Raw genomic sequence first — 57,671 nt, forward strand, 5'->3', positions numbered from 1 at the left:
GGGGGGGGGGGAGGAGAGATGTGTACTTTTCTGCTATGATAACATTCCAGGTGATGGGAGATCCCATGAGTTTGTGAATAAAGAGGATCAGAGGTTGTTCTCGATGAACCGCTGCCTCGAGCAGCGCTTCTGGATTGTACTCGTGGTGAAGGACGGCACACTACCAGCTGGGTGGGATGGTGATAGTCTTTTGAGAGGATCCGGCCGATACTTCCATTCCCGCATACAAGGTCCAGAACAGTCCCATGCACATAGGATGCGATTTCACGTGATCAAACAGGAGCACGGTAAACATCAAGCAGCTGATACCAGTCTATTTGCAGTCTGGATGAAGAGAAACGCGCCGCAACTTTTTTAAAAGCATCTGCGCCGTAAGTGCGAAATTGAGTTCCAGCAAAACTGCATAGTTCGGCAATTTAGCAGGGACAGTCGGGAAAATGCTGATGTGAGTGGTGACTTCCGTAGAGAAAATCTCATAAGTCAACGGATGAAAGGGATCAACGGAGAGGCGTCTTCTGTGCAGATAGACATCACTCGATCTTGCAATGCTTTGTGCCATGTTTGCCCCCATTCTAGCTGATGTTCGACCATCTTCTTAAGAGATTCTCAGTCCCTCAGGAGATGGACGGAAAGGAAGTCACGGAGGAATTCCTGTTCTTGAGATCGGCGTAACTTAGGAAGTCGCTATTTCCATCGATCGAGGCTGCCTCCTGAAAGAGAAAGGAGGGCATCTGCGAGCGAATTGAAAAGCATGCATAGCTTCAGGTAGAAGTTTTCTTTATCCTCCTGATGGAAACTGTGCCGTGTTTCTTTGGAATAATCTCCTGCATTGACAAGATGGATCCGCGCATACCAATGTAAAAATCGTTTTTCATCGAGTTGCATGCGCATAGCATGATAAGCATCTCGGTTGGCGAGATGGACGCTGATCCGCAAGCGATGGAGCATATCGAGAGCCGTTTGACGGTCGAGATGTGCTAGATCGCGAAAGCTTTTTAAGACATGATCTTCATCCCGCGTGTCCAACTGATTGAGTACAGAGAAAAGAGATCGGAATGTGGACATCTCATGCACTTCAACGCCAAATTCGACTCCACCAACATGAAGATAAGTGATGCGGAAATGGAGCCGCTTTTTTTGTTGTTTCCGTTTGGATGCAAATTGATCCTTTCTCGATAGAAAGCACTGCTTGTCGGTCACCATGAACAGATCTAAATCGTAAGACGGATCACCTAATCCATGCTGTGATCGACCCTGCTGCACAAACGAGTTCGTGAGAAGTGAGAGCTGGACGTTGATGGAGAAACTCTGCAAGCGTCTGATGCGTCAGATGATGCTTTGTGAAGAACGTTTCTACATTCTTATTTCCTTCAACGAGCAACTTAGTCCCCAGAGTGGCCAATTCTTCATGTTCTTTTTTGTTTTTCAAATTAATGAATCAATGCACTACGCAAGTGTGAAAATAAAGTCCATGATGAAACATATAGGCGTGATTGGACTTGGGATTATGGGCGCACCTATGGCCCAGCGGCTTCTGGAGCATGGCTCGTTTATACTCCGTATTTTTAAAGAATGAGTACCATTGCTCCTGCGATCGAGCAATCGATTGCACAAGGGATGACAGCACGCGGTATCGATTATCTGGATGCTCCCGTGTCAGGAGGGGATATTCGAGCACAAGCGGGTATCTTAAGTATGATGGTAGGGGGGAAAGTACCTGTGCTCGAGCGCGCGCGTCCTGTCTTGGAAGTGATTGGGCGCCGAATCACGCATTGCAGTCCTCATGGGACAGGACAGGCGACCAAGCTATGCAATCAGATCCTGGTAGGAGGTCGTCTGCTGGCTACCTGCAAAGCGATTTTGTTTGCTCAAGAGCAGGGTCTCGATCCGAATACCGTCATTCGAACGATTGAAGGTGGGACCGGCGATAGCTGACAGTGGAGGCATGTAGGTCCACGCATTATGCGGCGTGATTATGCCCCTGGCTTTACGGTTAAGTTGATGCAGAAGGACTTGGGGCTTGTGCAACAAGAAGCGGACCGCTTACACACTTCCCTTCCGCTTGTCTCGCTGGTGCGAGGGCTCTTTTCCTTATTGAAGGAAGAGGGGAGACAACAGGAGGGGACTCAGAGTCTTTTTAAAGTGCTCGAGCGGCTCTCCTTGGCCGAAAAACAAAAAACTTTGACTTGATAGGCTGGATTGCCATGAGATAATACATTTTTTTTAAGGAGCATGCATGGCGGTTAAGAAAGTGCCTCGCGAGGTGTTAGAAGCTCGAGGTGAGTTGGATGCGACAGTCGTCGCTGTGAAGGTCAAAGATGAGATCGTGGATCTCCATACCCCTATCGATGAGGGGGTGGGGTGTGTGCCGATTCGAGCGAGTGACCCTGAAGGGTTGGAAGTGATTCGGCATTCGAGCGCTCATGTGATGGCAGATGCTGTGCAAAGGCTGTTCCCTGAGACAAAAGTTACTTTTGGTCCTGCGATCGAGGATGGGTTTTATTACGATTTTGAGAGGCCGGATGCCCCTTTTCGCGAGGAAGACTTTGAGGCAATTGAAAGGGCGATGCGGAAAATCATTCAAAAGGATACCCCTTTTCGCCGTGAAGTGATCTCCCGGGAGGCTGCTGTTCGTTATTTCCAGTCCAAGGGGGAGCATTTCAAGGTCGAGCATATTCAGACTCTTCCTGAGGGGGAGGAAATCACCCTGTATCGTCATGGTGGAGATGGAGCGGATGAGTGGGTCGATCTTTGCGCAGGCCCCCACGTCCCCTCAACAGGCTTTCTCAAGGCTATTAAATTGACTCGAGTCGCTGGATCATATTGGCGTGGGGATGAACGAAATCCCCGTCTCCAACGAATTTATGGGACTGCGTTCGATTCGGAAGAAGAGCTTTCCGAATACTTGAAGCGTGTGGAAGAAGCAAAACAGCGGGACCATCGGAAATTAGGGAAAGAGCTCGACCTCTTCTTTTTTGACCCCTTAGCTCCTGCCATGCCGTTTTTTATGCCTAAAGGGGCGTTTGTGTACCATACCCTGATCGAATACATCCGCAGTCTGTACAAAGTGTATGGCTATGAAGAGGTGGTGACCCCTCAGGTGTTCGATCCCGAGCTCTTTCAGAAAAGCGGACACCTCGAGTATTATCGTGAGAATATATATCGCTTGTGGACGGAAGATGGGTGGGGAAATGAGACGGAAAAGGGTCCTCTCTCGCGGAAGGAGATGCATCGCTTATGGGAGAAACGATCGTTTGCGATCAAACCGATGAACTGCCCAGCCCATTGTATGATGTTTCGGGCGCGCATGCGATCCTACCGCGATCTCCCTTGGCGTGTAGCTGATTTCGGAAGACTTCATCGCTATGAGAGAGGGGGGGTGGTTCACGGATTGACCCGCGTAAGGACCCTTTGTCAGGACGATGCGCATATTTTCTGTGCAGAAGAAGATGTCCCTCAAGAAATCACAAAATTTATTCGTCTGCTCGATGAAGTGTATCGAACGTTTAAGTTCGACAATATGCATGTTAAATTGGCTACCCGTCCATTGCAGCGGATTGGAACGGATGAGGAATGGGACCGATCGGAGAGTGCGTTAGAACAGGGGCTTCGGGATTCGGGTCTCCCTTTTGAAATTTCGGAGGGGGAAGGGGCTTTTTATGGCCCTAAGATTGAGTTTCACATTCAGGATGCGCTTAAACGGAGTTGGCAGCTCGGCACTATCCAGTACGATTCCAACCTCCCTAGTCGTTTTGATCTGACCTACGTAGGAGCTGATGGGAAAAAATATCGCCCATTGATGCTCCATCGCGCTGTGCTCGGTTCGATCGAGCGCTTTTATGGGATTTATCTCGAGCATTGTGCGGGTCACTTCCCCGTTTGGCTTGCTCCCAGGCAAGTTTCTGTGTTGACTGTCACCAATCAATCAGACGCCTATGCCCTCGAAGTCGTGCATGCGCTCCGCTCTGCTGGTGTCCGGGTTGATTTGGATTGTACGCCGGACAAGCTGGGAGCAAAAATGCGCCATGCTCTTTTGGCACGCTATCCGTATATAGCGGTTGTGGGGGCAAAAGAGATGGAATCACGTACAGTGATGTTGCGCTCCCGCGCTCACGGGGAGCTCGGAGCTATGGATGTTGCTTCTTTCGTCGATCGGGTTTGTAAGGAAGCTTCCCTTCCAGGCAGTGGGTCCTTTTTAGAAAGAACTGCTTTACAAGGGGGAGATGATACCCATTAAATGGCGTATTCAATGGATCATCGAAAGAAGCGCTCTCGGCGATAGCCTAGAAAGGAAAGCGGAGAGCACGCTGCAATGGTAACAACAGGAGGATTTCAAGATACAATGTCTATGGGCCGCCCCCCTTTCGAACTACAGCAACCTCAACGTACTTTTCAGATTCGCGTTAATCACCGCATTCGGGTCCCAGAAGTTAGAGTCGTTGGAGCTGATGGGACTATGCTCGGTGTTTTTCAGACCGGTGAAGCGATTCGTTTAGCGACTTCTCAGGGCCTTGACTTGGTGGAAGTCAATCCTAAAGCAGACCCTCCTGTTTGCAAAATTCGGGATTTTGGTAAACATAAATATGAGGAGAAGAAAAAGATAGCGGAAGCGAAGCGAAAGCAAACCGTTGTGGAAGTGAAAGAGATCAAATTGAGGCCGAAAACCGATGAACACGATCTCGAAACAAAATTGCGGGCTGCCCGGCGCTTTTTGGAAGCGGGTCATAAGGTTAAGTTCTCGGTGCGGTTCCGAGGGCGTGAAATCACTCACCCCGAAAAGGCGCATGAGCAGATTGACTACATCATCCAGCAGCTTGAAAGCATTGCCAATGTAGAGCTCAAGGCGACGATGGAATTGCGCGCTCTCTCCCTTGTATTGGCGCCTAAGCCTGCTGTGTTTCAAAAGGCGGTTCAGGCGAAGATGATTGCGCAAAAAATCCGACAGGAAGAAGCGTGTATGAAGAAACGCAAAGGTGTTGAGCACGGAGCTGTGACCGAAACCAACAAAGGGGAATTAGAAGAGGCTATTCCAAATAAAGGCATCGATCTTGCTTAGCAGCTCGACGACTGTAGTTGTGCAGCGAGGGGCTTATGCCTATGAATCTATTCTTCTGTTTTCTTTTCCTTTTACTGAGATTGGATGCTTGGGGGGCATGCGCTCATTCTTCTTCCTCTCAGATAGAGCGGGGGGAGTCAGGTGAAAAGAGATGAGTATTTAGTAGCTTTTTTTTGATGGAGTTGAAGATCGAGGGCGCCATCCTGCTGTGGTGACACTCGATGTAGAGGGAAAGCAATTGTGCACGGGGGCTTTGATTGTGGTTGATCGTGTATTAACTTCCCGTTTCTGCCTGTCCAGGACTGTGGAGTTAGTCCTCACTTACCCTCAGGAGCAATCTCGGGGGCTTGGGGATCGAGATCCTCGCGCGATTCATGTTTTTATCGGGGAGGATATGGCGAACGGGAAATATGTTGCTCATGACAAACAGATAGGGGCTCCGGCCCCTTCTTTTATGTGTGGATTGGATGTGACTATGCTCCAATTGGATAGACCTGTAGAGGGGATATCTCCTTTAAAAGTTCTGTGTTCTGAAGTTGCCATCAACCAATGCCTTCGGCAGACAGAGGTTTTGCTCGAGGGAAACGTGGAATTGACGTCAAATTCCTATGAGAGCACATTTGCGTGACGGATGTTCGTGAAGATGAGTTTGGGTTCTAAGGGAGGACTCCTCTTTCTAGAATGGACGGGATTGCTTTAATTGAATTGATCGGGGAAATTGTGGGGATTGCTTCTCGCGTTGAGGGTGGCGAGGAGAGAGATGAAGAGAGCGTACGGTGTACACGGGGGTAGATAAATATCTTGGATGGATCGATAATGCTATCGAGGTCTTTGAATCAAGAGGCTTTGGGGGAAGAAATGCTGAACGAAGTGGGTTCGTCTTCTTCCCCTTCGTTGAAACCGGACGAGAAAAGGGGGAAGCAACAGCCACTCCTTCCTCTCAAGGGGATATGGTTAAAGATATGGGCATGGCTTGTCAGACCCCTACAGATTGTTCTACAGAAATTTGCGTGGTAGAGCCTCAGAGACGGTATTGTTCATGGGTATGTGGGAGGGGCGATCGCTGCCTCCCTCGGTATCATTATTCTCGCAAAGTGCATTTTTCTTCAAGATCTGCATAGCTTACTAACCATGGATTTCCATTTTTCTGAAGAATATGCCCTTTTACGTCAAGCAGTGCGCGATTTTAGTGCGGTTGAGATTGCTCCCTACGCTTCCATGTGGGATCAAGAAGAGCGTTTCCCTCATGAGCTGGTTCCGAAATTGGCCAAAATGGGTCTTTTGGGTATCTGTATCCCTCCGGAATATGGAGGTGTTGGGCTTAATGTGCAGAGTTATGCTTTATGTGTGGAAGAGATTGCCAAGGTCGATGGATCGAGCGCTCTCTTTGTGGCTTCCCACAATGGGCTTGCTGTAGGGCATGTTCTTGCGTTTGGAACCGAAGCACAGAAAGAGCGCTTTCTCCCCAAGGCTGCGAGCGGAGAGTATCTTGCAGCGTGGGCTTTGACGGAGCCTGGGAGTGGGAGTGACGCGGCCGCGCTCACGACTACAGCGAAGTGGGAGGATGGAGCTTGGGTACTTTCTGGGACGAAGATGTTTATTACCCAAGGGTGTGTGTGTGGCTTCTGTGTCGTTCTAGCACGTACAAATCCTCATGTGGCCAAACAAAAGGGGATCACTGCTTTCCTGATAGAGCGTGGGACTCCTGGATTTTATGCGACGAAGCAGCTAAAGAAACTAGGTTGTCGTTCGAGCGATACGGCTGAGCTTGTTCTAGATCGTGTTCGTGTTCCAGATAGCTGTCGATTGGGCGAAGTGGATTGTGGCTTTTCTGATGCGACCCAGATTTTGGCACAAGGCCGTATTTCTATTGCAGCGATGGCGCTTGGCCTCGGGTATGGAGCATTTGAATCTGCTTCGAAGTACGCGTCTCAACGCATTCAATTCGGTAAGCCTATTGGAGATTTTGGAGTGGTGCAATGTATGCTTGCAGAGAGCAAGATCGATCTGGAGGCTAGTCACTTGCTGACTTACCGGGCAGCTTGGCTTGCTGATCAGAAAAGGCCCTGTATGCGTGAGGCATCTATGGCAAAGTTGTTTGCTAGTGAGGCGGCCACTCGTATTTGCCACCGCTCGCTTCAGATTCATGGGGGATATGGTTATAGCTGTGCATTCTCGGTGGAGCGTCATCTCCGTGATGCGAAATTATGTGAGATCGGAGAAGGGACGAGTGAAGTGCAGCGCATGCTGATCGGTCGCCAATACCTCGGTATGGTTCGTCCGACGGGTCAGTAATTTTTACCCTCTTAATCAGTACCAATCATCAAGGATATTGAGCGGAAAAGGAAGGCGTCTCTTTCCTGTCATGTTCGGTATCGATAAGGTCCTTTGCTAACACGTTGACAGAGGTTTACTCTGCCCTGTATACTCTTTGAAGAAAGTGGCAGAAAGTGGCAGAAAGTGGCAAATAGATGTAAAAAAAGGAGTGGTTAGGCCTAAAGTGGGGGGTGGTGTGGTGGAATGTTTCGCGGTCGTTATGAACACACTATGGATGCGAAAGGGCGTACGAGCGTCCCTGCGCGCTATCGAGAGGCCTTGCAGAAAGGAGGAGAACGCTATTTGGTGGTAACCGGTGCGTTTGATGCTTGTCTCAATGTGTATCCATTCCAGGAATGGCTCCTCTTTGAGGAAAAGCTCTCTATGCTTCCTCAGTTCGATCTGGCTGTCATCCGTTTAAAGCGGCTGTACGTTTCCGGGGCGGTAGAATGTGAGATCGATGAGTCCGGTAGGATTTTGATCCCCCCCACCTTGAGGGACCATGCGCGGCTTAGCAAACATGTGCTTTGGGCAGGTAGTGGAAAATATGCTGAATTATGGTCGAAAGAAGGCTGGGAACATCAGGTTGAAGTAGCCGAAGCAGAACGCCAGAAGCTTGGCATCCGTTTGGCAGAACTGGGGCTGTGAGCTGTCGCATGAAAACGGAATTCCTGCATCCATCTCAATCGGTAGCCGTACCAGGATTTCACGAGTCGGTGATGACAGAAGCGGTTGTGCGCTTGCTTTCTCCTCAACAAGGGGGGGTGTATGTCGACGTCACCTTAGGGGGAGGAGGTCATGCAGAAGCTATTTTAAAAGCTGAGAAAAATAATTTTTTGGTTGGATTTGATCGCGATCCTTTTGCTCTTCAGATGGCTAAAGTGCGTCTCGCTCCTTTTTCGGATCGAACGCTATACATCAACGCTTCTTTTGGACAGTGCAGAGAGCAGCTGAAGTGCCATGGAATTGGTCGCGTGCAGGGACTGTGTGCTGATTTAGGGATCAACTCGTCGCAACTGAACGATGCAAAGCGCGGCATGAGTTTTCGGCAGGAGGGGCCTCTCGATATGCGTATGGATCTTAGAGAGGGGCTAACCGCTCGCGAATTGATTCTTCACACCAGTGAAGAAGAATTAGCTTCTCTTCTTTTTCATTATGGAGGGGAGTGGCGTTCTCGGCGGATCGCTTGTCGTATTAAAGAGGCTGTCGAAGAGGATAGGCTTCACACGACATTGGATCTCCGTCGGGCCGTCGTTCGTGCAGTAGGTCCTGCTCGCGTGGGAGGGATCGACCCAGCTACCCGTACCTTTCAAGCATTGCGGATCGCTGTCAATCGCGAGCTCGAAGAATTGGAGACATTGCTCTCGTTGCTCGATCAGATCGTAGGGGAAGGGGGGATTGCAGTCTTTATTTCTTTTCACTCTCTTGAAGACCGGCAGGTCAAATTGGCTTTCAAAAAGCGACCGTGGGAAACCATGACCAAAAAACCGCTGGTCCCTACACAACAAGAGATTCAACGGAATCCACGGGCACGCAGTGCCAAATTGCGTGCTGCACACCATGTTCCTAAGGGTTAAATGCGTACTTCTTATTCTTTTTTGTTTTTATGGACGTTGGCAGTATTTGCAGCAGTTTCTGCGTTTGTTTTTCAGCTATCCATTCGAAGTAAAATCATATCGATAGGCTATGAGCTCGGCAGGACCAAAGCGGAGCAAGAAAAACTGAAAGAGGCGAAGCGCGTTCTGCAGGTGGAAACCGGAAGCTATAGAAATCCCGAACGAATTGATATGATTGCGCGTGGGCTTTTGGGGATGGAGAGCCCCCCACCGGAGAGAATTATCCCTCTTGCGATGCGGGGTAAGGCAGTGGAAGGGGCAAAACTCGCTAGCGAGGAACACGTGCGTTGAAGAACCTAGAGGGTGTTCGTGCTCGGTGGATTCGAGTTCGGATGGGAATTATCTGTGCCATGATGGGAGCAGTGCTTGCCGTGGTAGTCTCTACTGCCTATAAAGTGCAGGTAAAAAATGGCCTAGTGTGGCGTAGAATGGCCGAGAAACAGAGACTGCGTCGCCTCCACATCGAACCCAAGCGAGGGACTATTTTTGATCGTAATGGGGTTGTTCTTGGGATTAGTGTTGAAGTCCCCAGCGTCAGTGTGGATGTGGTGGAGATGCTTCGGGGATTGAGGGAAGGGGGGGATTCAGAGGAAGAGAGCCTTCGCCAAATTTCTGATCAGTTGGCTTCTATCCTTTCTTTAAATCCCGACGAACTCTTTCATAAGCTGTCCGCAAAACCTCGCTTCAGTTGGTTGAAGCGACGCGTCACGAGTGAGGAGCTGGTGGCCATTCGCGAATTGAGCGATCCGAAAAAGAGAGCGAATCCCCTTCGAGGATTATCGATTGAGGGGGAAGGACAGCGCTATTATCCCAATCGCCAATTGGCTGGTCCTCTGTTGGGTTTTGTAGCACCGGATGGGGAAGGGAAAGATGGCATTGAGCTCAGTCTGAATCAAGAGTTGAAAGGGTGTTTGGAAGAGGTCAAGGGGCTTCGTGACCGAGGTGGTAGGCTTTTGCTCTCTGAAGTTGCTTTAAACCAACATGCTTTTCAAGGGCATGACATTTACCTAGCCATTGATCAGGGGATGCAGCATATCGCGGAGAAGGAGTTGGAGGCTGCTCAAAAAACGTATGAAGCCAAATGGGCTGCTCTTGTGATGGTAGAACCACGGACAGGCGAAATCTTAGCGCTGGCTTCAACGCCGGGCTATAATCCCAATGATTACAATTTATCTAGTGTAGAAGTGCGGCGCCATCGCGCTATCACGGATCGATTTGAACCTGGTTCTGTCGTCAAGCCTTTTGTGATGGCGGGTGCGCTCGCAGCAGGAGTCATCCAACCCTATGAGTCGATTTACTGCGAAGAGGGGAGTTACCAGGTAGGCCCTGTGATTTTCCACGATACACATCCTCACGATTGGCTGACCCCCACACAGATCCTCGCGAGGAGCTCGAATATCGGCATTTTAAAAATCGGGATGCAGTGGGGAGAAGCAGGAGTTTATAGCATTCTTCGCAAATTTGGTTTTGGGGAGCTAACCGGGATCACCTTGCCGGGAGAGGTGGCTGGCTCACTTCGCCCGCGCGGTAGGCCCTGGTATGAGATCGAGACTGCTACGGCTTCTTTTGGTCAGGGGATCAGTTCGACGACGATTCAGCTGGCAATGGCCTTCGCGGCACTGGTGAATCGCGGGCGTCTTCTTGAGCCCTTTCTCATTCGTAAGATCGTCGATGCGCAGGGAAAAATTGTGAAAGAAGGGACTACCCGCCTCCGCGCCGAGGTCGTTCCAGAGGATGTCGCTCAAAAGGTGATTCATATGCTCACCTCGGTTACCTCAAGAGGGGGGACGGGGGTCGAAGCTGCTATCCCTGGGTTTCACGTGCCTGGTAAGACAGGCACCGCACAGAAAGCGGACTCCAGTACAGGGAAGTACTCGCTCAATAAGTATACCTCTTCTTTTGTGGGTTCTGTCCCTGAAGAACACGCTCGATTTGTCATTGCTGTGGTGTTGGAGGAACCGATGATGGGTCGCTACGGAGGAAACGTGGCAGGTCCTGTTTTTCGGAGGGTAGCAGAAGCGGGGTTGCGCTATTTGGGGGTAGCCGCAGAAGGGATCTCCACGAGACTTCCTGTTTATCGAAAAAGAGCTGCTGTTGAAGAGGCTGAAGAGGTGTTGGAGAACACACGTGAAGTGCCTCCTTTTGAAGGTCTTTCCGTTTCTCCACAGGCCCTAGCAGATGTGTCCGATGAGAAAGAGTGGATTCAAGTGCCGGATATCCATTTCAAAGGGGCTCGTGAAGCGGTGCAGCGTGTGACGGAAGCGGGTCTTGTTCCTCATCTGGAGGGGGCAGGAAAAGTAGTCTATCAAGAACCCCCTGCAGATACGCTTGTTCTCAAAGGGACAACTGTCTATTTCAAACTAGAGGTCCGATGAGTTTCTCTCCTGATCTGGATTCGCCAACAAAAATGCTTATACCTCGCTTATCAACCCCCTTGTCTCTTGCAAGTCTTGCCCAGCAACTCCCCGGAGGAGCATCGATAATGGGAGAAGGGGCTACATTGCTAGAAGGGGTGCACCATGATTCACGCTTGGTAGAACCAGGCGATCTGTTTGTTGTCAGAAAAGGGATGAGAACGGAAGGCGCTCGTTTTCTTGAACAAGCGCGAGAACGGGGAGCGCGTGGGTTTCTGATGGGTCATGAGTCGTTGTCCCGGTATATGGCTTTTTCCGAATCGCTCCATGTCCCCTTCCCCGCGCTTATCGTGAAGGATGTGTGCCGTGCGATGGCCCATGCGGCGTCCCTTGTATATGATCGCCCTGCAGAACATCTAAAGGTGGTGGGGGTTACTGGAACAAACGGAAAGACAACGACAAGTCATTTGATCAGGCATGCTATCGACCACCTGTGCGGATATTCATGTACGGGGGTCATTGGGACGATCGGCTCATCGCTTGGAGAGAACTTTTGGCCTGCTGTGCATACGACCCCAGAAGCAGATGAGTTGGCTAGACTGATGGCTTGTATGCGGGTGCAAGGGGCTACTTATCTCGCGATGGAGGTCACCTCCATCGGACTTGCATTGGAGCGTGTGTGGGCTATTCCTTTTCGAGTTGCTGCTTTTACCAATTTGACACAAGATCATCTCGATTTTCATCGAGATATGGAAGCCTATGCCGCAGCGAAAGCGAGATTGTTTTGGGACTATGCTCCCGAACAGGCGGTCATCCATATCAATGATCCATTCGGTGCCATATTAGCTCAGCGTGTTTCTTCTCCTGTGGTGCGGGTAAGCTCTTGCTTGCATTTACCTTCCGATCGTGCAGATATTGCTCTACTTTCTTTCAGTGAAAAAACGTACAGTATGGATGTTCAATTAAAGACTCCAGGAGGCACTTTGCGCATGCAACCTAAGTTGCGCGGTAGGCATAATCTGGAAAATATGCTGATCGCTTTAGGGGTTGTGCATGCGCTCGGCTTCGATCTTAAAGAGGTTGCCGAGCTCTTTTCCAAAGAAATCGTAATCCCTGGCAGGCTTGAGCGTTGCGATGAAGATGGTGATGATCTGAGCGTGTTCGTCGATTATGCTCATACCCCGGATGCGCTTTCCCGCGTGTTGGAGAGTCTTTCTGGGCTCGCAGCTGGCCGACTAATCTGTATTTTTGGGTGTGGTGGGGATCGAGACGCAACCAAACGAGCTCAGATGGGGCAAGTGGCTGCAAGATGGTCTCAGTGTGTCCTGATCACCAGTGACAATCCTCGGATGGAGGATCCGCTCGCGATCGCTCGCGAAATCGAGAGAGGGGTGCTGCATGGCCTCTTTTCTCCTGTCGACGAGGATGTATTTGGAAGGGAAGAGGGGCATTACCGCATTGAGCTAGACCGTGCCAAAGCGATTGACTTCGCCATCGCCAAGGCACAGAGCGGGGATGTGATCTTAATTGCGGGAAAAGGGGCGGAGAAAGTGCAGATGATAGGTTATGAATCGCACCCTTTTCATGATGTGCAGCAGGCGCGTCAGGCTTTGGCTCGCCGGAGAGAGAAACGCGGTACTTTGTTGAAGAGGAGAGCCAAAGATGGCCACTGAAATCCCTATCAGTCATGCTGCGTTTTCTGTTTGGAGCGCCCTAGCAGCCACGGGTGGAGTATTGCGATCGGAAAGTGCCAGCGATCGATTTACAGTTGGGATCACGAGCGACAGCAGGCAAGTTCGCCCTGGGAATCTTTTTGTGGCTCTTAAGGGGGAGCGTTACGATGGTCACGATTATGTGGAGGCGGCAGTGCGTGCAGGGGCCTCTTTGGTAATCGTTCAGAGGGAGTACAATGGGTTTTTGGGAGATGCTGATGCCATTGTGGTCGAGGATACCCTTAAAGCATGGGGGGATCTGGCTCGAGCGCATGTACGTGGGTGGAGGCGTTCGCATGCCTGTCGCGTTGAAGAGCCGCGTGTTTGTGTTTTAACAGGAAGCGCTGGAAAAACGACAACCAAAGAGTTCTGTGCCTCTTTTCTTATGACGATCGGTTCTTGCCACTTTTCAAAAGGAAACCTCAACAATCGAATCGGCTTGCCTGCCGTTATATTTGGGCTCGAGCCGTATCATCGGTGGTTGGTGCTCGAAGCTGCTATGAATCAAGTGGGCGAGATCGCAGCGTTGGCCTCTATTGCTGAACCAGATGTCGCTTTGATTACGAATATTGGAGTCGCGCATGCAGCAGGTGTGAGCGGTGGGCGATCAGGAGTGGCGCGTGAAAAAGGGGTACTCTTTGAAGTGCTCAGTCAGAATGGGACCGCCATTGTGAATTGTGATGATGCTGCTGTTTATGGGCAACTCGCTCGCACTCGTGCGAAGCATGTGAGGACGTTTGGACGCATGTATGATGCGGATTATCGCTTGATGGATCACACTCTCCTCGGTGTCCAAGGGGCTCGAGTGCTTTTTGAGCGCCCGCGTTCCTTGGAAGGGAGAGGAGAGCGAGAGCAGATTGAAGTGCACATCCCTCTTCTCAGTGAGGTAGCTGCTCTGGATATGATCGGTGGTCTTGCTGCAGCGGAGGCGACAATAGGGAGAACCATCCCTGTTTCTTTGTTGCATCAAGCGCTTGAACGGACTCTCTTTGCAGCCGGTCGAGGTCTTATTTTTCAACTCGAGCACGAGATGACGTTGATTGATGAATCTTACAATGCCAATCCCAGCAGCATGCAGGCAGCGCTGCACACGCTTAAGAATATGGCTACGCAACGAGGTGGACGTGCGATTGCGATTGTTGGGGAGATGAGAGAGCTCGGATCTCTTGAAGCGTCGGAGCATCTTGCCCTTGGGGATAAGATGGGGGAGTTTTCGATTGATCTGGCCATTGGCTGTGGTGGAGCGATCAATCTCACTTTGGAGCGAGCGGCATCTCACGGAGTTTCCGTTGTTAATGGGAACAGTGTGGAAGAAGCGATCCAAGCGGCTTGCGATCATGTGCAACCGCGCGATGTGGTGCTTGTCAAGGCGTCGCTCAGGGTGAATGCGGCAAGGGTGGTCGCAGCCCTTCGAGAAAGATTTACAAACCCTAGCATAGGAATTCTATGATCTATCAGCTCCTTTATCCGATGCGGCATCAAGCCTCATGGCTCGGTTGGTTGAATGTGCTTCGTTATGTCCCTTTTCGGGTCATTGCAGCGATTATTACAGCGATGTTGTTTTCCTTTTTGCTGTATCCTTGGTTTATTCGGGAGCTGCAGAGAAAACAGATAGGGCAAGTTATCCGGGAAGATGGTCCAATCTCTCATCATGCCAAATCCGGAACCCCTACCATGGGGGGTTCTCTCATTCTCCTTTCCGTGTTGGTTCCTACGATTCTTTGGTCTGATTTGCAGAATCCACTTGTATTGACTACAGCGGCAGTAACGGCTGGATATGGAGTCATCGGTTTTTTAGATGATTATCTCAAGCTCAAATTTGGCAACTCGCGCGGAATCCCAGGTCGGTATAAATTGCTTGGTCAATTCATCGTAGGGGGGATCGCAGTCAGCTATCTCATGCTTGCGAAGGATCATCTGCCTGGAGATTGGTGGGATATCCGAGGGAGGTTATCGGTTCCCTTCATCTCTTTTGCAAAGCACCCCATTAGTTTTTCTTTAGGGATTTATATTCCGTTTGCTGTGCTGGTTGTGGTGGGGACGTCCAACGCAGTGAACTTGACAGATGGTCTGGATGGATTGGCCATTGGCCCGATTATCATCGCATCGGGAACTTACATGATCTGGGCTTATCTCGCTGGAGCTACCTTTGGTATCCCCAATGTATCTCAGCGTTTTGTGGTCGGACGTTACCTTGATATCCCCAGTGTTTCCAGCATCGGTGAACTATCTATCTACTGCGGTGCAGTAGTGGGAGCAGGGATTGGATTCCTCTGGTACAATACCTATCCAGCACAGCTTTTTATGGGAGATGTAGGCTCCTTGGCACTCGGGGGAGGATTAGGGATGTGCGCAGTATTGACCAAGAATGAACTGCTGTCGATCATCCTGGGAGGGATCTTTTTCATTGAAGCTGTGAGCGTTATCGCACAGGTAGTCTCTTTTCAACTCACGGGAAAGCGGGTTTTTTTGATGGCCCCTATTCATCATCATTATGAAAAGAAGGGGTGGCCTGAACCCAAAATCATCGTCCGTTTCTGGATCATTTCGATCTTGCTCGCCTTGGTTAGTCTTTCTAGCTTAAAACTTCGTTAGAAAGATTTGAGCTGTGAAAAATTTAAAGGGCAAACGCGTTATTGTGGTAGGGCTTGGTGCCAGTGGGGTAGCTGCTGCGAAGCTGGCTCTTCGCTCTGGTGCTTCTGTCGTAGGAACCGATGCGCGGGAGGAACAAGCACTGACCCCAGATGTGGTGGCCCTTAAACAACAAGGGGTTAGACTGATAGCAGGTGTGCATGGAAAAGCGAATTTCCAGGGAGCCGATCTGATTGTCCTATCTCCTGGTGTCCCTCTTTTTGCAGAACTCAAATATGCTGTGGATCGAGGTATCCCTCTTCTTGGGGAGACCGAATTTGCAATTCAGGCTTGCGTTCATGGCGCTCCTTTGCTTGCGGTTGGGGGGACCAATGGGAAAAGTACGACGACCTCTTTAATTGGGGAGTTTTTAAAAGCCGAAGGTCTATCTGCTTTTGTGGGAGGAAATTTAGGGGAACCCTTCGCAAACCACACAGAGACTAAGTGGGATGTTATCGTTCTAGAAGTGTCCAGTTTTCAGATGGAACATGTGATTCACTTTCGCCCTTCGGTGGGGGTTCTATTGAATATCACCCCCGATCACCTTGATCGACATGCGAGCTTTGAAGCTTACGTCTTGGCAAAAGGGAATGCGTTTGCTCGCCAGCAACCAGAAGATAGCGCAATTTATCCATATCATGATGTACTCTGTAAGCAGCAAGTTCAACGCGGGCAGGCGAAATTGATTTCGTTTGGGGTTCAGAGTGAAGCGGATGTGCAGGTGCAATCGGATCAGATTGTAGATCAACAATGCGCGGAGAGGTACAGCCGAAAAGAGATTCTTCTTAAAGGGAGCCATAACGCCCTTAATATCGCTGCAGCGATTGCAGCGATCGGTCCCTTTCGCGTGAAGGGCGATACGATTCGTTCTGTCTTGGCTTCTTTTAGTGGTCTCCCACATCGCATGCAGTTCGTTACTGAAGTGGAAGGGGTACGCTATTACAACGATTCGAAAGGGACGAATGTGGGAGCTGCTGTCATGGCGCTTTCAGGCCTTGAGGAAGAAAACGCTATCCTGATTGCAGGAGGATATGAAAAGAAAGGGAGTTATGAGCCTCTTGTCCAAGCGCTAGAGCGGAAAGGAAAAGCTATGGTTGTGTTAGGTCAGGCCGCTGCTGCAATCGAAGCTGCAATCGGAAATCGACTTCCTGTTGTTCGGGTGTCGACTATGGAAGAAGCGGTGGAGATGAGTTTTGAGCTTGCTTCTCCTGGAGATGCAGTTCTGCTTTCCCCCGCTTGTGCGAGTTGGGATATGTTCCCTAACTATCAAAGCCGTGGAGATGCGTTTGTTCAAGCTGTTCTCAAAATTCGAAAAAACAAAAGAAAAGAGTGTTCCTTCTCCCAATAGGCGCGCGCCATCTAGGCTGCTGCTGCTCCCCCCGCTTGATGCTCGTGCAACTCATCCGAAACAGTCTTCTTTTCCGATGGATGCTGCTCTTGCGGCTGCTTTAATTGCATTAATTGGATGTGGCATTGTGATCACCTACAGCGCCTCGGTTGTGGAGGCGACTGTTCGGTTTCACGACCCTCAGTATTTTTTAAAGCGTCATGTCATATACGCTCTCGTCGGTATTGCGTTGATATTCGGTGTGAGTCGGTTCGATTACCATTGGCTCTACAAATGGACGTATCCCATGTTGGTGGGGGACGTGGGGCTGCTGATTCTGTGTATTATCGGATTTGGTCGTACGGCGGGACGTGGCTCTGCGCGCTGGCTGAATGTAGGCCCTATTCATATTCAGCCTACAGAGATTTCGAAGCTCGTGCTTGTCCTATGGCTTGCGTATTCTCTCGCAAAAAAAGCAGAACGCGTCCGCTCTTTTTCAATCGGATTTCTTCCTCACTTGATTGTCGCAGGATTTCTGATCGCTCTTTGTATGAAACAGCCGGATTTCGGGAGTTCTGTGGTGCTCTTGCTCCTCACCTTTACCTTGCTTTTTGTGGCGGGGGCGAAGGTGGGCTACCTATTAGGGGCTTCTCTTCTCGGGGCATGTCTGGGTGTACTCGCAATCCGACTGAAGGACTATCGCTATGAACGTTATTTGGCTTGGATCAATATGCTAGAGCATAAGCGTGATCTCGCTTATCAGCCTTTTCAATCGGTGATGTCCTTCGGTTCCGGTGGATTTTGGGGTTTAGGTTTGGGGCGAGGGTTTCAAACGCTCTACTTACCTGAAGCGCATACCGATTTCGTTGCTGCGATTCTTGGAGAGGAACTCGGTTTTTTAGGGATATTGATTCTGTGCATGACCTATACGCTTGTTGTTGTCAGAGGGGTTCGGATTGCGCTTTTAGCTCCTGATGATTACGGTAGTTACTTAGCGTTCGGCATTGCTACGATGTTTGGTGTGCAGGCTCTTGTCAATCTAGCTGTTGCGCTTGCTCTTCTCCCAACGAAGGGGCTGGCGCTCCCATTTATCAGTTTTGGGGGATCTTCTTTGCTTGTTAACTCAAGTGGAGCAGGCATTCTTTTAAACATTTCAAGACAGATCGTTGATCGAAATCGAAGAGGCACATGAGTCAACGTCTTTGCATTTGGATCGCAGGAGGTGGCACCGGGGGCCACGTCTTTCCCGCTTTGGCGGTGGCCCATGCGCTTTGTCAATTGGCGGATGTACGCATTATCTTTTCAGGGACACCGGGTGGCCTCGAAAATCGATTTGTCCCTGCATGCGGTTATCAGTTGGAACTCTTTCCTATTTTACCCATTCAGGGTAGTCATTTATGGAGGATGATCCGTGCTGTAGCGATTGCTGGGAGGGAGACGGTGCTGTCAGCGAACAGGCTTCGTCGACTAGGACCCGTCCATGCGGTGTTCAGTATGGGGGGGTACAGCGCTGGTCCCGTGGGGCTTGCCGCTGCCATGTTAGGTATCCCTCTCGCTATCTGTGAGGCCAACGCAGTTCTTGGTCTTTCTAACCGTTGGCTGGTTCACTTGGCGTCTCGCATCTATCTTGGTTGGGAGGATACAGCAGCCTCACTTACTTCTATTTCTGATCGTGTACGGATTTCAGGAGTCCCCTTGCGCGCCCAGTTTGAGCTTCAACCCTTGTCTTCTGAGCAGCCTGCTCGCATTTTAGTTGTAGGGGGGAGCCAAGGAGCGGCATATCTCAATCAAACCATTCCGACAGTTCTTGCGCTCGTCGCTCAGCATGTTGAACGTCCGTTTGAAGTGATTCATCAATCGGGGGAAGAAGCGATCGAATCGGTTCGACAGATCTATGTTACCCATGGTTTAAAGCGTGTCCAAGTGGTCTCTTTCCTTCACACAATGTTCGGTGCTCTTCGCGATGCAACCCTTATTATCTCACGTGCAGGTGCATCCACCCTTGCTGAAATCGCAGCGGTGGGGCGCCCTTCCATTTTGATCCCATTCCCCTTTGCAGCAGATAATCATCAGACTCGGAATGCGATGATTATGGAGAAGGCGGGAGGCGCTTTTTGGTTTTCTCAAGCAGAGGCAGAACCGTCTTGTATCGCGGAAAAGATCATTCAGCTTCTCAATCACCCTGACGAATGCATTCGAATGGGGGAGTGCGCTGGTTCTTTGGGGAAGCCAAAGGCTGCATGGTATATTGCGCGTGATCTTCTCGATCTGATCAACACCCGGGATTCGGATCCCTCTTCTCTGATTCCTGCACTTTCTTCATCCTCTTTTGGAATCGAAGTTCCCGCACAGAACTCTTGGATAAGGAAATCGTAAATGTTTCGTGGTCGTGTTCGGCAGATCCATTTCATCGGTGTCGCAGGGATTGGAATGAGCGGTCTTGCAGAGATCTTACACAGGCTCGAATTTGCTGTATCGGGTTCTGATGTCAAGGAGAATGAGGCGACCAAGCATCTAGAGACGCTCGGTGTCAAAGTCTACAAAGGGCATCATGCCGATCATATTGTTGGTGCAGATGTAGTTGTCTATTCGAGCGCGATTGCTCCAAACAATCCAGAGATGATCCATGCGCGTTTATTGCATGTTCCTGTCATCAGTCGCGGAGAGATGCTCGCTGAGCTGATGCGTTTCAAATACACTGTCGTGATTGCTGGATCTCACGGAAAGACTACCACCACTTCGCTTGCTGCTATGGTTTTACACCATGCGGGGTTCGATCCGACTGTGGCAGTAGGTGGAAGGATCAACCCGATCGGTTCGAATGCGTGGGTAGGGGAAGGGGATCTCTTTGTCGCGGAAGCAGATGAGAGCGATGGTTCTTTTCTAAAACTCACCCCCACGATCGCAGTCGTGACGAACATTGATCCAGAACATTTAGATTATTATAAAAGCCACGTGCACATCAAGCAGGCTTTTATCGATTATGTCAATAAAGTCCCTTTCTATGGTCTCGGTGTGCTGTGTTGGGAGCACCCGCATGTCCGTGAGATCCTCCCTTCGATTACACAGCGACATGTGACTTATGGTCTGTCGGGTGAGGCTGACTATTGGGCTAAGCATCTTGTGTTTGATGGAGTGATGTCTTCATTTGATGCCTACTGCCGTCATAAATGGCTTGGAAGATTTCAGGTCCATATGCCAGGAACGCACAATGTTTTGAATGCCTTGGGGGTGATTGCAGTGGCGGATGAACTCGCGATCCCTCTGAACGTGATGCAAGCAGCGATCGCTTCTTTTCATGGAGTGCAACGGAGATTCACGATTGTGGGAGAGCGAACCGTCAAAGAAAGAGAAGGGAAAGTAGGGGATGTCTTGATTGTCGATGATTACGGGCATCATCCCGCTGAAATTGAGGCGACTATCAAGGCAGCCCGATCGGCTTTTAAGAGACGTGTTGTCGTGGCTTTTCAGCCACATCGCTATACGCGCCTTGCTTCTCTTTTCTTCGAATTTGTGGAAGCTTTAGCAGGAGCGGACGTGCTGTTCATTACAGAAGTCTATCCCGCTGGAGAGGCGCCTATCCCTGGGGTTACGGGTGAATCGCTGGCGCATGCGTTGTGTGAGCGATGTTCTCCTCAGTTGGTGCATTATGTTAGGGACAAAAAGCAAATACCTCACCGATTGATGGAACAGATCACTTCGGGAGATTTAGTCATTGCTCTCGGCGCAGGTGACATTAATATGGCTGTTTATGAACTGGATCGCCTCCTAGGCGAACAAACTTTGTGAATGGTGATGAAAGGAACATCTTCTCCTATGGCTGCTGATGGTTCTGTGCGGTGAATGCGATCCAAGTCGATGGATCAGAGAGGGTTAAAAGCGCAAACGAGCAATCAACATGGCAGCCTCTATTAAGGATGAACCTCATCGCCAACAGCTAGCCAAAGCAAAGCGGACCCAAGGAAGTACCAATCGGCGCATTCGGCCGCCTCAATGGTCTGTGGAAGGTGAACACCAAGAAGAAAAGCGTGCGCAAAAAAGGCGAATGGCTCTCAAGGTGGTTTGTGTCTGGTTAGGAACCTTGTTGACATTGGGGGTTGCTCTCTTTGCAGCGTTGTGGGCGCGCCGTTACGTTATGGAAAGCCCTCAATTTGCGGTCGAGACCATTTTGGTTGAGGGGATGCAAGAACGGTCGGTCCAGGAGATCATTCAGTTGGCCGATATCCAGAAAGGGCAGAATATTTTTTCAATAGAACTTGAAGAAATCCGTCAGCGGGTCTTGAAAAATCCTTGGATCACCCGTGTAAAAGCAATCCGAAAATTACCCCATACGATTGTATTAAGTGTGGAAGAGCAGGAAGTGGGAGGAATCGTTGCTCTTGGAGATTGTTACCTGGTCTCGAGACAAGGGAAAGTTTTTAAGAAGCTTGAGCCTGGAGATCCCACCAATCTTCCTGTGATTGTCGGTTTGACGAAAGAGATGTTTGCTGGGGATCGCTTGGGTGCAGAGCAGCTTTTGCGGCGTGCTTTAGATCTGGCCATGGACTATGAGCATGGTCCTCTTGCTCGACGATCGCTTCTTCAACAGATAGACATCTCACCGAATCGGATGTATACATTGATTATAGGAGACCCTCCTATTGCGGTAGCCCTTGGATTTCCACCTTTTCGGAGAAAAATACAGCAAGCAATTCTTGTTTTCGCAGAGCTTGAACGGAGGGGAGCGCGAGCAAAAGCGATTATGCTAGATAATGAGGCCCGTCCTGAAAAAGTGGTAGTTCGATTGCATTAGCGCAGGAATATCCAACATGCAGGTAATAGTAATAATCGATATGGCAAGTTATGGGCTTTGAAAAATACGCAAATCTTAAAAAAAAATATCTTAGTAGTAGCCGGCAGATCCTGATTCGTTTTGGCGTGAAGGGGTATTCTGTGAGTAATTCTTGGACCAAAGGGACAAGGCAAGATGAACGCGCCTGATGCAACTGGAGAGATCGTCGTCGGATTAGATGTAGGGACAACTAAAGTGTGCGCTGTCGTCGGGGAAGTGGTGGAAGATGGGATTACCATTTTAGGGGTTTCGTCGGTTCCTTGCCGGGGTCTTCGAAAAGGGATTGTCTCCAATATTGATTGGACGGTGCGATCGATTCGCGATGCTATCGAGTCTGCGCAGACGATGGCGGGTGTAGAAATCCGGACGGTGTATGCAGGGGTGGCGGGGAGTCATATCCGGGCTCAAATGTCCGATGGTGTTGCTGCCATTGGAGGGGGGGAGGTTACCCGGGTCGATGTGGAGCGTGTGCTTGAAGGAGCCCGTGCTATCCCGATCGATGCGGATCGTCAGATCCTTCATGTATTACCTCGCGAGTTTATCGTTGATACGCAAGATGGTATCCGTGATCCTGTGGGGATGAGTGGCGTTCGGTTGGGCGCTAAAGTGAATCTGATCACAGCTGCGACTACTTGTGTACAGAATGTCGTCCGCTGCGCGGAGCGTTGCGGACTAGCTGTGGCTGATGTGGTGTTGGAAGTGTTAGCCAGTGCGGAGGCCGTTCTTTCTGAGGATGAAAAGGAGATCGGCGCTGCAGTGATCGATATTGGTGGGGGGACTACGGATATTTTGCTGTATGTCGACGGTGGGATCGCACATACGAGCGTCATTCCTGTAGGGGGAATGAATGTAACCAGCGATATTGCAGCTGGTCTTCGGACGCCGATGGCGGAAGCGGACCGTCTCAAACGGCTTTCAGGGTGCGCGCTGGGGCGGATGGTATCGGATGATGAGGAAATTGAAGTGCCTGGCGTGGGGGGACATCCCCCCCGACGTGCGCTGCGCCGAGTTTTGTCGGACATCATTGAGCCTCGGGTGGAGGAGATCCTCGCGGTGATCCGAAAGCGGATTGAGGATACGGGCTTGCTGGAACACCTCTCTGCAGGGGTGGTTCTGACAGGGGGGGCCGTTCTTCTTGAAGGGATGACGGAGTTTGCTGAAGAAATCTTGGGGATGCCCGTTCGAATCGGTTTCCCTACAGGAATCAAAGGGATCACTCAATTGGTGCAAGGGCCTCAGTTTGCTACAGGGACAGGTCTGGTTAAATTTGGGGCACAGGTGATGAGGGATTATATTTGGAGTGAGAGCACTTCGAGGGGGGGGATGAAAGCCCGTGGTGTGCCCCAAATGGGGTCAGAACTCGCAGAAAAAGAGAAGGGTGCAAAATATGGCTTTTGGGAGTGGCTCAAGGCTGCGTTTTAGTGATTTGATGATTCAAAATGAGATTTTATGTCGCCAATAGGAAAGCAAAGTGCTTTATTTTACGTAAATGTGTTTGCGAGAAGGAGAGAGGAACTTCAGATTGTAAAAAAAGTTGTTTAAATCAAAAAGCGCATAGGATAAGAGGGACTATCATCTGTTGATGATTTGATTTAGATATTATTAAATTAAAAAGAACCCTTTTGAAACATTGAAGGGATGATAATTCGGAACTTGTAACCATTGGCAATGGGTTTTTTGGTAAGAGGCGACCGAAAATCACATGGATAAATAAAATAATGAATTAACCTTGTGGAAAGATCCCGGGAGGCACGTAATGAGTTTTTCCATTGAGTTCGCTGATGATACGCAAGAATATCAGGCGCGAATTAAAGTTGTAGGCATAGGTGGTGCTGGTGGAAACGCCATCAATACAATGATTAGCGATGGCCTTGAAGGCTCGGAATTCGTTGCTGTCAATACAGATTTGCAGGCTCTGAATTCAAATGCGGCTGCAGTCAAGCTCAATATTGGAAGCGCTCTGACGCGGGGTCTCGGAGCGGGTGCCGATCCGGAGCGCGGGCGCAAAGCTGCACTGGAAGATGTCCAGCGGATTAAGGAGGCTTTAAGTGGTGCAGATATGGTTTTTGTCACCTCAGGGATGGGAGGTGGAACGGGCACCGGAGCAGCTCCTGTAGTCGCGCAGTTAGCGCGTGAAGAAGGTGCCCTTACAGTAGGAGTTGTCACCAAGCCCTTCGCCTTTGAAGGGCGTCAGCGCCGTCGTCGAGCGGAGCTTGGTCTCGTTGCGCTCTCTGAACATGTGGATGCGCTGATTGTCATTCCAAATGACAAACTAATCTCACCGGAAGACGAAGAACTGACCTTTCTCGAGGCATGCCGCAAGGCAGATGAAGTGCTTTATCAAGCTGTTAAGGGTATCAGTGATCTGATCACTCAAAACGGTATCGTAAATGTCGATTTTGCAGATGTTCGAACAGTTATGAGCAATATGGGCCGTTCTTTGATGGGGACTGGCATTGCCAAAGGGCAAAATAGAGCGCGTATCGCAGCAGAGATGGCAGTTTCTTCTCCTCTTCTGGATGATGTCTCTGTAGAAGGGGCGATGGGGGTGTTGATCAATGTAATAGGGGGTGTTGATCTCAAGATGAAAGAAATCCAGGAAGCGGCTTCGTTGGTCCAAGAGCGGGCTCACGAAGAAGCCAATATTATCTTCGGAGCGAGCATCGATGAATCGTTGAGCGACAGCATGAAAGTTACTGTCATTGCCACCGGATTCGATATGAATGAGATCTCTTCTGCTTTGGAAGAATCTACGCCTAGATTCGGTATGGCCTCGACCTCCTCTGCGCTGAATGGCCATCGGATGAGTACGATGAATGTTCCCTATGGGCGCGTCGGTAGAGGTCCTGCCTCGGTCGATATCGCAACGGCGAGTTCTGCGCCGCCATCTCGCCGCTTCCATCAGGGGACGGATGCTCGCATGCGGGGAGAGCCTTCTTCATCATCCCCTCGGGTAACTCTGCCTGAGCGATCGGTTGCCCCTTCATCGACTGCTTTTCCGTTGCCTGGTGAGCATGATTGGGATGTTCCTGCATTTCAACGCAAGCAGCACTGAAAGCCTGTTTAAGAATGCTTTCAACAATAGATAATCGGGGTTCCGAGCATTTGGGCTTCGCGTAGCACGGTAGAGAGCCCTTCCTGCTGAGAGGCGTAGAGTAGAGCCTGTGAAGCTCCTATCCATGCTAGTGCTTCGCGCCTCCCGATTTTCCCAGTGAAGTAGGTATTGATCTGGAGGCGTTTGGCCATCGATTCGAGCCGTTTTCGTTCAGGACCATCCCCTATGATCGTGAGGAGATTTCCCTTCTCAGGATGAGAGGGGAGAGCAGAGGTGTAGGTGATAGTTCTATCCAATCGTTTGCTGGGGATGAGTCGCCCGACAGCGGTGTAGACTTTCCAACCTTGGAGTTGGCGTCGACGGTGCAGGATCTGCTGTTGTACGTTGGGGAGTTCCAGAGATGGAGGGGTGATGGTCGATCCGTGCTCTAGAAGCCGTGCGAGATAGGGGGGGAGGGAGTCAAGCAATTGCTCTCGGAGTTTTACGGAGACAAATCGCCAGCAGAGTGCTCGACCGAGAAGTCGACGGACAAGCCATACGCGCATGGGGATGGGAAGCGAGCAGAGCAGCCGAACATCGGCTCCGTGGGAGACGAGTTCCAAAGGAGAAGGGATTATAAAACCGATCGGCCACCCACAGGGCAACGCCCAATGTGCAATAATTCGATGGGGGGAGTGATATTTCAATGCCCGCCGCACGCGTTGCATCCAAGCGATCGCATCGACGGTATACCATGGAAAGGCTTGCAGCCGGATGGAGGCTCCCGGCCATCCAAATGCGTTACCCCCGCCCAGTGCAAGCACACGGATGCCATCGTCAGCTTGCTTGATCTCCTGCAGAGGCGAAAAGACCGTGATACAATGCCCCTTTCTCGCTAGCTCTTTCGCTTCCGCCCGTATAAAATGACCGCTGGGATCATCTTCGTGACAGGGATAGCTGGTTGTGATCAACGCGATGCGCATGAATGCCCCTATTGAGAAGGATAGAAATGAACGAAAAGAAAGAGAAACTCTAGACGAGTTGCAAGTCACACGCTATCTCTTTTCGCTATGCTGGGTGTCAGGCCTAATGCCTGGATTGAATTTGATTATACCTTAACGGATGAACGAGGAGAGCCCCTCAATTTGGAGGAAGTGGAGTATTGTGAAGGTGCTGTTCACTATGTCCACGGGTATGGGATGTTGCCTCCAGGGTTAGAAGCTGCTCTTATAGGCATGAACGTCGACGAAAAAAGGGATGTTTTTCTCTCTGCAGAGGAAGGATTTGGAGAATATGCCCCTGACCTTGTATTTTTGATTGATCAGGAGGAGCTCCCTGCTTCTATCGAGAAGATCCAAATGGGTGATGCGCTCATGGCGGAGGATCAAAAAGGGGAAAAGCTGGAGCTGAGGATTATGGAGGTACATCCAACCCATCTTGTAGTGAATGCCAACCATCCCCTTGCAGGGCAGGCATTGCGTTATCACATTACCTTACGTGCGATTCGCCCTGCCACAGAGGATGAGATTGTGCAAGCTGCTCAATTCTTTGATGAGATGGAAGACTATTTAAAAAATGACTCTGGAAAGTCTCCAACAGAAGCGCCGCATTACTCTCTTTTGTCTATTCGTCTTAAAAAAGATAGAAATGAGCCCCATTAGATTTGTAAAAAGAGCTCTGGCCTTCTTGCCTTCTTTGGGTAAGATCGATAAGGAATACCTATGACTGTTGAAAAGCATTTCTTTTTCCCACCTATGGATTGGGATCTACGCATTCTTGAGCGTCGTTTGCGCGTCAGCAAGATCTCGCTGCAAGATATTCAGAAGTATGTTGATGCGTTGCCTGACGTAGCGCATCAAGCGGCCCCCATCCCCCTTGTACAGCCGGGTATGGAACCAGATGAAGAAGAAGACGTGGAGGGGTAAAGCGTGAGCGAAACAAAGCAGAATTCATCTTCCGCATTATCGGAGGAAAAGTTTCCTCAAGTTGATTTTGCTACATTGATTCTCTCGCTTAGCCACTCTGCGCTTGTTCATCTAGGTCAAGCTCCAGATCCTGAGACCAATCAGGTCGAAAAACAGATTCCGCTTGCACGCCAGACAATCGATGTGTTGGCCGTCCTTCAGGAAAAAACAAAAGGGAATCTAACTGGTGATGAAGAGAGGTTGCTCGAGCAGCTCCTTTTTGATTTAAGGATGCGTATTGTAGAGTTAGAGAAAAGTGAACGGGGTCGAATATGACTCCTGTCCCCTTTGATGGTACCCACTTGTTGACATTGCGCTTGCTGAGGAAGTTTAAAATACAGCTTTCGTTTGCCGTAGGGGTTTTTCTGTTCTGTGCAGGAGGGGGGATTGGTTGTTGGAAAAAACCGGTGGAACAGCACGATGAGTTTGTAGATAGAGTTTCCCCGCCTCCATCCCCCACCTCTTTCCTTCTGTCTGATCACGCAGTGGCTTCTGGCTCAACGGAAGGTCAGTGCACTGTCAATTTTGTTCCTATTGTCCGTCGTGCGGATGTGAGTGTGGTGACGATCTATACAGAAGGAGAGGAAAAAGAGCCGCTTCCTCTTTTTTTCCCGTATCGGATTCCCCGTCGTCCGCTCAAAGGGCTGGGGAGTGGGTTCGTCCTCGAGAGAAAAGGGCTCATTCTCACGAACAATCACGTGATTGAAGGGGCGGATGACATTTGGGTGACCCTCTCGGATAAAATTTCTGATGGCTTCAAAATTCCTGCAAAAGTGGTTGGTCGAGATCCAGAAACAGACATTGCAGTGATCCGGATTACAGCGAACGATCTCACTCCTGTTGAATTAGGTGATTCCGATCTTGTTGAGCCTGGAGAGTGGGTTGTCGCGATTGGAAACCCTTTTGGCCTTTCTCACACAGTGAGTGTAGGTATTGTTAGCGCAGTGGGAAGAACGGGGACGGATATCTCCCTTGATTCTGGCTATTATAACTTCATTCAGACGGATGCAGCGATCAATCCAGGGAATTCCGGTGGCCCCCTCTACAACCTGAGTGGTCAAGTCGTTGGAATCAATACCGCTATCCGCGGAGGTGGTGCTCAGGGGATTGGTTTTGTGATTCCGATCAATATGGTCAAACAGCTTCTTCCCATGCTGTTGCGGGATGGATACGTGACGCGCAGTGAGCTAGGCATTTGGGTTATTGAAGCGCAGAAATTAAATCCAGAAGACCGCAAAGAACTCAATCTCGTTGATAGTAAGGCGATTGTGGTAGGGAGTGTCTCCCCTTCCGGCCCTGCGGATAAAGGAGGGGTGATGCCGGGGGATGTGATTCTCAAATTTGATGGAGTATCCATCAAAAACGAATCTCACCTGCAGTGGCTAGCCAGCACTGCAGGAGTTGGAAAAACAGTGACTTTACATGTTTCTCGAAAGGGTAAAACTTTCGATTTGCAAGTTACCTTGGGGCAGATGAACAAAGGAAAACGGAGAATATTTCGAGGGTAGGGAATCCCCAGAGATCCATTTTTGATTGCAGGCTGCCTGTCGTCCTTCAAGTGCTACGCTATGAATCGCGTCGAGCCTCGAAGGGAGCTGTCTGCGCTTTTCCTTCATCATCTAAACCGAGCAGCTGCTCTACTTTCTTTTGAGCTGCATCCAGTTTTTGTTGGGAAACTTGGGTTAACGAGATCCCCTCTTCAAATAATCGCAGTGAGTCTTCGAGAGGCAGATCGCCTCGCTCAAGCGATTGCACGATCTCCGTGAGACGTTTAACGGTGTCTTCAAAAGAGAGTGGATCGGTTGTGGAAGTGTCTGAGGGATTAGGGTTCGTGGCCATGGTGTTCTCCTAATGTAAAGTGCATTGACTCATGCGAATCAGCGTTTCTTCTAATATTATGTAAGGAGGGCGTTTTGAGCTTTTGAGTGCTATATCAGTTTCTGCAAGAAGAGAAAGCCATTCTATTAAGACTTTAGGATATAAGCTTTGAGATTGTTCTAGCAGCTCGCGCGTGCGTGAAGGGGGAAAAATGCCTACTTTTCGCCCTATTGTTTCTAACGAGGAATGTTGGTTGGAGTGAGCTATCGCTTGGAGTCGCAACAATTGGCGGACAGACCAGGAGAGCAACCCGAGCAGAGGGAGTCCTCGGTCGCGCGGATCGTAGACATCCTTTAAAATCGAAAGCGCTTGAGTGAGATGGAAGCTTCGGATCGCGTTGACGATCGCCCAAACTTCTGTCGTACGGGTTCGTGTGATGCAGGTGCGCACGTCTTGTTCAGTGATGGTCGCTTGCTCTTGAGCATAGAGAGAGAGGCGTTCAATTGCATCATTGACGCACCTCAAATCAGGTCCTACGAGTTCTGAAATCAGTTCAGCGACTCCTGCACTCAATGGATTGCCTCGCTTTTTAAACTGCTGGCAAATCCAGATTGGTAATGTTCGTGGATTGAGGGCGTTGCAGGAAAAGAAATATCCTTTTTTCTTAGCAATGCCTGATAATTTGCGGCGTCCATCTAGTGCGCCAGCCGTCATAATTAGGCAGGTGGTGACGATGGGCGCTTCTAAGTAGGCTGCAAGCGTATCGAGCGGGGAAGAGGCTTTAGGGGAGTCCGCATTGGAAGAGGAGGCCTCCCATCGATCAATATGATGGACTAATACCAAGCGGTGTGAATTCAACATCGGGACCATGCGTGCTGAATTCAAGACACGATCGATCGATGTTTCGCCTGCTGTGAAATGCTCTTCATCGAAGCTAGACTCGGAAGTGTGAAAAAGGGCCTGTCGTACTTGTGCTATGAGCTGATCGGACAGAAACATTTCCTCCCCCACAAGCAGATAGGTGGGAAGAATGGTTCCACTTTTGATGGTTGTCATCGCTGCTTCAATATCAGACACGCTGTAAAGACTCCTTAGCGGCCACTTTCGCCGACGAGGTGGTGGAATGTTAATGAAAGTGACGAGCCTCTCTCCCGTTGGTGCAAACGGATCGTTTACCTGATCAATCTATCAGAACGAGTAAGAAAGAAAAAAAACACACCTGCTAAACGATCAAATCATTCCAACTAAACTATGTTACTATGGAACTGTGCAAAATGAGAGCAAAATCGAGAACTGGACAAGTAAAAAAATAGGGGAAAAACTTACTCGATTCGAACATCCGAGCCTTCCACTGCAAGAGGGAAAGAATGGTACTGCTGTAGTCATCGGTAATCTAGATGGCATTCATCTTGGTCATCAGAAGGTGATTCAGGAGGCTATCAGTACTGCTGCTGTATCTGGCCTTGAGCCAGTTGTCCTTACCTTTGATCCTCATCCCAATCAGGTCTTGAAGCGCCCTGTACCCCCTCTTTTGACTTCTCTTTCTCGCCGTATTGAACTTCTCTTTCGCTGTGCACTTTGCCGGATCTATCTTTGCTCTGTCGATACTGACTTTGTTTCGTGGGAGCCCGATTATTTTGTGGAGCAATTGCTTGTCAAGCAATTGAATGCTCGTCTCGTTGTAGTTGGGGAGGATTTTCAGTTTGGTAGACAGCGCAGTGGTAATGTGCAAACGTTGCTTTCTCTTGGATTGCGTTATCGGTTTGAAACAAAAACAGTGGCTCCGGTTTTAAAAGGTCATCAAGTGGTTTCGAGTACCTGGATTCGACAGTTGATTCAGCAAGGGGATGTAAGGCAGGCTGCAAGTCTTCTGACAAGGCTACACGCTTTTACGGGCGTTGTTGTTCCTGGGGCTGGGTTAGGTCAAAAGATAGGATTTCGCACGGCGAATTTAACCAACATTCAGGAATTGATCCCTCCCCATGGTGTTTATGCAGTTCGGGTGGAACGGAGAACGGGAGGAGAATTTGTAGCGTTGGCTGATGGGGTTATGAACATCGGGACTCGCCCCACGCTTCATCAACAGGGGGATGGCACTGTGGAAGTCCATCTGTTTGAAACCGATCAAAACCTGTATGGAGTTTCTCTGCGCGTCCACTTGCTTGCTTACCTTCGGCCTGAGCGTCGTTTCCCTACTGTATCTATACTGCAAGAGCAGATCGCTGCAGATGTAGAAGAGGCTCGGCGCATTGTGCAGGGACGTTGCTTTTGGATTTCAGGAGATGGCTATCATGCCTAATGAAAAAGACGATCCTATGCGACTTTGCGCTTGTGATTTCTCTCAGCGCGCTCACGCTCTCTTCTCAGAAGTCGTGGGGCAGGGGCTTTATCGTGCCGAGAAACGAGAAGAGCCTGTGCCGATCACTGCGAACCCGGAGCCCAATGAGGTGGGTGAACCTCTCCCTACCGTTACGCTGGCTTGCATCTATGCAGCTCAAGGTCAAGTACATCAAGCGATCGAGATGCTTCACATCATTCTTAAGAAAGATCCTGATCATCTAGCCGCACAGACTTGTCTCAGTGAGCTCAAAGCAAAGCAAGCATTATCGTCTCCTGCCCCTTCTGCTCTGCGTGCGGATGCGTATGGAGAAGAAGAGGATAGGAGCAGTCGGTGTATTGCTGTCCCTGTCACCCCTACAGCTATTTTTGTCCGATGGGAGATTGCACAAACGACCCTGACTTTGTTAAAGGGCTGTTGTCCTCAAGGTACATTGACGCTCTTCTTTCTTCTTGTAATCCCTACATGGCAAGGCTCACAACTGTATCCTGGAAAACGGAGACTCTCTTGGACAGTCAAGGGGGATTATCTGTTCCAGCAATTGCCACAAAAAGCAATTGTGCGTGTAGTGGTTGGATGGGACTACCGGGGTTCTTTCCTTTCCATTGCGCATTTCCCTCTTTTGATCCGTTCAGGGGAAGGAAACCCGTGCTCTCGGATCCCTTCTTTCTTGCATGGGTACACCTTTAAGCAACTTGGAAAGGCTTTGTTTGGGGTCCGAAGAAGAATAGGTGATCCATTAGACTTTAAGACGATAGAAGCCACATGCAATGTGGAATGTCGAGTTGCCTTGCTCTTCTTATTCGTCTCTAAAGAAATAAAAGATAGGATGCGTGAAAATCAGGAGACTCAATATTGGACATGAAGCTGGATGCTTTCCATTCTGTTTGTAAGCGAGCAAAGGCCCAAAGAGGGGTTGTGATTGTTGGCGTTTGTAATGTGACTCCGGATTCTTACAGTGATGGGGGTGAATTTCTTCATGTGGAACAAGCTCAGAAGCGGGTCGATGTGCTTATTCAGGAAGGGGCGGACATCGTGGAAATTGGGGCGGATAGTTCTCGCCCCGGATCAGAAGAAGTCTCTGCTTCCGTGCAGTTGGAGCGGCTGGCGCATGTCGTCCGGTATGCTGTTTCTAAAATAGCTGTGTCTATTGATACGATGCATCCTAATGTCGCCGATTTTTGCTTGCGAGAAGGTGCGCTTGCGGTCAATGATGTGTCCTGTTTGGCTAGACCTGCACTTGCAGATGTGGTTGTACAGCATCACGCTTGTCTGATGTTGGTACATGCTCGTGGAAGTCAGGCCGATATGAAAGGGTTCAGTCAGTATGAAGAATCAGCCTATGGAGACATTGTTCGTGAGGTTCTTGAGGAGTGGGAAAGTGCAGCAAAAGTAGCGCAAGGGAGAGGTCTTCGTCGAGACGCGCTGGTGATGGATCCAGGTTTTGGATTTGCCAAGAGCGCTCAGCATAGCATGACTCTTCTTAAGCGGCTGGATAGACTCACATCTTGTCTCGATGTGCCTGTGTTGATAGGAGCAAGTCGGAAGTCTTTTTTGACGCTTGTGGATGAAGGGGCAACCCCTCGAGAACGGCTAGGTGCTTCTCTTGCAGCGGCCTGGATAGGGATTCAAAAAGGTGCGGCGTTGGTTCGAGTTCATGATGTGCGAGATACCAAACAAGCAATTGATCTGATGGGACTTATGAGAGAATGATGATCGAAGGGCTTATTCACCTTTTTTCGAAGCGTCCTCTCAAGGATGTGGTGGTTGATGGCATTGACATAGGGATTGTGTCGTATGCAATTTATCGTGTGCTGTTAGTTCTTCGAGGGACTAAAGCCATCCAGATGGGGATGGGGCTTGGGGTTCTCTTGCTGCTGTATGTGGTTGCTAAGGGTGTTGGTCTCATCACGCTTTTTTATCTCCTGTCCGCTCTCCTCTCTTCGATGATTTTGATCGTGGTGGTTGTCTTTCAAAACGACATTCGACGCGGTCTTATGCGCATCGGATCCCACGCTTCTTTGGGACGCATTTCTCAGCAGCAAGAGTCTCGGGTTGTGGAAGAGGTCGTCGCTGCAGCGACGGAACTCGCGCGGCATGGGATCGGTGCGATCATCTGTTTTGAACAGGATGCGCAACTGGATGAATTTGTGGTGGGTCAAGGGATGGAGATCGATGCGATTGTGCAGCGGGAATTGCTCGTGAGCCTTTTTATTCCAGAGGGAATGAATAAATTGCACGATGGTGCCGTGGTGATTCGCAACCTTCGGATTGCCAAAGCGGGTGTTTTTTTCCCTATTCCTGAAGCCAAAGGGATCGAGCAATCACTCGGATCTCGGCATCGGGCTGCCCTTGGAATTACTGAAGAGACAGATGCAATGGTGGTTGTAGTCTCTGAAGAACGCGGTTCGATTAGTTTATGCTTCAATGGTAATATCGGTCCTCATCTCGATGGGGACATGCTTCGCGAAGCATTGCTAAGCCTTTTGGGTCTGAGGAGTCGAAAGAAACCGATCCAGCTCTTAAAGGAACATCCTGCTGTCCAACCGATCATTCGGAGGTTTCATTCCGTTTTTGATGTGTGCTCAAGGAGCAATGAATAACAATCGTTTCCAACCCATCAGGAGTAGTCTGAGGGTTCTTTTTATCGAAGATATCCGTTTAAAACTATTTTCATTGGCGGTTGCTCTTTTCCTGTATTCTTTTAGCCATAGCTCTCAAGACGGTCAGCGTTCTGTTGCTGTTAATTTAATAGTGATGCTCCCTCCTGAGCATATTAACAAAGTGTTGGTCAGCCCCATCCCTCCTCATGTGAGGTTGACGTTGCGTGGCCCGCGCGTGTTGCTCGATGAACTTGAAAATCGGGATCTTGGGAGTATCCAAGTGCGCCTTCAAGGGATGGAGGATAGTCGCATCGTGCTCGATCCTCAATGGGCGAAAGTTCCTCCAGGCATTCGGGTAGAACAGATCGATCCTCCCATCCTCGATCTCAAATGGGAGGATATTGTCTCTTTCGAAATCCCTGTCTATGCAAGTGTAGTTGGGAATCCTCTTCCTGGCCTTGTCATCAAAGAGGAGCCTTCGCTCGAGCCCCCTAGGGTCTGTGTCCGTGGTCCTCAGAGCGAAGTTGCTCGGATTCAGAGAGCGCGGGTAGAACCTATTGATTTGGATGGTCTGGATGAAGGGGAACATTCGGTATCCCTTGCTGTTTTTCATCCCTCGGGGCGTTTGGTCTTCGAGCCTTCCAATGTAGTTGCTCGCATCGAAATTGTCCCAAATTTGGTTGAAAAGATATTCAAAGAAGTCCAGGTAGCAGTGTTAGGAGGACATAAAATCAAGCTCTTCCCTCCAGCAGTTGACGTGCACCTCCGTTGTCCTCCTTCGATAGCGCAGGCTCTTAAACCAGAGCATGTGGTGCCGCGGATTGCCCTCTCCTCGGGAGCGAATGGGACTAACGAGACCAGACCCGTCCTGGTCGATGTGGTTCTCTGCAATGCACGAGTCATACCTCCTGAGGTAATGGTACGCTAGTCGAGGAAAAGAGAGAACTTCGATTTACTCTTTCCGTGGAATCCACGCTCTCCCTTTCTGGAAAGGGGTTGCTTCATGGAAGCCTTTTTTTTAGCTATAAATCAGCCATATGAGGAGGAGGAGAAGGATTGAAGATAATTTTTGAGTTGAGGAGGGCTCATAGCCTGGGGGAGATGAATGGATGGACGGTCTTTTGTGATCATTAACGTTTCCAGTGGTTTCAAAGAGGCCTAGAAGTCTTCTGAAAGGACGTAGCCATCTTGGTGGGCGTCAGTAGGATAGAATCAGGCTAACGTTGATATCTTCACTTGTTTTGTAGTTGTGTGGTGCAGGAAGAAACGCGGGATAGGATCGATCGTTAGTTCAAGAGAGACAACTGAGAGAGAAGATTCCATTCCTGAATTTAATATGCTGGGTTGGAAACCTTAACCTCGCAAAGCAAGTCTTTTTAGTTGAGGTGAGCCCTGCGATATCTAATTAATATCGGTTGACAAGCCCTGCGTGCTTAATTCCAATTCTTCAAGAGAATTAGAATATGAAGGTTGAAGAGGAGCAACGATGGTGCGTGCGTTGACTCTCAATTTTTTTAATGTAAGGAAGCCTGGTAATTTCGTCCAATCTCTAATATCAAAATCTGTATTGAGATTTAGTTCTTCAAGATGATGAAAATGTAGAAATTCAGATAGAATGTCGAGAGGTCTAGAAATGCTAATGGAATCACCGGTAAATACTTTTAGTCCCTCCCATTTGATTGAGAATAAGAAAAATTTATACAATTAGCCTGAGTCGATTTGTACATCTACTTCATTAATCGATTTGGTAAAGAAGGAAAATGGCGTAAAATTTTTGAGATCTTGCCAAGATGCGAAACAGCTTGCACATGAGCTAGTGAGTCAGCCGTTCCTAAATTGGCTCGAGGGCTTTGTGGGGGATGAATTCTGAGATTTAAATTTTTAATGGCTATGGTGTGGCTTTGCGCGAGTTCCTTCTAATCTCTTAGTTCTATGTTTGAAGGGAGCATAATGTCAATAGGAAGTCGTTGCCCACGTATCTCCCTCATTGGGTTGTCGGAAGTATCGATAAATAGTTCTCCTCGTTGGAAAATAGTATGAGGCTTATTTCGCTCCCTAAATTTCCTATCTAGCCATAGATAAATCCTGCTTTTATGAGGACATTTGCTAGCTTGAGGATCCCTTTTGCTCCTTGTTCGTGATAGAACTTTTGAATGGGATGTACCCACTAGTTTGCGTCCTGTCGAATTATGTTCTGACTTGAGAGCGCAATCCATGCATCGACAGATTGATATGTGCTTGAGCTGAATTCTTGTTGATAATGGACATGGCTAAGGGGTCGCTGTGGTGTATAAGGATAATGCTGTACTGTCTGCGGATGTCACGGATTGGCTTGAGAAGTTCCTGGTTGGTAATGGACGAGATCACTGGGTGACCATTGTTGTTGTCGGTAAGGATTCTGGTGAGCTGGATATGGAGGTGGTGTTGCGCTCTGGAGATCTGGAGGGCTGTGAAAGTATGAGCTAACGTGACCTGTCTTCGTAGTGGAGGGTGAATTAAGAACGGGTAAAAGTTGATGGATTGGCGTAAGACAAATAGGGGGATCAGAGGGCCTTGCTGCATATGAAGTTCTGTTAAATAGAGCTCTTCTGTGCTTTCTTCCAGCTCGTACCTGCATCTGAGCACCGTTGCTATCGCTCCTACTCCGCAGCCTATGATCCATTTCTCATTTGGTTCCCTCCCCTTGCGTTTAGAAATTTTATGAATGTCAAACGAGCATTTGATTCAATTCTGTTGTTGATAGGATGTTTCTTGAGTGTGAGAAATGCAAGTTCTTTTTTTGTTTGTATTCTGTGATGCAAGAATCGAATTCAGAAATAATGGATGGTACTCGTGCAGCCCTGTTCATCCTTTTCCAAAAGTCCATCTTTTAGTGTGATCACGCGTGGCATACTGTCAGCTAGGCTCATGTTGTGAGTGACGATCACGATGGTGGTACGCTGGGAACGATTGATCGAGAAAAACAGATCGTGGATTTGCGCGCTGGTCTCGGAGTCGAGGTTGCCTGTTGGTTCATCTGCAAGGAGCAGGGTTGGTTTAAGGACCAATGCCCTGACCAGCGCGACCCGTTGCTGCTCCCCTCCTGATAATTCCCCTGGCAAATGATTCGCTCTTTCTTTTAAGCCGACCTCTTCGAGCAATTGCATGGCGTAGGGTGTCATCTGACGCTTGCTCTGACCTTGTATAAGACCTGGCATCATCACGTTCTCAAGCGCTGTGAATTCAGGCAGCAAATGGTGGAATTGGAAGATAAACCCAATGGAGCGATTGCGCAGTTCAGTGAGGTTGGAGCTTGAAAAAGAGGAAATGTCTTCTCCCCCTAACCGAATGGTCCCTGATGAGGGGACATCGAGGGTTCCTATGCAATGGAGCAGCGTGCTTTTCCCCGCTCCGGATTGGCCTACGATGCCTACCATTTCACCTGGTTCAATGTGGAGAGTAATCCCCCGCAGGACTTCTAACGTGCGCCCCATATGTCTGAATGACTTATGAATATCGAGGGCGGAAACAGCTGGATGAGTCATGGCTATTCGTACCGCAGTCCTTCGACCGGTTGGAGTTTGGATGCTGCATAAGCTGGATAACATGTGGCCAGGGTGCAGATGACCATGGATGCGAGGGTGACTGCAGCAAAATCGACCCCTTCGATGTGGAGGGGAAGCCGGTCGATGTAATACACGTCTGGATCCAATCTCAATCCAAACCATTTCAATCCAAAGCATAATGTCAGCGCTGTGACGGTGCCAAATGTGGTTCCAATCCCCCCTACAATCATTCCTTCTGCGATGAAGATTTTCAAAATCAATGGATTGGAAGCGCCCATCGCTTTTAAAATAGCGATTTCTTTTCTTTTTTCAGTGACCATGAGTAGAAGAGTGCAGAGGATGCAGAAGCTGGCTACCATGATTGCAATCGACAGGATCACAAAGGTCGCTAGCCGCTCGAGTTGAAGGGCGGAAAAGAGACTTTGATTCATCTCATGCCAATCGCGTACCCGAAGATCTGGGCGCTGAATGGTCTTGCGTATCGTCTGTGTCAACATTTCAGTGGTTTCTGGATGACTTGCTCGGATATCGAGTGTGGTGATGTTGCCTTCGAACTCAAAGAGTGCTTGCGCTGCTTCTAAGGTAGTATATACGTAACTGACATCGTATTCATACATACCGCTGTAGAAAATTGCACCGATGCGAAATTTGCGAGTCGATGGGATTATCCCAATGGGGCTAAGATTTCCTGAAGGGGAGATGAGTGTCACTTCATCCCCAACATAGACGTGTAGAGTTTTAGCAAGCTCTCGCCCGATAATGAGCGTAGGTGTGGGAGGGATAGTGGGATTGTGATCGGTCGATTCTAGCTTCTGGGGAGATGACAGGTAATCGAATTGCCCTGTTTCGATATTCCCAGGTAGATCGATTACGGAACCGATCGTGTTTGTTTCCACCCCCCGAACGATCACCCCTGCTGTATTCGATTGACTCGAAAGCATCGCTTCGTTCTGGACGACGGGAGTGACTCCGTGGACCCCTGGAATCTTTTGAATGCGGCTTTGCAACTCCCAATATTCTCCCCAGGGTGCTTGGCTTGCCTGATCAATCATAATATGGGCGTTGTTGCCTAAGATTTTTTTCTTTAAATCATGGCTGAAGCCGCTCATGATGCTGATGACGGAGGAAAGCGCACACGAGCTGACTGCAACCCCGCAGATCGAAAGGATGCTGATCATTGTCAGAAAACCGCTTTTTTGCGATCGCACGTGTCTTGTGCTGACAAAAGAGATGAAAGAATGTCTTTCAAGAAGATCAAATATCCGTGGGATCAGGCTGCCCATCGTCATCAACGCGAAAAGAACCCCTGTAGTGAGAGCTCCTACCCGGATGAGCGTGTCTTTAAAGGACCACTGGTCTCCTCGTAGGGTAGGAAGACGCACTGTCCAGTAGACCAGAGCGGCAAAGCCGATCCCAAATCCCCAGCTTGCGCGATGGATCCATTTGTATGGATGCCGTGAAGAGATCACCGCACAGCCTCAGGGCGCAAAAGAGGGAAAAGAATTACGTCTCGAATGGAAGAGCAGTTGGTGAGCAGCATTGTCAGACGATCGATTCCCATTCCAAATCCTGTGGCGGGGGGCATACCGTATTCGAGCGCGCGGATGTAATCTTCATCGAAGTCCATCGCCTCCTCATCCCCTTTCTCTTTTTTCTGCAACTGTACTCGAAATCGCTCTGCCTGGTCTTCTGGATCGTTGAGCTCGCTGAATGCATTGCACAGTTCTCTCCCTGCGATGAAGAGCTCAAATCGATCGACAAGATGTGGATTCTGATCGTTGCGACGGGCAAGGGGGGAAGTCTCAAACGGGTAATCCTGAATCAATACCGGAAGGGAGTGGACGCCGTTCTGCGAGCGGTAATCTTCAATTAAAAAAGGTTCAGAGAGGAATTCGTAGCAGACGAACAGTCTTTCACCATGGCTCTCACATTGACACCATACATCGTGAAAGCGAGACCAATTGATTGCTTTGGCTCGCAATGAGGATTGGGACCATGTGGAAATCTCTGTTTTCCAGGGCTCATTCAAAAGATGGAGGAGTCCCTGAACCCCGTGTTGAGCGATAGTTTCTCTCCATGCAGGGATCTCTGTCTGTTCGGCCCCTCGTTTGACTGCTTGGTACATCGGAACCCGAGCAAAAGGCTCTTCCAAGCTGAAAGAGCGTTTCGCTTTCCATTGCGCATACGCCTGAGGCATATGCGTTGCTAGGGACTCATCGATCGATCGTAACAGGAACTCGCTGAAATCCTGCAGCTCCTTGTAGGTGACGTAGGCTTGATAGAATTCAAGCATCGTGAACTCGGGATTGTGATTCGTCGAGATCCCTTCATTGCGGTAGCAGCGTCCAATTTCGTAGACGCGTTCAAGTCCGCCGACCAACAGCCGTTTTAAATAAAGCTCTGGTGCAATGCGCATGAAGAGATTCATGTGTAAGGTGTGATGGTGAGTTACAAACGGTCTAGCCATGGCCCCCCCGATTAACGAGTGCATGGTGGGGGTTTCCACTTCAAGGAAACCGGCATCGCCAAGTACCTTGCGGATTGTGTTGAGGATATAACTCCGTGCCCGGAAGACATCTGCCACATGAGGATTTGCAATCAGATCGACGTAGCGTTGACGATAGCGGCTTTCGGTGTCAGTCAGACCGTGCCACTTTTCAGGCAGTGGGCGAAATGCCTTCGTCAGCACACGGACTCGCGTGGTTTCTAAAGAGAGCTCCCCTCTTTTTGAAGCAGTCGGCGACCCTTCCGCTTCGATAATATCGCCGATATCGAGATTCTCGAGATATGCATAATGTTCCCCCATGACTTTTTTGTTGAGGAGAAGTTGCAGTTCACCAGTCCGATCGCGCAGGCGAAGAAAGGTGAGCCCCCCCGTTGAACGCATCGACAAAATCCTCCCCCGCACGTGGAAAGGCTGGTTTCCGAGGAGCGCTTTGACCTTCTCTTCTTGGTAGAGGCCTTCCTCTTGGATAGATTCCACGCGTTTGCGGAGAGTTTCTAAATCGATCGTAAGCGCATTGGGTGTTTGAGGTTTGACATCGTTGGCAAAAGGATTTTCTTGCCGCTCGCGCAGACGACTTGCTTTGATTCGCCTTGATTCCATGAGTGCTTGTTCTGCATATGACCGTGGGGAAAGAGAGTGATTGGACATGGCTCTTATTGAATAAGAAAGTTGATGATTGGTTAGGTATTGCTTTGTTCTCTATCAAGCGAAAAGGTCTTTATTCTGTTGGAGAAGAAAATTCCTCTGCTCCCTTTCCAATATTACCTTTAGATGAAGCGAGGAGATAGGCTTCAATAAAATCATCTAAGCCTCCATCCAACACGCCATTGACGTTAGGTGTCTCGTGCGCAGTGCGTGTATCTTTAGCCAGATGATAAGGAGCTAGCACGTAATTGCGGATCTGGCTTCCAAAATTGATTGCGCTTTTGGATGCTTGATAAGCAGCATTTTCGCTTTCCCGCTTTTGTAGCTCGATTTCATACAGCTTAGCCTTCAGCATCTTCATGGCCATCGCTCGATTCTGATGCTGGCTCCGCTCTGCGCGGCACACGATGTTGAGTCCTGTGGGGAGATGACGCAATCGGACGGCGGTTTCTACCTTGTTGACATTTTGCCCCCCTTTGCCTCCTGCCCGCATAGTGGTAATTTCTATATCCTTTTCCTGGATCTCGATCGAAATATCATCTTCGATGTCGGCGATCACCTCGACAGCTGCGAAGGCGGTTTGACGACTGCGATCCGCTTTAAATGGGCTGATCCGAACAAGCCGATGAACACCTGACTCGGAACGCAAATACCCATAGGCGAACTCCCCTTGCACCGTGAATGAAACATCGTCAATCCCCGCTTCATCCCCCTCTTGATAATCGATCAGATTGGTTTTGTAATGATGTTGTTCGCACCAGCGCAGATACATCCGAAGGAGCATCTTCGCCCAATCTTTTGCATCGGTGCCTCCTGCTCCTGGGTGAATGCTGACAATCGCGTTCGCGTGATCCATAGGGCCGGAAAGCATGCGCTCGAGTTCCGCACTGCGTATACTCTTCTCAAGAGAAGATAGTGAACGCGAGACTTCTTCAAGAGTCTTGGTATCATGCTCTTCGATGCTGAGCTCCAGTAAAACGTTCGCGTCTTGAAGTTGATTCATCAACTGATCGAATGCCTTGAGCGACTTTTCCAGTGATGCATGATGGCGAGTAGTCGACTGTGCTTTTTTGATATCCTCCCAAAAATCAGAGGCTTGCATTTGACTGCTTAGCCTTGCAATTTCCTTCTGAATTTGGGATAGGTCAAAGATGCCCCCTTAGCGTTGTTAAACGCCGTTGAAGGTGATTTAGCTTTTCTTGAATTTCGTGAACCATCAGCATGAGTGAGCATCCTCTGAGCTTTTCTTATCGATTGCTTTTTTGTTGGATCGACCTGGAAAGCAAGTCAATATAAAAGGATTTTATTGTGAAGGGAATATTTGTAAAAAGACATCGGATTGCCATCGCTCGAATCAGATTTCTTCTGACTCCTTCTAGGCAACATACGGTGCGTTTCTTGCTCTTAGGCTTATCAGCTCGTTAAGAATCCAGAGCAGACGGAAACAAGTGTTACTTTCTTATCGCCTTGATGAAGGTGGTTTTGTGATTGATCTGAATGTGACTGAAAGGAGCACCCTTCGTGATCCTTTTCAGCGCCTTATCGATAATGTCCCATCGGTCAATTTATTGCTAGTGAGTTTGAGGGAATCGAACTCTTTCCATGCGTATCCATACCTGGGCGCTTTCTCTGTAAACTGATAGCTCTTGAGGGCCAAGGAGCTTAAGGAACTCCATATGTGTCCTTTTTGAAGGATGTTGTCTATGAATGCGTTTCCAGCGAGCTGCAGGGTGACAAACTGCTATCTGTCACCATATCTCATGGCCTCGTCTGTCAAGTGGGGGCAAGCATGTGACTTGAGGCTAGTCAGGGATAGTCTAGTGGTCCAAGTGCTGAAGAAGCCTTTATCTGTGGTAAGGATGCACCTTAAACATAGATTTGATAAGCTTTTTGTCCAAAGATTAACAATCAAAGGGAAGGTTGTGCCTTTGAAGGGTCTTTCCCAAAGACTTAGAGAGCAGCGAGCAGGCCATTGTGGGGCGGCTGTAATCAATGCATCGTCAGTCAATCCACCCTGAACAAAACGAGAACCTCCTAGGATGAGATCAGTAATCTTAATCCGAAATCTTAGTTGTCCAATAGCCTTATTTGTTAAACGATCGCTGTAAAGTGTGAGAGCAGTCACATGCTGAGGGATCGATGGAATAACCCGACCAGTGAATCCATTCCCCAAAATGGTAAAGCTGAGCCGGCTTGTATTGTGCAGCCTAATTTAATGCAACATCTTATGAATGGATGGTCACGGGTATTCTGGAAGACGAACTGCTTGAGAGTACGAATCTTGTGAAGTAATTGTACTCCTTTATCTATCACCCTTGTGTTTCATAGGCAAAAGGGCAGAAAAAGACTTCGAGGATAACCATTCAGAAGATAGGATGGATAGTCCGAGATCATTTGTATTGGTATCCGCTAAACCTGGGATTCCGTTGTTATTGCTTGAAGGTCCCCATTTGTTAATCATACATCCCTTTGAAAGGGATTTTGGGTTGTGAAGAGGCGAGTTGAGCTCTCCCTCGTTCACAAGCGTCTAATGGCTCGAACGCATTCACTTTGATCGATACAGGCTGCTAGATGCATCCTTTTACCAAATTTCGGATTTCTTCTTTTATGACGTTGTTGAATTGGGATCCACTCAGGCCGATGAAAGTAATTTTTCTAAAACCAGCTGCGATCCATCGTAAGATTTCGGGTGTAAACCCAGGTCCACTCAGATCGATCGAGGAGAGATTCGGCCAATAAATCTTTTTCTCGTGTTTTCCTAGTCCTACAACATATTGGATTACCTTATCGGTATTCGTGGTAGGGTATCTACAATGACAAGTTCCTTGAGTGGGCTAAATGACCATTCGAGTTACTCTATCATGTCATTGTTGGCATTGGTTTTGGTGAGATCGATACGGGTGACTTTTCAAATCTTTACAATCTCCATTGCGTCGCACCAAAAAGTGTATTTTCGACCTTATTTAGGAATGGGGGGAAACCTAAGCTGCTGTTGCGTGAAGCTGTTTTTTAAATAAATCTGGAAGTAAATCTTCGCTCGGTATTTTCTTTTTGGACAAATCGAGCACCTTCATCTCATTGGACATTTGGACAATCGTTGTCTCGTGGTCTGAGAAATCGGAGGAACCGCATGAGAAAAAAGCAAATGTAGTGAAAACTAAGGGGGGTTCTTAAGAAGTTATCTGAACTCTCGACTTCGATAGGAAACGCCGGCGGTGTGGTGGTGTTGGAAAAGAGATCAACATGGATGGGGAAGAACACTATCGATGAAACCACTCATTTGTCAGAATATCCAGGTAGTTTCTAGTTCACTGAGGTAAAGTCGTTTTTCTACCGCGTCATAGGAAGGATTGCTTTGAAGATAGACAAGGATATGCTACCACTGAAAAAGAGTATGGAGAATAGAAGAAGCTATTTTAACACCAAGGGCTTGCCGTTGCAGGCGAATCCTCTCCATTGTAGGTTCTTCTCCTGAGTATAAAAAAAAGAAGGTCGAGATGTCAAATGCTGCGAGCTTCGAACCAAAGCTGGATTGCATCCAGTCCAGCGAGCGTTCCGATCAGAATGCTGGTTCCATACCCTCCTGCTCATAGCTTGTGAGCCCTCGGAAGTACATTGCATTTCTGGAAGGAGTGCATTCCACCAAGCACGCTTTAAAGCTTGGTTAAGGTTTGGATCCTCTGGAGCCAGATCGGCGCATTGCATCTAGCTGCAAATCGCCGCCTGGGCAACAGAGTGAGTAGCCAGATAAGTAAAAGGATGATGATGCAATGGATCCGTTTGCGTAAGAAGAGTAAGCGAGTCAACAGAAGGGGATGAAGTGGAGACAGAGAGCAGCGAGTCGATAGACTTAACCCCCCAGAGCAACGATTCGAACCCCACACCTACCTGTTGCAGCAACCCATTTCCTTGTGTCTAAAAGGAGAACTGAAGAATGTCAAATGGACCCGCCAATAATCGTGACGGGGGATAACGCAATCAGCCCTTTGAAACCAGGATATTTCCTTCTACCCCATTGAGGATACTCCTGTTACTCATCGCATCCTCCATAGACTCGAGAGGGCAAACAAGAAAACTAACTGGATAGCATAGTCGTTGTGCAGATTTGGATTTCACATCCGCATGTTCATCAAAGAATATGCCATTTCTTATATCTCGCTTATGCGCTAAAAATCTGAGCTACTTCTTCAATCATTTCTGCTTCGCTGATCCTTTTGGCTAATGAGAGTTCTTTCATCAAAAGACTTTTCGCTTGATCGAGAAGGCGACGTTCTCCAAAACTGAGATCTTTGTCAAATTTGAGACGATGCATATCGCGCAAAACTTTTGCGATCTCTTGAGGGGACTTGCTTTTGATCATTTCCGTATAGATTCGGAAACGGCGACTCCATGGCTGTACGTCCACAGCTACCTCTCGAGCTCGCATCGTATGGAGGATGGCATCCGCTTGTTTTTCGCTCATAATCTGCCGCAGCCCTACTTGAGTGGATGTGTTCACGGGCACCATGACCTTCATGCCGTTGTCGAGAATCCGGAGAACGTAGAACTTTCCTACGACTCCTCCAAGCTCCCGCTCTTCAATTGCGGTGACTTCCCCTACGCCATGCGCGGGGTGGACTGCCTTATCTCCCACATTAAAAGTTACATTGCATCGGTTGAGCATCTCTTCGTCTGGGGGAGGTGGAATATACCCTGACGGCGATCGCGCGGAAGAGGCCCCCGATGTGGGAACAGGTGTGGATTCTGAAGAGAGAGAGGATTCAGCGGTTGATTTAAAGGAAGTAGGAGGCTTTTTAGCTTGAGCTCGAGGAGGCTTTACTTTTTTAGGTTCAGCGCTCGTTGAAGCAGCTTTTGTCTTTTTGAGGACTGCTTTTTTGGTAGTCTTTAAGGCAGCTTTTTTGGTAGGTGATGACAGAGAAGGGTGATGAGGATGGCGCATAGGGAGTACAGAGAGTAGATAGAAAGAAGGACGTGGACGTCAAAGAACTACCATAATTTCTTGAAATGTGTCAAGAACTTGCGTGTGGGATGGGAAAGGGGATAGATTGAAGTTTGGCGTTAAATGCCTAATGCCTCTTTCATACTCGCTTTAGTGGCTAGGTAAAAGTTACGGCCGAGTGAATCTGCGTTGATTGTGAGAGCAAGCCTGATCGAATCTTGATCTCGATAAATGAGCGGTAATGCGGGGAGCTGATTAGGTTGCAGCCACTTTCCTATTTCTGAGTTCAAAAATGTCTGAAGCCACCCATTTAATCGTTCTTTGACTGAGAATTCGTGTTCTTTTTCATTCCACGCACCCATTAAAAGTAAAGTTAACCGTAACCAACCGGTCTGTGAGTTCGGTGCTTGGACAGATTCAATTGAAAAAGAGACAGAAAAACTGCTCGCAAGGAGCCCTCCGAATCCACGAGCAGCTTCCCCTTCAAAGGGGCCTGCGTAGAAGGCGCGCATCAAACCGTTTGGAAGTGACGCTGCGGCTTGGGCGAGAGGAGGAGCCTGTAGACTGGGAGAAGCTTTCTTTAATTTAGACTGAGCGAATAGTTCTGCTGCGTGAAGGGGACCCCCTTTCCCTATTGCAAGAGCGCAGGCTTGTTGACCAAAAAGGGTTAATTGTACCTCTTGTTTATCCATTGTTCCCCACATGCGCTCTATTTTGCGCTGGGCAACTCCTAAAACCCCAGCTTTGGATTCGGTGGATCTGCCTTTCAAGGAAACGCGATTCAGAAAAGCCTCTTCTATTGAAAATGAGACAATCGGGCTGCGAACCAAAAACAGCGTAGTTTGCGGATAAGAGGCGATGACGAGTTCTTCCGTTTTTGTTAGTTCGATCCCTCCGTATTTTTCTGCGAAGGCTTGGAGGTAGGACTGGTTGAAAAGATAAGACACAGCTCTGGCGAGCTCTTTTCGCTCTTGGATCCTACGCGGCTTGAGTTCGATGATCCATTTCAGTTGTGCCGCGGGGGCTATATCAACGAGAGGAGTTAGGTGAAATGGCTCTTTAACTTCTTGAATTTGAGAGGAAGGAGAGAGGAGAGAGGATCGACAAGACGAGATGAAGAGAGAGGTAAGAAGAATAGCAGTCCAGCAGACTATTCGTCGTACATCTAATTTAGGGTGCATGAGCATTGATGAGATGAATGTAGGCAAAACGTCGGTGTTTTGAACCAATACGGACGAGATATCTTCGACCAGCTTCCAATTGATGATTGGAATCGGTTACACGCATTTGATCCACTTCCACGCCTCCTTGCTCTATCAGCCGTTTTGCTTCGCTGGAGGATTTAGTGAGACCGACCTGTGCAATTGCTTTGGGGGTCCAGAGCGTCGGTGTTGTCGTGATCAACTGATATTCTTCGATCTCGACAGGGAGCGCGTCCGATTGGTAGATCTTTTCAAATTCTTCTTTTGCTTTTTTGGCTTCTTCTTCTGAGTGGAACCGGGTAACGATTTCTTGAGCAAACAGGGCTTTAATTTCTAAAGGATGGCGTTCCTGTTGCCACTCTCGTTTTAAACCCTCAATGGTTTCGGTGGAGCAAGTGGAGAGAAGTTCAAAGTATCGGAAAATAACAGCATCTTCGATTTGCATCATTTTACGGTACATCGCACTGGGCTCTTCGGTGAGGCTGATCGCATTGCCCGCCGTTTTGGACATTTTTTTGCCCTCTATCTCTCCTTTTTCATTAACCCGCGCATCAATCCCTTCGAGGAGAGGGATGGTCATGACGATTTGGGGGGATTGGCCATATTTTACCATGAGAGAGCGCCCTGCCAGCAAATTGAAGAGCTGATCAGTCCCTCCTATTTCGATGTCGCAGTTGAGCGCAACCGAGTCATACCCTTGTAAGAGCGGATAAAGGAATTCATGTTGAAAAATACACCGCTGCTGACGAAAGCGGTTGCCAAAATCGTTGCGCTCGAGCATACGGGCTACGGTCATATGGCTCATTAGCTCAACAATCTCTGTCAGCTTCAGTTTTTCTAACCATTCTTGGTTGGAATGCAGCTCTGTACGGCTGGGATCGAGAATTTTAAAGGCCTGTTCCGTATAAGTCTGCGCAGCTTCCTGGACTTGCTCCTTTGTTAAACGAGGACGAGCCTCGCTTTGACCGGTTGGGTCCCCTATGGTGGCTGTAAATTCACCGACCACAAGCGCGACGCGATGCCCAAGATCTTGAAATTGGCGCAATTTGGTCAGGACCACGGTGTGTCCCAAGTGGAGATCGGGATGTGTTGGATCAAATCCTGCTTTAATACGGAGAGGAATCCGGGATGCAAGGGAGTGCTTGAGTTTTTCTTCTAGCTCGGAGCGGGCGCACAGATCGACGATGCCTCGGGTGAGCAAGTGAAGCTGTTCGGATAGAGAGGGTGCAGACATGAATATTTAAGGAGAGGGATTCTCTTTGGATGTCCCTTTCTTGAGAAAATGACTTTGCTGGACACGTTGCCGCAGATCTTTTCCCATCCGGAAGAAAGGAAGACGCTTAGCTTGAACGACCACAGAAGCTCCTGTGCGTGGGTTTCGCCCTGGGTACAGCTTATAAGACCGTATGCTGAAACTGCCGAAGCCCCGTATTTCAATCCCTTCCCCGCGTTTCAAGGATTCGAGCATCGCATCAAAAATAGCGTTGACGATCAGCTCAGCGCGCGACCTCATCATCTCGCTTCGAGCTGCTATCGCCTGGATCAATTCGCTTTTCGTCATTAAAAACCTTATAATATTAAAATACTATGGACTTGTCAAAAGGGTCAATGGAGATATCCTTAAATCCATTTTTGCTAAGTGGGGGCTTGGAGTACATGCCTGTCCTGAATGAGTCTAGCGTGGGAAAAAATCGTGCTGGGAGGAAAGTGAAAAAAAGAGGTCGACTGGGATTTAAAGGCTTATTTTCTGTACAATAGAGAGCACATTATAGTACGGCTGAATTAAATTATCCGTTCGTGTACTGAGAGTATTTATGCTTGATATTCATTTTATCCGCCAGAATAAGGATCAGGTTCAGGGTGCAATCGCTCACAAACAGTGTGACTGTGATCTGGACGCGCTTTTGGAAACGGATCGCATTCGCCGTGAACTTATTGCAGTTCTGGAACTGCAGAGAGCGCGGAAAAATGAACTCGCTGCTATGTTGAGGACGGCTGAACCTTCCTCACGCCCGGCTTTGTTCGAAGAGGCGAGAACAGTGCGCTCTCAGATCGAACAGCTGGAGCCTAAGTTGGCTGCTGTTCAGGCTGAATTTGATAAATGGATGCTTCGCGTCCCGAACATTCCCCATCCCGATGTACCCATAGGCAAGGGGGAAGAGGATAATGTGGAGGTCCGTCGTGTAGGGTCTTTGCCTCAGTTTGATTTCGCTCCGCAGGATCATGTTGGGTTGATGACCTCTCTCAGTCTAGTTGATTGGGATGGACCTCGGCGATTTGCAGGGGGGCGGACGTATGCTTTGATTGGCCATGGCGCTCTCCTTGAACTTGCGATTGTCCGCATGGCGGTCGATCTGTTGATGGATCGCGGATGGACGCTTGTCAGCCCTCCTGTTCTTGTCAAAGAGCAAGCCATGATTGGAACCGGGTATTTCCCCTTAGGGCGTCAAGAGGCTTATTGTGTTGGGGATGACGAGCTTTTTTTGGTGGGGACCAGTGAAGTCTCGCTGGTTTCTCTTCATGCGGGGACGATCCTCGATGCCAGTGCGTTGCCCTTACGATATGCCGGATTCTCCCCTTGTTTCCGTAGAGAAGCAGGTGCGCATGGGAGAGATACCCGAGGGATCTACCGAGTACATCAATTCACCAAAGTGGAGCAGGTGATCATCACGTTGCCGGATGAAGAAGAGCAGGTGAAAGAGCATGAGGGGTTGCTCACTAATGCAGAGGCGATTTTGGCAGCCCTAGAGATTCCCTATCGGGTCTGTCTCGCTTGTACTGGAGAAATTGGATTGGGCCAAGTCCGTAAACACGAGATCGAATCTTGGATGCCCGGTCGCAATGCCTATGGAGAGACGCATTCTTGTTCTTCATTTGGTGATTTCCAAGCGCGGCGGTCTCAGATTCGGGTGCGTCTCGCATCCGGTGCATTGGCCTATGCGTATACGCTCAACAATACCACAATTGCACTGCCCAGAATCCTCATTCCTTTGCTTGAGAACCATCAACAAAAAGATGGCTCGGTGAAGCTTCCCAAAGCATTAGTTCCTTACATGCGCGGGATAGAGGTACTGCGACCAGTGCGGTGAGAGTCAGCCCCCCTTCAACCGTTTTTATGCTTATCCGATATATCTTTAGGGATCTCCCTTCCATTCCGACTCGTTATTGGGAAGGTCGCGCTTAGATGAGCAACAAAAAAACGGCAAGCTCTTTTCTCCTGTGTGTTCGCTTCTGCTTTTTTATTTTTCCTTATATGATATCCAAATCTGAACACGACCCCTCTCTCCCTTCTGAGCTTTCTTTCTCTTGAACATTGAAAACGGCGGGAAGCAACCATTCTTTTCTTGGATTCTTCTGGTCCATGCAGTATGAATCTAACCCTATTCATTTGATTGATCGATTGATGACTTGATGGCAGCAAACGAATTCAGCTGAGTTGGAAGTTAGATAAAGTAGATACGAAGCAGCGATTGTGTACAACATGGCGCGGTAGCCTAGCGGTCAGGCAGCGGTTTGCAAAACCGTTCTAGGTCGGTTCAACTCCGATCCGCGCCTCTTTGATGAGTTGTGTTGTGGTTGTTTCCAGTATGTTGGGATCGAAGGAACGGGACCTCGGGAAAATGGAGGTAGTCAGTGAGGGCACAATGTTTTCCTTGCTGGATCGGTTAAAGCAGCAAGCCGCCCAAGCGGTGTGTGAGCGTTTTGGTATTGAGCGTGAAGTAGCTGAGTCGGCCCTTCTGTTTACCCGATCGAAGCACGCCGACCTGCAAACGGTAGGAGCTCTCTCTCTAGCAAAGCGGTGCAAATGTTCTCCTCAAGAGATCGGGAAGGCGATCCAAGGGGCTTTGGAAAAGGAAGAGGTTGTGTTGCGGTTTGAGCTCACTGACCGGGGCTTTCTCAATCTGTGGATCCGTTCGGAATGGCTGGCTACTTATGCACACCGAGCACTTTCTTTGCGCCTGTTAGGAGCTGGGCAATGTGTGGTGGTCGATTATTCCTCACCCAACGTGGCGAAACCAATGCATATCGCACATATCCGCTCAACGATTCTCGGGGACGCCATTAAACGGGTGTTTCAAGCGGTGGGGTACAGGGTTATCGCAGACAATCACTTGGGGGACTGGGGGACTCAGTTTGGGAAGCTGATTGTAGCCTACAAGAAATGGGTTAATCTGGATGCGTTTCAAGCGAATCCTGTTCAAGAGCTGTTGCGGCTATACGTGCTCTTTTCAGAAGAGGAAAAGAAACAGCAGCAGTCGCAAAAAGGGGGTCAAGTATTTCGCCATTCCAGTGATGAGGAAGAGGATGCGAGCCCTTCTCCTCTTCTTCAAGAAGCGCGCGCTGAACTTGTTAAATTGCAGCGGGGGGACGAGCAGAATAGAGCTCTGTGGAGTCTTTTTCTCGAAGCGTCTCGACGGGAGCTGGACAAGATGTACCAACGTCTCGGGGTTCAATTCGATATTACGCTGGGGGAGAGTTTCTATCGCGACCAATTGGCGAGTACGGTCGAAGCGCTTGTGCAGAAGGGGCTCGCAGTTGAAGATCAAGGGGCTATCATCGTTCCCCTTGAGCGGGAATCCACAGTTGGAGAGAAGCTCCCTCCGTTGCTGATCCGCAAAGCCGATGGAGGATTTCTCTATAGTACCACAGACATTGCTACTCTTTTGTATCGAATGGAGCAGTGGAATCCAACATGGATTCTCTATGTGACAGATGAGCGTCAGCAGCTTCACTTCAAGCAACTTTTTGCGACTGCCAAACAATTGGGGATTTCAGCAAATCTTGAGCATATCTGGTTTGGTTTGATGCGCTTGCCGGAGGGGACGATTTCGACCCGGCAAGGTCATCTGATCTCTCTGGAAGCTTTACTCGATGAAGCGGAAGAGCGTGCTTTTCAAGTGGCTTGCGAGTGCAATCCGGAGCTCACTGAAGCAGAAGCGCGTGAGGTGGCGCGGGTTGTGGGGATAGGTGCGGTCAAATACAACAACCTTTCCAAAGATAGGCAGACACTTCTCACCTTTACATGGGATAAAGCGCTTGCTCTTTCTGGCAACACAGCTCCCTACCTCCAATACGCATATGCTCGGACCCGATCCATTCTGCGCAAAGCAGAACAGCAAGGCTTATCTCCTGGAGCAATCAGCAATTTGGCTCCAATGGAACACGAACTTCTCTTGCGTCTGCTGTGGTTTCCTATCATTGTGGAAGAAGTGGCCAAAACAGTGAAGCCTCATCTTCTGTGTGAATATTTGTTTGAAGTTGCTCTCTTGTTCTCCACTTTTTATAAACAAATGCACGTTCTTAAAGCAGAACCTCAACTCCGTGGTTCGCGATTGGCTTTGATCGATTTGGTGTCTCGTGTTTTAAAAAAGGGGCTTGATCTTCTGGGGATTGCAGTACTCGAACGCATGTAAAAACGTTGTAGGGGTTCGCATGACATGCGCGGTTTCTTCCCATCCCATGGCGTTTAAACAAGCAGGGGAAGGGACATTCCTACTCTTCCTTTATGCTTTTCCGTTCGAATGTGGTGTCCTCAGCTGGAAGGATTGTCTTCTGAGCACTGAGTCCAATTGCAGTCGATCTGCCAGGGTTTGGAGAAACCCCTCTTGGACGTGAGCTCTTTCCATCCATTGAAAGCCGTGTAGATGTACTGGAGATGTTTCTGCGATCCTTGCATGTGAAGCATGCCTGTCGTAATCGCAAGGCTTTCGATGGGGGGAGACATCGCTCTTTCGTTTGCTCGAAAGTATAAGGGGAGAGTTCCAGTGCTTGTTCTGGCGAATACTCGTGCTGAAGCTGACTCCCAAAGTACGAATGAAAACGAGAATAAACATCTGATCGCGCGCATGCGAGCAGGTGCTTATCCAGAAGTGTGCGGTGAGTCTCTGTCCCCTATGTTGAGCCAATCCACAAAGAAGCAAAGTCCCGATCTCGTTTATCTTTTGATGTCGATCGCGTTAGGATAATCTCCTGATGACATGGTTGCGGCGCTTCAGGTGATTTGCGATCGTCCCGACGCGACTCCTTGGTGCCAAGAGATAAGTGCGCCCACCCTTGTGATCGCGGTGGCTGATGATCCTCTTATCCCCTCACCGGTTTTGCAAGCGCTCGCCCACTCGATGCCGCGGGCTGTGTATTGGCTTTTACCCAGTGTAGCGCATCTATCCAATGTGGAAACCCCTTCTTCTTGTGGGCTTGATTGATTCGGGATCCTTTTCTCCTATCCTTCTATTTCTGGATTCTTTCGATCTTCTTCTTCGAGATGGCCATCAGTGTGCCCGGTGGCTATGGTTTTTCTGACGGTGTCCTGCCGCGCTTTTGCAGCTCTCTGCTGTGGGCTTATTACATTTGGATGGGTCTTCTTTTTTTTCTGTGCTGTCTTTCCTCTTGATCTATTACGCGAGATCGGAGACATTGCTTCAAAAGGGGGGGCTTCAATCGATCAAGAGCGAAGGCTGTTTACTTCTCGTCTTCTAGGTGTAGCTTCTTTTTCCATTGCACTTGGATTAAGTGGAGTCGCTCTCTCGAATGGGCTCCGGTCAGTTCAAGTTAAGCGTGTTCGGGTTACTCTCTCCGAATTGTCGAGTCGCCTATCCGGGGATCGGATCGTGCAACTCAGTGGCATTCATGTGGGTCTCCTTATTGGTAAGGACTTTGTCGAACAGCTGATCGATCAAGTGAACGGATTAAATCCTGATCTGCTCGCAATTGTGGGGGGATTTGGTAGATGGGTAGGTTGAAAGAATCGGCCATCTAGTCGCCCCGCTGGCCTAGTTAAAAGCGAGAGATGGTGTTTTTTTTGTATGGGTAGTTGTGGATATTGTTGGGTCGCTGATTAGTGGATCGATTTCCTCAGGACGCTGGGGATTCAGGTTTTATGCAATGAGCGAGTGAGTTTATGTGTTCCAGATAGATTGAATATCGGGGGAGTCAATGATTGGTTTGTCTCATGCCTTGGAGAAGAGGCAGGATTGGATCTGGAAAAGGTGGTTTATGGGAGAGAAGAAACCAGCCCCCTGATTCTTTTAGTGCATCAACCCAAAGTGATTCATGAGGCTTCCAAGAAAAAGGTCGATGTTCAGTTGTTTGGCTATATCCATGGATGACAGATTTTTCCCTTTATTTTTTTAGTTTCCCTATGATCCACCTTACCTTCGCGGTCTTCATCAACATGGTGTGACTCAGGTTTATGTGAGCTGGGGGACAGGCTATTGGAGCCCTCCGATTGATTGGGCGCCTCCTCTGAAATTACATGCATCGAGCTCTTTTACGAAGAACGCGAAAGAGAGATGGAAATGCATTCTTAATCCGTTCTCTATTGTATGCAAAATACGCTCTATTCTTTTTATAATATTTTTTGCCAAGCGAAGCCACGTTGTAAGCTAAATCATACATTGTAAAGGGGGGATATGTCTTGCAGTGCAATCGAAAAAATAGGTTTCCAGATATGCATCTGGTGCGCTTGCGTGTGTCTTAGGTTGGGGATGCAACTCTTCGGAGAGAGCAATTCAGGAGGAGATTACAATAGCAGCATCTGCGCAAGATGAGATGATTTTTCTCGGTTTTTCTTTGGAAGTTTTTCCGCAGGAGCTCATAAAAGGGAACTATCTACAGCGATAGAGAGTGCTTGCGTGAAACGCTCGTCGGTTCACGTGTCGCTGGTCAGTCGTCAAGATCACGGTGTACTTCACCTTATAGATAGAGCATTAAAGCAGGAGTAATCTCTCTCAATCTTAGCTATACCAATGTAGACAATCAGATGCTGTACATCATAGGGATGTTGGGCAACTGTCGGAATCAGTTAAAAATTAAAAAAAATAACCTTAGAACAAGTGGAAAAGATCACTAATAAGGGGATCAAAAGCCTTGCCCATTTTGTTCTTGACACGTTTGTATGGTACGATCGCAGTCGTCCGCTTGGTTTGAAAGACCATGAGATCGACTTCCTAGTGGAAAGATTACCCCACCTGACTTTCCTTATGCTCGAGGGGATCAGATGACCCCTAAAATGATCAAATATATGACTAAAGTTACTCTCCTGCTGCGCTCGCTTGTTTGGCTGGAAGCGAATTTAAAAATGTCACTTATCGAGACGTGGAGTCTTATCTTGAGTCTGGCTAGGGCAATTGAAGTAGTTTTGGATCGAAGGGATCGAATGGGTTCGGTCTTATAAAAAAGGGAGGGCACAGCACGCTGGAAGCCAGTTGTATATCCAGTTTAAAGGCTGCATGCTGCTTGCTTCATAGGATGTGCAGCATATGGTCTCCCAATGCGTTACTTCTGCGAACCTTCAACAAACGAATATAGATGAACTTCTTCTCATGGAACTCAGTGCTTCAAAGACACTTCAGGATCCTCACGCTCAGAAGACCGTTTGTATCCGATTAAGGGTTCTAGTGCTTAGCGAGATCGCTTCGCTTCAGTCTCTTCATCTTGTAGATAAGTCGAATAACCCATTAACCGATGTTGCTCTGTCCTTTGGTATCGGTTGGGTCAACTAAACAGCTTATTCCTGGTTGGCGATTTCTTTACCAATCGCGCACTTTGTGTTGGGACGGTTAGAAGCTTATTCTCTACGGTGGAAATTTTACTAACTCAGTCATCGAAGAGGTTCCTCTCTAGTCTCATTTGACCGAATTAGGATTTGTGGAAACAGGGTCAACAATAAGTGAGGAAGCATGGCTCGCTGCATCCCAAAATTGGCCTCACCTTCAGAAATTAAGCTTGATAAAAGACCATTTGAAGGAGGTGAGAGATTGATCCAGGCGATTTCTGAATGGACTGAGCTCTCTGCTCTCAGGTTGGTAGGTGTCTCTGTGAGTGATGAGAGGATTTGGTTGAGGCTACAGCAAACCTGCCCATTGATACGTTGATAATGCATGACTGCCTTTATTTGACCGATAGCTCTTTTGCTCAGAAGAAGGCATGGCCTCACCTGGCAATTTTAATGCTGAGAGGTTTCTTCACGGATTAGTCGATTGGGTATGGTCATCGATGGCCTCATTTTCAGAAATTGAGGCTGATTTGGAGATTAATTCGCAGATCGTTCCCTTGAATTGACGAGCAGGTGGAACCAGCTTACTCGTGTATTTCTGAGAGGAGAGAACTTTACACAAAGAGGTATCCGACAGCTCGTCAATCTTAAAGTAAGGGATTGAAGTGGAAATGGAAGACCAATAGCCTTTTTCGGAGCGCTGGAAATAACTCAAGGGGAGCCTGGAATGTTTGTAAGGGCTGTATCGAGGATAGAGAGGCACTGGTCAAGTGAAGTGGATGTGTTGAACTCTTGTCGTAGGGATGCGGCCCCTGGGATTCCCTTGAAATAGCCACTGAGATGGCGTCGGGTTACTTGGATCCCGTAACGTTCCCCTCTTGCTTCGACGTTGGCTAAAAGATGTTTGCGGCAGAAGTCAATCCTTTCTTTAAGCGTAGGAGAAGGGAGTTCTTCTTGATGATCCAACATCGCTCGTATTTCCCGAAAGATCCATGGATGTTCGATCGCGCGGCGGCCGATCATCACACCGTGGCAGCCTGTTTGCTCGAGTGCATTTTTGGCATCCAGTCCACTCTTGATGTCGCCGTTTACGATGACCGGGATGGATACCTGATCGCGCGCTTTTTGGGCCCAGGTCCAGTCTGCGGTCCCTGTATACCCTGCAGATGCGGTGCGGCAATGTATAGTGATCGCTTGCACCCCTACGTCTTCCAATCGGCGGGCTAAGTCGACAATGGGCATGGAGGCCTCAGAGCCATATCCGATTCGGGTTTTCACCGTAACCGGTAACGGGATCGCTTGCACCACTTGCTTAACCATTGCGATCATCGCGTGAGGATCGCGAAGCCATCCTGCTCCTGCACCCCGTTTGACAATGCGCGGGATCCAACAGCCGCAGTTGATATCCACAAATGTTGGATTCGCGTCGGCAGCGACGCTAGCCGCTTCTGCTAAACGTTCTGGGTCTGAGCCGTAGATTTGGATTGCAGTAGGTCGGTCGGTCGGTAACAAATGGATTTTTCGCCGCGCTTTAGGGCATTTTCGCAATAGCCCTTCGACGTTGACAAATTCTGTGAAACAAATATCTGCTCCTACGAGCCGGCATAAATGCCGAAAGACATGATCGCTCACATCCTCCATCGGGGCCAATATCGCTGGGGGGCGTGTGAACAGTTGTTGAAAGAGAGGAAAAGCTTCAGACACAGGTAGCGATCTTTCGCATATGATGAGCGAATAGAATAGCATATGGTAGTCTCTTGCTTATTGGCAATCACAGCCATATAGTATCTAGGCGCAAGTGTATATGATATCAAGGTGGGATAAAGTATGATCGCGAATTCGAAGAAAATACGATGGGACTTAGGGATTCGGTCGCTTCTTCCGAAATGGCGTGAACTTTGTACATGGCGGAACTTGCAAGATGACATAATCGCGGGGTTTACCGTATCTTGTATTGCTATTCCGCTGTCTCTTGCCATTGCGCTTGCCTCAGGGGTTTCCCCTGCAGTGGGGCTTGTTACGGCTATGATTGCGGGAGTCATATGCCCTCTTTTGGGAGGGATGCCTCTCACGATCAGCGGGCCTACTCCTGCCATGGTAGTGCTGGTTGCTTCGGTGGTTCAGGAGTATGGACTTGGGGGTCTGTTTGTCGTCGGCATTCTTTGTGGAATGTATCAAATTCTCACTGGAATGTTGAGATTGGGGCGGCTTGTCCTGTTGACTCCTATGCCTGTGGTGGAAGGGTTTACGGCGGGAATTGGAGCGATTATCTTAATCGGTCAGCTTCCTCCTGCGCTTGGACTCCCTCCCCCCGCCCAGTCTCATGTGGTGGACGTGGTCGTTCACATTCGAGACCTGTTTCATCAGTCTGATGAGGGTGCCCTTCTTCTGACCATCATTTCTTTAGCGATTATCTTCTTAGTTCCGAGAATTTCTAAGAAAGCTCCTGCTCCGCTCATTGGCGTGGTGGTCTCTTCCCTGATTGCCATTCTCTTCCGGATGGATGTTCCCGTCATTGGAGCAATTCCACGCACGCTCCCATGGCCCCATCTTCCTTCTTCTTTCCCGGTTGCCCCGATGATTGAGCTGGTAAGCGCCTCTTTTTTGGTGTATGCGCTCTCCTCCTTGGAAACTCTCCTGTCTTCAGCAGCGTTGACCAAGCTGGTTAAGGATCTGCCTGCTGATTTCGATCAAGAGTTGATTGGGCAGGGGGTCGGCAACATCATGAGTGTTCTATGCG

52 protein-coding genes, 1 tRNA gene and 2 pseudogenes (1 of these 55 only partly in view) are annotated in these 57,671 nt (G+C 48.9%); 40 read left to right on the forward strand and 15 right to left on the reverse strand.

The window, feature by feature from the left end:
• Nucleotides 1–313 precede the first annotated feature (313 nt).
• Complete coding sequence (locus BCY86_RS09620) at nucleotides 314–559, reverse strand: hypothetical protein (protein WP_156865013.1); 246 nt, start codon at nucleotides 557–559, stop codon at nucleotides 314–316.
• Between the two features lie 125 nt (nucleotides 560–684).
• Nucleotides 685–1,263, reverse strand: coding sequence for a hypothetical protein (locus tag BCY86_RS02575; RefSeq protein WP_216636028.1), 579 nt, complete (start codon nucleotides 1,261–1,263; stop codon nucleotides 685–687).
• A gap of 34 nt (nucleotides 1,264–1,297) precedes the next feature.
• On the opposite strand from BCY86_RS02575, the gene BCY86_RS02580 reads away from it, so the two are divergent.
• The 21 genes and pseudogenes from BCY86_RS02580 (at nucleotide 1,298) to ftsZ (ending at nucleotide 24,898) form a co-directional block, all read left to right on the forward strand.
• Nucleotides 1,298–1,576, forward strand: a complete 279-nt coding sequence (locus BCY86_RS02580) for an NAD(P)-binding domain-containing protein (RefSeq protein WP_075276319.1) — start codon at nucleotides 1,298–1,300, stop codon at nucleotides 1,574–1,576.
• A gap of 41 nt (nucleotides 1,577–1,617) precedes the next feature.
• Nucleotides 1,618–2,190, forward strand: a pseudogene (locus BCY86_RS10290) (NAD(P)-dependent oxidoreductase).
• A 46-nt stretch (nucleotides 2,191–2,236) separates the two neighbouring features.
• A complete protein-coding gene (gene thrS, locus BCY86_RS02595; RefSeq protein ID WP_083604134.1) occupies nucleotides 2,237–4,237 on the forward strand; it encodes a threonine--tRNA ligase in 2,001 nt (666 codons plus the stop codon).
• A 75-nt stretch (nucleotides 4,238–4,312) separates the two neighbouring features.
• A complete protein-coding gene (infC, locus tag BCY86_RS02600; RefSeq protein WP_075276322.1) occupies nucleotides 4,313–5,056 on the forward strand; it encodes a translation initiation factor IF-3 in 744 nt (247 codons plus the stop codon).
• A gap of 202 nt (nucleotides 5,057–5,258) precedes the next feature.
• Nucleotides 5,259–5,684: pseudogene (locus BCY86_RS02605) on the forward strand (hypothetical protein); the annotation flags it as partial.
• Nucleotides 5,685–5,832: 148 nt separating this feature from the next.
• A complete protein-coding gene (locus BCY86_RS02610; RefSeq protein WP_075276324.1) occupies nucleotides 5,833–6,177 on the forward strand; it encodes a hypothetical protein in 345 nt (114 codons plus the stop codon).
• 10 nt (nucleotides 6,178–6,187) lie between these two features.
• The gene (locus BCY86_RS02615) at nucleotides 6,188–7,351 is read left to right on the forward strand and encodes an acyl-CoA dehydrogenase family protein (protein ID WP_075276325.1); all 1,164 of its coding nucleotides are present in this window, start codon (nucleotides 6,188–6,190) and stop codon (nucleotides 7,349–7,351) included.
• Between the two features lie 225 nt (nucleotides 7,352–7,576).
• On the forward strand, nucleotides 7,577–8,020 hold the full coding sequence (gene mraZ, locus BCY86_RS02620) for a division/cell wall cluster transcriptional repressor MraZ (RefSeq protein WP_075276326.1): 444 nt from the start codon (nucleotides 7,577–7,579) through the stop codon (nucleotides 8,018–8,020).
• Nucleotides 8,021–8,028: 8 nt separating this feature from the next.
• Nucleotides 8,029–8,949 carry a 16S rRNA (cytosine(1402)-N(4))-methyltransferase RsmH gene (gene rsmH / locus BCY86_RS02625; RefSeq protein WP_075277532.1) on the forward strand — a complete coding sequence of 307 codons (921 nt, stop codon included), beginning with the start codon at nucleotides 8,029–8,031 and terminating at the stop codon, nucleotides 8,947–8,949.
• On the forward strand, nucleotides 8,950–9,279 hold the full coding sequence (locus tag BCY86_RS02630; protein WP_075276327.1) for an FtsB/FtsL family cell division protein: 330 nt from the start codon (nucleotides 8,950–8,952) through the stop codon (nucleotides 9,277–9,279). It begins immediately after the preceding gene.
• Nucleotides 9,276–11,363 carry a penicillin-binding transpeptidase domain-containing protein gene (locus tag BCY86_RS02635; RefSeq protein WP_075276328.1) on the forward strand — a complete coding sequence of 696 codons (2,088 nt, stop codon included), beginning with the start codon at nucleotides 9,276–9,278 and terminating at the stop codon, nucleotides 11,361–11,363. The genes BCY86_RS02630 and BCY86_RS02635 overlap by 4 nt, the downstream gene beginning before the upstream one ends.
• Complete coding sequence (locus tag BCY86_RS02640) at nucleotides 11,360–13,015, forward strand: UDP-N-acetylmuramoyl-L-alanyl-D-glutamate--2,6-diaminopimelate ligase (RefSeq protein WP_083604135.1); 1,656 nt, start codon at nucleotides 11,360–11,362, stop codon at nucleotides 13,013–13,015. The genes BCY86_RS02635 and BCY86_RS02640 overlap by 4 nt, the downstream gene beginning before the upstream one ends.
• Nucleotides 13,005–14,504, forward strand: coding sequence for a UDP-N-acetylmuramoyl-tripeptide--D-alanyl-D-alanine ligase (locus tag BCY86_RS02645; RefSeq protein ID WP_075276329.1), 1,500 nt, complete (start codon nucleotides 13,005–13,007; stop codon nucleotides 14,502–14,504). The genes BCY86_RS02640 and BCY86_RS02645 overlap by 11 nt, the downstream gene beginning before the upstream one ends.
• Entirely contained in the window at nucleotides 14,501–15,649 is a 1,149-nt protein-coding gene (gene mraY / locus BCY86_RS02650; RefSeq protein WP_075276330.1) for a phospho-N-acetylmuramoyl-pentapeptide-transferase, read from the forward strand. The genes BCY86_RS02645 and mraY overlap by 4 nt, the downstream gene beginning before the upstream one ends.
• Before the next feature lie 13 nt (nucleotides 15,650–15,662).
• Nucleotides 15,663–17,033: a UDP-N-acetylmuramoyl-L-alanine--D-glutamate ligase gene (gene murD / locus BCY86_RS02655; protein WP_075276331.1), complete on the forward strand. Its 1,371-nt coding sequence runs from the start codon at nucleotides 15,663–15,665 to the stop codon at nucleotides 17,031–17,033.
• Nucleotides 16,972–18,204 (forward strand): putative lipid II flippase FtsW, encoded by a 1,233-nt coding sequence (ftsW, locus tag BCY86_RS02660; protein ID WP_245776253.1) that lies wholly within the window; start codon nucleotides 16,972–16,974, stop codon nucleotides 18,202–18,204. The genes murD and ftsW overlap by 62 nt, the downstream gene beginning before the upstream one ends.
• Entirely contained in the window at nucleotides 18,201–19,388 is a 1,188-nt protein-coding gene (gene murG, locus BCY86_RS02665; RefSeq protein WP_075276332.1) for an undecaprenyldiphospho-muramoylpentapeptide beta-N-acetylglucosaminyltransferase, read from the forward strand. The genes ftsW and murG overlap by 4 nt, the downstream gene beginning before the upstream one ends.
• Complete coding sequence (gene murC, locus BCY86_RS02670) at nucleotides 19,389–20,801, forward strand: UDP-N-acetylmuramate--L-alanine ligase (protein WP_075276333.1); 1,413 nt, start codon at nucleotides 19,389–19,391, stop codon at nucleotides 20,799–20,801.
• 109 nt (nucleotides 20,802–20,910) lie between these two features.
• On the forward strand, nucleotides 20,911–21,804 hold the full coding sequence (locus BCY86_RS02675; protein ID WP_075276334.1) for a cell division protein FtsQ/DivIB: 894 nt from the start codon (nucleotides 20,911–20,913) through the stop codon (nucleotides 21,802–21,804).
• A gap of 174 nt (nucleotides 21,805–21,978) precedes the next feature.
• A complete protein-coding gene (ftsA, locus tag BCY86_RS02680) occupies nucleotides 21,979–23,265 on the forward strand; it encodes a cell division protein FtsA (RefSeq protein ID WP_075276335.1) in 1,287 nt (428 codons plus the stop codon).
• 334 nt (nucleotides 23,266–23,599) lie between these two features.
• Entirely contained in the window at nucleotides 23,600–24,898 is a 1,299-nt protein-coding gene (ftsZ, locus tag BCY86_RS02685; RefSeq protein ID WP_075276336.1) for a cell division protein FtsZ, read from the forward strand.
• 20 nt (nucleotides 24,899–24,918) lie between these two features.
• Here the strand turns inward: ftsZ and BCY86_RS02690 are convergent, their stop codons facing one another.
• The gene (locus BCY86_RS02690) at nucleotides 24,919–25,860 is read right to left on the reverse strand and encodes a glycosyltransferase family 4 protein (RefSeq protein ID WP_075276337.1); all 942 of its coding nucleotides are present in this window, start codon (nucleotides 25,858–25,860) and stop codon (nucleotides 24,919–24,921) included.
• Between the two features lie 87 nt (nucleotides 25,861–25,947).
• On the opposite strand from BCY86_RS02690, the gene BCY86_RS02695 reads away from it, so the two are divergent.
• Genes BCY86_RS02695 through BCY86_RS02710 form a run of 4 tightly spaced genes read left to right on the forward strand, consistent with a single transcriptional unit; the run spans nucleotide 25,948 to nucleotide 28,349 of the window.
• On the forward strand, nucleotides 25,948–26,538 hold the full coding sequence (locus BCY86_RS02695; RefSeq protein WP_075276338.1) for an FKBP-type peptidyl-prolyl cis-trans isomerase: 591 nt from the start codon (nucleotides 25,948–25,950) through the stop codon (nucleotides 26,536–26,538).
• Between the two features lie 60 nt (nucleotides 26,539–26,598).
• Nucleotides 26,599–26,802: a hypothetical protein gene (locus BCY86_RS02700; RefSeq protein WP_075276339.1), complete on the forward strand. Its 204-nt coding sequence runs from the start codon at nucleotides 26,599–26,601 to the stop codon at nucleotides 26,800–26,802.
• Nucleotides 26,803–26,805: 3 nt separating this feature from the next.
• A complete protein-coding gene (locus BCY86_RS02705) occupies nucleotides 26,806–27,117 on the forward strand; it encodes a DUF1844 domain-containing protein (protein ID WP_075276340.1) in 312 nt (103 codons plus the stop codon).
• Nucleotides 27,114–28,349, forward strand: coding sequence for a S1C family serine protease (locus tag BCY86_RS02710; RefSeq protein ID WP_083604137.1), 1,236 nt, complete (start codon nucleotides 27,114–27,116; stop codon nucleotides 28,347–28,349). Before BCY86_RS02705 ends, BCY86_RS02710 begins: the two co-directional genes overlap by 4 nt.
• A gap of 58 nt (nucleotides 28,350–28,407) precedes the next feature.
• On the opposite strand, the gene xseB is transcribed toward BCY86_RS02710, so the two are convergent.
• The gene (gene xseB / locus BCY86_RS02715; protein ID WP_075276341.1) at nucleotides 28,408–28,680 is read right to left on the reverse strand and encodes an exodeoxyribonuclease VII small subunit; all 273 of its coding nucleotides are present in this window, start codon (nucleotides 28,678–28,680) and stop codon (nucleotides 28,408–28,410) included.
• Nucleotides 28,681–28,689: 9 nt separating this feature from the next.
• Nucleotides 28,690–29,736, reverse strand: coding sequence for a DNA polymerase III subunit delta (gene holA, locus BCY86_RS02720; RefSeq protein ID WP_075276342.1), 1,047 nt, complete (start codon nucleotides 29,734–29,736; stop codon nucleotides 28,690–28,692).
• 190 nt (nucleotides 29,737–29,926) lie between these two features.
• On the opposite strand from holA, the gene BCY86_RS02725 reads away from it, so the two are divergent.
• The 6 genes from BCY86_RS02725 to BCY86_RS02755 all read left to right on the forward strand — a co-directional run bounded on the left by BCY86_RS02725 (nucleotide 29,927) and on the right by BCY86_RS02755 (nucleotide 36,066).
• Nucleotides 29,927–30,958 (forward strand): bifunctional riboflavin kinase/FAD synthetase, encoded by a 1,032-nt coding sequence (locus tag BCY86_RS02725; RefSeq protein WP_172824779.1) that lies wholly within the window; start codon nucleotides 29,927–29,929, stop codon nucleotides 30,956–30,958.
• Entirely contained in the window at nucleotides 30,951–31,862 is a 912-nt protein-coding gene (locus tag BCY86_RS02730; protein ID WP_075276343.1) for a hypothetical protein, read from the forward strand. Before BCY86_RS02725 ends, BCY86_RS02730 begins: the two co-directional genes overlap by 8 nt.
• Entirely contained in the window at nucleotides 31,859–32,710 is an 852-nt protein-coding gene (gene folP / locus BCY86_RS02735; protein WP_075276344.1) for a dihydropteroate synthase, read from the forward strand. The genes BCY86_RS02730 and folP overlap by 4 nt, the downstream gene beginning before the upstream one ends.
• Nucleotides 32,707–33,600: a diadenylate cyclase CdaA gene (gene cdaA, locus BCY86_RS02740; RefSeq protein ID WP_075276345.1), complete on the forward strand. Its 894-nt coding sequence runs from the start codon at nucleotides 32,707–32,709 to the stop codon at nucleotides 33,598–33,600. Before folP ends, cdaA begins: the two co-directional genes overlap by 4 nt.
• On the forward strand, nucleotides 33,593–34,528 hold the full coding sequence (locus BCY86_RS02745; RefSeq protein ID WP_075276346.1) for a CdaR family protein: 936 nt from the start codon (nucleotides 33,593–33,595) through the stop codon (nucleotides 34,526–34,528). Before cdaA ends, BCY86_RS02745 begins: the two co-directional genes overlap by 8 nt.
• 1,355 nt (nucleotides 34,529–35,883) lie before the next feature.
• The gene (locus BCY86_RS02755) at nucleotides 35,884–36,066 is read left to right on the forward strand and encodes a hypothetical protein (protein ID WP_075276348.1); all 183 of its coding nucleotides are present in this window, start codon (nucleotides 35,884–35,886) and stop codon (nucleotides 36,064–36,066) included.
• A gap of 344 nt (nucleotides 36,067–36,410) precedes the next feature.
• On the opposite strand, the gene BCY86_RS02760 is transcribed toward BCY86_RS02755, so the two are convergent.
• The 9 genes from BCY86_RS02760 to BCY86_RS02815 all read right to left on the reverse strand — a co-directional run bounded on the left by BCY86_RS02760 (nucleotide 36,411) and on the right by BCY86_RS02815 (nucleotide 47,998).
• A complete protein-coding gene (locus tag BCY86_RS02760) occupies nucleotides 36,411–37,124 on the reverse strand; it encodes an ABC transporter ATP-binding protein (protein WP_075276349.1) in 714 nt (237 codons plus the stop codon).
• Nucleotides 37,125–37,126: 2 nt separating this feature from the next.
• Nucleotides 37,127–38,614 (reverse strand): FtsX-like permease family protein, encoded by a 1,488-nt coding sequence (locus tag BCY86_RS02765; RefSeq protein ID WP_075276350.1) that lies wholly within the window; start codon nucleotides 38,612–38,614, stop codon nucleotides 37,127–37,129.
• Complete coding sequence (locus BCY86_RS02770; protein WP_083604140.1) at nucleotides 38,611–40,299, reverse strand: amino acid--tRNA ligase-related protein; 1,689 nt, start codon at nucleotides 40,297–40,299, stop codon at nucleotides 38,611–38,613. The genes BCY86_RS02765 and BCY86_RS02770 overlap by 4 nt, the downstream gene beginning before the upstream one ends.
• A gap of 70 nt (nucleotides 40,300–40,369) precedes the next feature.
• A protein-coding gene (gene prfB, locus BCY86_RS02775) for a peptide chain release factor 2 (protein ID WP_156865221.1) occupies nucleotides 40,370–41,513 on the reverse strand; the annotation gives its coding sequence in 2 pieces (ribosomal slippage) (nucleotides 40,370–41,443 and nucleotides 41,445–41,513; 1,143 coding nt in all).
• A 2,488-nt stretch (nucleotides 41,514–44,001) separates the two neighbouring features.
• Nucleotides 44,002–44,196, reverse strand: a complete 195-nt coding sequence (locus tag BCY86_RS02795; protein WP_075276355.1) for a hypothetical protein — start codon at nucleotides 44,194–44,196, stop codon at nucleotides 44,002–44,004.
• Between the two features lie 259 nt (nucleotides 44,197–44,455).
• Complete coding sequence (locus BCY86_RS10295; RefSeq protein WP_245776254.1) at nucleotides 44,456–45,235, reverse strand: CarD family transcriptional regulator; 780 nt, start codon at nucleotides 45,233–45,235, stop codon at nucleotides 44,456–44,458.
• Between the two features lie 119 nt (nucleotides 45,236–45,354).
• A complete protein-coding gene (locus BCY86_RS02805) occupies nucleotides 45,355–46,416 on the reverse strand; it encodes a hypothetical protein (RefSeq protein WP_156865015.1) in 1,062 nt (353 codons plus the stop codon).
• Nucleotides 46,406–47,671, reverse strand: a complete 1,266-nt coding sequence (gene tyrS / locus BCY86_RS02810) for a tyrosine--tRNA ligase (RefSeq protein ID WP_075276357.1) — start codon at nucleotides 47,669–47,671, stop codon at nucleotides 46,406–46,408. Before tyrS ends, BCY86_RS02805 begins: the two co-directional genes overlap by 11 nt.
• Nucleotides 47,672–47,677: 6 nt before the next feature.
• A complete protein-coding gene (locus tag BCY86_RS02815) occupies nucleotides 47,678–47,998 on the reverse strand; it encodes an HU family DNA-binding protein (RefSeq protein WP_075276358.1) in 321 nt (106 codons plus the stop codon).
• 253 nt (nucleotides 47,999–48,251) lie between these two features.
• Between BCY86_RS02815 and serS the strand changes: the two genes are divergently transcribed.
• From serS to BCY86_RS02860, 8 genes are all read left to right on the forward strand, one after another.
• Nucleotides 48,252–49,526, forward strand: a complete 1,275-nt coding sequence (gene serS / locus BCY86_RS02820) for a serine--tRNA ligase (protein WP_075276359.1) — start codon at nucleotides 48,252–48,254, stop codon at nucleotides 49,524–49,526.
• A 394-nt stretch (nucleotides 49,527–49,920) separates the two neighbouring features.
• Nucleotides 49,921–49,992 (forward strand) — tRNA-Cys (locus tag BCY86_RS02825).
• Nucleotides 49,993–50,009: 17 nt separating this feature from the next.
• Nucleotides 50,010–51,851 carry an arginine--tRNA ligase gene (gene argS / locus BCY86_RS02830; protein ID WP_172824780.1) on the forward strand — a complete coding sequence of 614 codons (1,842 nt, stop codon included), beginning with the start codon at nucleotides 50,010–50,012 and terminating at the stop codon, nucleotides 51,849–51,851.
• Nucleotides 51,852–52,121: 270 nt separating this feature from the next.
• Nucleotides 52,122–52,403, forward strand: a complete 282-nt coding sequence (locus BCY86_RS02840) for an alpha/beta hydrolase (RefSeq protein WP_156865016.1) — start codon at nucleotides 52,122–52,124, stop codon at nucleotides 52,401–52,403.
• A gap of 12 nt (nucleotides 52,404–52,415) precedes the next feature.
• Nucleotides 52,416–52,640: an alpha/beta fold hydrolase gene (locus BCY86_RS02845; protein WP_075276362.1), complete on the forward strand. Its 225-nt coding sequence runs from the start codon at nucleotides 52,416–52,418 to the stop codon at nucleotides 52,638–52,640.
• Nucleotides 52,641–52,709: 69 nt separating this feature from the next.
• Nucleotides 52,710–53,177, forward strand: coding sequence for a metallophosphoesterase family protein (locus tag BCY86_RS02850; RefSeq protein WP_172824781.1), 468 nt, complete (start codon nucleotides 52,710–52,712; stop codon nucleotides 53,175–53,177).
• 150 nt (nucleotides 53,178–53,327) lie between these two features.
• On the forward strand, nucleotides 53,328–53,543 hold the full coding sequence (locus BCY86_RS02855; protein WP_156865018.1) for a metallophosphoesterase family protein: 216 nt from the start codon (nucleotides 53,328–53,330) through the stop codon (nucleotides 53,541–53,543).
• A 1,152-nt stretch (nucleotides 53,544–54,695) separates the two neighbouring features.
• Nucleotides 54,696–54,938: a hypothetical protein gene (locus BCY86_RS02860; protein ID WP_075276365.1), complete on the forward strand. Its 243-nt coding sequence runs from the start codon at nucleotides 54,696–54,698 to the stop codon at nucleotides 54,936–54,938.
• 704 nt (nucleotides 54,939–55,642) lie between these two features.
• On the opposite strand, the gene dusB is transcribed toward BCY86_RS02860, so the two are convergent.
• Nucleotides 55,643–56,635 (reverse strand): tRNA dihydrouridine synthase DusB, encoded by a 993-nt coding sequence (dusB, locus tag BCY86_RS02870; protein WP_245776255.1) that lies wholly within the window; start codon nucleotides 56,633–56,635, stop codon nucleotides 55,643–55,645.
• A gap of 123 nt (nucleotides 56,636–56,758) precedes the next feature.
• Here dusB and BCY86_RS02875 point away from each other — a divergent pair, with 123 nt between their 5' ends.
• Nucleotides 56,759–57,671: the 5' end (the start) of a bifunctional SulP family inorganic anion transporter/carbonic anhydrase gene (locus BCY86_RS02875; RefSeq protein WP_075276368.1), read on the forward strand. The gene runs 1,373 nt beyond the window's last position; the window shows 913 of its 2,286 coding nt (coding positions 1–913); its start codon is at nucleotides 56,759–56,761; its stop codon lies beyond the right edge, outside the window.

Origin of the sequence: Pajaroellobacter abortibovis, assembly GCF_001931505.1 — a bacterium.
GTDB lineage: Bacteria > Myxococcota_A > Polyangia > Polyangiales > Polyangiaceae > Pajaroellobacter > Pajaroellobacter abortibovis.

Bases quoted from the DNA above. Each gene is read 5' to 3' on its own strand.
- BCY86_RS02700 (WP_075276339.1), top strand. From the start codon at position 26,599: ATGACTGTTGAAAAGCATTTCTTTTTCCCACCTATGGATTGGGATCTA.
- infC (WP_075276322.1), top strand. From the start codon at position 4,313: ATGGTAACAACAGGAGGATTTCAAGATACAATGTCTATGGGCCGCCCC.
- BCY86_RS02690 (WP_075276337.1), bottom strand. From the start codon at position 25,860: ATGCGCATCGCGTTGATCACAACCAGCTATCCCTGTCACGAAGATGAT.
- ftsZ (WP_075276336.1), top strand. From the start codon at position 23,600: ATGAGTTTTTCCATTGAGTTCGCTGATGATACGCAAGAATATCAGGCG.
- xseB (WP_075276341.1), bottom strand. From the start codon at position 28,680: ATGGCCACGAACCCTAATCCCTCAGACACTTCCACAACCGATCCACTC.
- BCY86_RS09620 (WP_156865013.1), bottom strand. From the start codon at position 559: ATGGCACAAAGCATTGCAAGATCGAGTGATGTCTATCTGCACAGAAGA.
- rsmH (WP_075277532.1), top strand. From the start codon at position 8,029: ATGAAAACGGAATTCCTGCATCCATCTCAATCGGTAGCCGTACCAGGA.
- BCY86_RS02730 (WP_075276343.1), top strand. From the start codon at position 30,951: ATGCCTAATGAAAAAGACGATCCTATGCGACTTTGCGCTTGTGATTTC.
- BCY86_RS02580 (WP_075276319.1), top strand. From the start codon at position 1,298: ATGGAGAAACTCTGCAAGCGTCTGATGCGTCAGATGATGCTTTGTGAA.
- BCY86_RS02695 (WP_075276338.1), top strand. From the start codon at position 25,948: ATGCTGGGTGTCAGGCCTAATGCCTGGATTGAATTTGATTATACCTTA.
- murC (WP_075276333.1), top strand. From the start codon at position 19,389: ATGTTTCGTGGTCGTGTTCGGCAGATCCATTTCATCGGTGTCGCAGGG.
- tyrS (WP_075276357.1), bottom strand. From the start codon at position 47,671: ATGTCTGCACCCTCTCTATCCGAACAGCTTCACTTGCTCACCCGAGGC.
- BCY86_RS02805 (WP_156865015.1), bottom strand. From the start codon at position 46,416: ATGCACCCTAAATTAGATGTACGACGAATAGTCTGCTGGACTGCTATT.
- BCY86_RS02815 (WP_075276358.1), bottom strand. From the start codon at position 47,998: ATGACGAAAAGCGAATTGATCCAGGCGATAGCAGCTCGAAGCGAGATG.
- mraZ (WP_075276326.1), top strand. From the start codon at position 7,577: ATGTTTCGCGGTCGTTATGAACACACTATGGATGCGAAAGGGCGTACG.
- BCY86_RS02745 (WP_075276346.1), top strand. From the start codon at position 33,593: ATGAATAACAATCGTTTCCAACCCATCAGGAGTAGTCTGAGGGTTCTT.
- BCY86_RS02710 (WP_083604137.1), top strand. From the start codon at position 27,114: ATGACTCCTGTCCCCTTTGATGGTACCCACTTGTTGACATTGCGCTTG.
- BCY86_RS10295 (WP_245776254.1), bottom strand. From the start codon at position 45,235: ATGCGCCATCCTCATCACCCTTCTCTGTCATCACCTACCAAAAAAGCT.
- BCY86_RS02770 (WP_083604140.1), bottom strand. From the start codon at position 40,299: ATGTCCAATCACTCTCTTTCCCCACGGTCATATGCAGAACAAGCACTC.
- BCY86_RS02630 (WP_075276327.1), top strand. From the start codon at position 8,950: ATGCGTACTTCTTATTCTTTTTTGTTTTTATGGACGTTGGCAGTATTT.
- thrS (WP_083604134.1), top strand. From the start codon at position 2,237: ATGGCGGTTAAGAAAGTGCCTCGCGAGGTGTTAGAAGCTCGAGGTGAG.
- BCY86_RS02645 (WP_075276329.1), top strand. From the start codon at position 13,005: ATGGCCACTGAAATCCCTATCAGTCATGCTGCGTTTTCTGTTTGGAGC.
- BCY86_RS02845 (WP_075276362.1), top strand. From the start codon at position 52,416: ATGGTTGCGGCGCTTCAGGTGATTTGCGATCGTCCCGACGCGACTCCT.
- BCY86_RS02860 (WP_075276365.1), top strand. From the start codon at position 54,696: ATGGTCTCCCAATGCGTTACTTCTGCGAACCTTCAACAAACGAATATA.
- murG (WP_075276332.1), top strand. From the start codon at position 18,201: ATGAGTCAACGTCTTTGCATTTGGATCGCAGGAGGTGGCACCGGGGGC.
- ftsA (WP_075276335.1), top strand. From the start codon at position 21,979: ATGAACGCGCCTGATGCAACTGGAGAGATCGTCGTCGGATTAGATGTA.
- BCY86_RS02760 (WP_075276349.1), bottom strand. From the start codon at position 37,124: ATGACTCATCCAGCTGTTTCCGCCCTCGATATTCATAAGTCATTCAGA.
- BCY86_RS02840 (WP_156865016.1), top strand. From the start codon at position 52,122: ATGCCTGTCGTAATCGCAAGGCTTTCGATGGGGGGAGACATCGCTCTT.
- folP (WP_075276344.1), top strand. From the start codon at position 31,859: ATGAAGCTGGATGCTTTCCATTCTGTTTGTAAGCGAGCAAAGGCCCAA.
- serS (WP_075276359.1), top strand. From the start codon at position 48,252: ATGCTTGATATTCATTTTATCCGCCAGAATAAGGATCAGGTTCAGGGT.
- BCY86_RS02640 (WP_083604135.1), top strand. From the start codon at position 11,360: ATGAGTTTCTCTCCTGATCTGGATTCGCCAACAAAAATGCTTATACCT.
- cdaA (WP_075276345.1), top strand. From the start codon at position 32,707: ATGATGATCGAAGGGCTTATTCACCTTTTTTCGAAGCGTCCTCTCAAG.
- BCY86_RS02675 (WP_075276334.1), top strand. From the start codon at position 20,911: ATGGCAGCCTCTATTAAGGATGAACCTCATCGCCAACAGCTAGCCAAA.
- mraY (WP_075276330.1), top strand. From the start codon at position 14,501: ATGATCTATCAGCTCCTTTATCCGATGCGGCATCAAGCCTCATGGCTC.
- BCY86_RS02615 (WP_075276325.1), top strand. From the start codon at position 6,188: ATGGATTTCCATTTTTCTGAAGAATATGCCCTTTTACGTCAAGCAGTG.